Annotated in this window: 52 protein-coding genes (1 of these 52 running past the window's edge); 31 read left to right on the forward strand and 21 right to left on the reverse strand. The window is 61.8% G+C overall.

Annotation, left to right across the window (positions count from 1 at the left end; all coding sequences use genetic code 11):
• The first annotated feature begins 68 nt into the window (after positions 1–68).
• Positions 69–1,094, forward strand: a complete 1,026-nt coding sequence (gene rlmF / locus RGM2987_RS18515; protein ID WP_245144012.1) for a 23S rRNA (adenine(1618)-N(6))-methyltransferase RlmF — start codon at positions 69–71, stop codon at positions 1,092–1,094.
• 274 nt (positions 1,095–1,368) lie between these two features.
• Here the strand turns inward: rlmF and RGM2987_RS18520 are convergent, their stop codons facing one another.
• Complete coding sequence (locus tag RGM2987_RS18520; protein ID WP_053149369.1) at positions 1,369–1,650, reverse strand: HU family DNA-binding protein; 282 nt, start codon at positions 1,648–1,650, stop codon at positions 1,369–1,371.
• Between the two features lie 393 nt (positions 1,651–2,043).
• Between RGM2987_RS18520 and yejK the strand changes: the two genes are divergently transcribed.
• Positions 2,044–3,048, forward strand: coding sequence for a nucleoid-associated protein YejK (gene yejK, locus RGM2987_RS18525; protein WP_245144014.1), 1,005 nt, complete (start codon positions 2,044–2,046; stop codon positions 3,046–3,048).
• On the forward strand, positions 3,048–3,398 hold the full coding sequence (locus tag RGM2987_RS18530; RefSeq protein WP_245144015.1) for a glutaredoxin family protein: 351 nt from the start codon (positions 3,048–3,050) through the stop codon (positions 3,396–3,398). The genes yejK and RGM2987_RS18530 overlap by 1 nt, the downstream gene beginning before the upstream one ends.
• A 147-nt stretch (positions 3,399–3,545) precedes the next feature.
• Here RGM2987_RS18530 and RGM2987_RS18535 read toward each other — a convergent pair whose 3' ends face one another.
• The 4 genes from RGM2987_RS18535 to RGM2987_RS18550 form a co-directional block, all read right to left on the reverse strand.
• Positions 3,546–4,481, reverse strand: coding sequence for a glutathione S-transferase family protein (locus tag RGM2987_RS18535; protein ID WP_245144016.1), 936 nt, complete (start codon positions 4,479–4,481; stop codon positions 3,546–3,548).
• A gap of 80 nt (positions 4,482–4,561) precedes the next feature.
• Positions 4,562–4,885, reverse strand: a complete 324-nt coding sequence (locus RGM2987_RS18540) for a GIY-YIG nuclease family protein (RefSeq protein ID WP_245144017.1) — start codon at positions 4,883–4,885, stop codon at positions 4,562–4,564.
• Positions 4,886–4,925: 40 nt separating this feature from the next.
• Positions 4,926–5,396 (reverse strand): nuclear transport factor 2 family protein, encoded by a 471-nt coding sequence (locus RGM2987_RS18545; protein ID WP_245144018.1) that lies wholly within the window; start codon positions 5,394–5,396, stop codon positions 4,926–4,928.
• 86 nt (positions 5,397–5,482) lie between these two features.
• Positions 5,483–6,787 carry a CynX/NimT family MFS transporter gene (locus tag RGM2987_RS18550; protein ID WP_245144019.1) on the reverse strand — a complete coding sequence of 435 codons (1,305 nt, stop codon included), beginning with the start codon at positions 6,785–6,787 and terminating at the stop codon, positions 5,483–5,485.
• A 327-nt stretch (positions 6,788–7,114) separates the two neighbouring features.
• On the opposite strand from RGM2987_RS18550, the gene RGM2987_RS18555 reads away from it, so the two are divergent.
• Positions 7,115–7,426 (forward strand): type II toxin-antitoxin system MqsR family toxin, encoded by a 312-nt coding sequence (locus RGM2987_RS18555; protein ID WP_245144020.1) that lies wholly within the window; start codon positions 7,115–7,117, stop codon positions 7,424–7,426.
• Positions 7,423–7,905: a type II TA system antitoxin MqsA family protein gene (locus RGM2987_RS18560; protein ID WP_245144023.1), complete on the forward strand. Its 483-nt coding sequence runs from the start codon at positions 7,423–7,425 to the stop codon at positions 7,903–7,905. Before RGM2987_RS18555 ends, RGM2987_RS18560 begins: the two co-directional genes overlap by 4 nt.
• A gap of 243 nt (positions 7,906–8,148) precedes the next feature.
• On the opposite strand, the gene RGM2987_RS18565 is transcribed toward RGM2987_RS18560, so the two are convergent.
• From RGM2987_RS18565 to RGM2987_RS18580, 4 genes are all read right to left on the reverse strand, one after another.
• Complete coding sequence (locus RGM2987_RS18565; RefSeq protein ID WP_042730176.1) at positions 8,149–8,913, reverse strand: amino acid ABC transporter ATP-binding protein; 765 nt, start codon at positions 8,911–8,913, stop codon at positions 8,149–8,151.
• Positions 8,914–8,923: 10 nt separating this feature from the next.
• The gene (locus RGM2987_RS18570) at positions 8,924–10,021 is read right to left on the reverse strand and encodes an amino acid ABC transporter permease (RefSeq protein WP_245144025.1); all 1,098 of its coding nucleotides are present in this window, start codon (positions 10,019–10,021) and stop codon (positions 8,924–8,926) included.
• 10 nt (positions 10,022–10,031) lie between these two features.
• The gene (locus RGM2987_RS18575; RefSeq protein WP_245144027.1) at positions 10,032–11,213 is read right to left on the reverse strand and encodes an amino acid ABC transporter permease; all 1,182 of its coding nucleotides are present in this window, start codon (positions 11,211–11,213) and stop codon (positions 10,032–10,034) included.
• Positions 11,214–11,278: 65 nt separating this feature from the next.
• Positions 11,279–12,310 carry an amino acid ABC transporter substrate-binding protein gene (locus RGM2987_RS18580; RefSeq protein WP_245144029.1) on the reverse strand — a complete coding sequence of 344 codons (1,032 nt, stop codon included), beginning with the start codon at positions 12,308–12,310 and terminating at the stop codon, positions 11,279–11,281.
• A gap of 472 nt (positions 12,311–12,782) precedes the next feature.
• On the opposite strand from RGM2987_RS18580, the gene RGM2987_RS18585 reads away from it, so the two are divergent.
• From RGM2987_RS18585 to RGM2987_RS18605, 5 genes are all read left to right on the forward strand, one after another.
• Positions 12,783–13,439, forward strand: coding sequence for an alpha/beta fold hydrolase (locus RGM2987_RS18585; protein WP_245144032.1), 657 nt, complete (start codon positions 12,783–12,785; stop codon positions 13,437–13,439).
• Between the two features lie 100 nt (positions 13,440–13,539).
• Complete coding sequence (gene rhlB, locus RGM2987_RS18590) at positions 13,540–15,000, forward strand: ATP-dependent RNA helicase RhlB (protein WP_245144035.1); 1,461 nt, start codon at positions 13,540–13,542, stop codon at positions 14,998–15,000.
• A gap of 125 nt (positions 15,001–15,125) precedes the next feature.
• On the forward strand, positions 15,126–16,079 hold the full coding sequence (locus RGM2987_RS18595; RefSeq protein ID WP_245144037.1) for an ornithine cyclodeaminase family protein: 954 nt from the start codon (positions 15,126–15,128) through the stop codon (positions 16,077–16,079).
• 55 nt (positions 16,080–16,134) lie between these two features.
• Entirely contained in the window at positions 16,135–17,262 is a 1,128-nt protein-coding gene (locus tag RGM2987_RS18600) for an FAD-binding oxidoreductase (protein ID WP_245144039.1), read from the forward strand.
• A 101-nt stretch (positions 17,263–17,363) separates the two neighbouring features.
• Positions 17,364–17,990 carry a PAS domain-containing protein gene (locus RGM2987_RS18605; protein WP_245144040.1) on the forward strand — a complete coding sequence of 209 codons (627 nt, stop codon included), beginning with the start codon at positions 17,364–17,366 and terminating at the stop codon, positions 17,988–17,990.
• A 127-nt stretch (positions 17,991–18,117) separates the two neighbouring features.
• Here RGM2987_RS18605 and RGM2987_RS18610 read toward each other — a convergent pair whose 3' ends face one another.
• From RGM2987_RS18610 to RGM2987_RS18635, 6 genes are all read right to left on the reverse strand, one after another.
• Positions 18,118–18,894 carry an ABC transporter substrate-binding protein gene (locus RGM2987_RS18610; protein WP_245144041.1) on the reverse strand — a complete coding sequence of 259 codons (777 nt, stop codon included), beginning with the start codon at positions 18,892–18,894 and terminating at the stop codon, positions 18,118–18,120.
• Between the two features lie 268 nt (positions 18,895–19,162).
• Positions 19,163–19,615: a molybdopterin synthase catalytic subunit MoaE gene (moaE, locus tag RGM2987_RS18615; protein ID WP_245144042.1), complete on the reverse strand. Its 453-nt coding sequence runs from the start codon at positions 19,613–19,615 to the stop codon at positions 19,163–19,165.
• 3 nt (positions 19,616–19,618) lie between these two features.
• Positions 19,619–19,861 carry a molybdopterin converting factor subunit 1 gene (moaD, locus tag RGM2987_RS18620; protein ID WP_245144043.1) on the reverse strand — a complete coding sequence of 81 codons (243 nt, stop codon included), beginning with the start codon at positions 19,859–19,861 and terminating at the stop codon, positions 19,619–19,621.
• Positions 19,858–20,331: a cyclic pyranopterin monophosphate synthase MoaC gene (gene moaC / locus RGM2987_RS18625; RefSeq protein ID WP_245144044.1), complete on the reverse strand. Its 474-nt coding sequence runs from the start codon at positions 20,329–20,331 to the stop codon at positions 19,858–19,860. The genes moaD and moaC overlap by 4 nt, the downstream gene beginning before the upstream one ends.
• Before the next feature lie 256 nt (positions 20,332–20,587).
• Complete coding sequence (locus tag RGM2987_RS18630; RefSeq protein ID WP_245144046.1) at positions 20,588–21,982, reverse strand: PhoH family protein; 1,395 nt, start codon at positions 21,980–21,982, stop codon at positions 20,588–20,590.
• A 337-nt stretch (positions 21,983–22,319) separates the two neighbouring features.
• Positions 22,320–23,444, reverse strand: a complete 1,125-nt coding sequence (locus tag RGM2987_RS18635; RefSeq protein ID WP_245144048.1) for a polysaccharide deacetylase family protein — start codon at positions 23,442–23,444, stop codon at positions 22,320–22,322.
• Positions 23,445–23,740: 296 nt separating this feature from the next.
• Here RGM2987_RS18635 and yaaA point away from each other — a divergent pair, with 296 nt between their 5' ends.
• Entirely contained in the window at positions 23,741–24,520 is a 780-nt protein-coding gene (gene yaaA / locus RGM2987_RS18640) for a peroxide stress protein YaaA (RefSeq protein WP_245144050.1), read from the forward strand.
• A 78-nt stretch (positions 24,521–24,598) separates the two neighbouring features.
• Here yaaA and RGM2987_RS18645 read toward each other — a convergent pair whose 3' ends face one another.
• On the reverse strand, positions 24,599–24,820 hold the full coding sequence (locus tag RGM2987_RS18645; RefSeq protein ID WP_245144053.1) for a hypothetical protein: 222 nt from the start codon (positions 24,818–24,820) through the stop codon (positions 24,599–24,601).
• 510 nt (positions 24,821–25,330) lie between these two features.
• Here RGM2987_RS18645 and RGM2987_RS18650 point away from each other — a divergent pair.
• From RGM2987_RS18650 to RGM2987_RS18715, 14 genes are all read left to right on the forward strand, one after another.
• Positions 25,331–26,647: a UDP-glucose/GDP-mannose dehydrogenase family protein gene (locus RGM2987_RS18650; RefSeq protein WP_245144055.1), complete on the forward strand. Its 1,317-nt coding sequence runs from the start codon at positions 25,331–25,333 to the stop codon at positions 26,645–26,647.
• Positions 26,648–26,744: 97 nt separating this feature from the next.
• Entirely contained in the window at positions 26,745–28,229 is a 1,485-nt protein-coding gene (alg8, locus tag RGM2987_RS18655; protein ID WP_245144168.1) for a mannuronan synthase, read from the forward strand.
• 35 nt (positions 28,230–28,264) lie between these two features.
• Positions 28,265–29,434 carry an alginate biosynthesis protein Alg44 gene (locus RGM2987_RS18660; RefSeq protein ID WP_245144058.1) on the forward strand — a complete coding sequence of 390 codons (1,170 nt, stop codon included), beginning with the start codon at positions 28,265–28,267 and terminating at the stop codon, positions 29,432–29,434.
• A 14-nt stretch (positions 29,435–29,448) separates the two neighbouring features.
• Complete coding sequence (algK, locus tag RGM2987_RS18665) at positions 29,449–30,951, forward strand: alginate biosynthesis TPR repeat lipoprotein AlgK (RefSeq protein ID WP_348529644.1); 1,503 nt, start codon at positions 29,449–29,451, stop codon at positions 30,949–30,951.
• Positions 30,952–30,956: 5 nt separating this feature from the next.
• Positions 30,957–32,441 (forward strand): alginate export family protein, encoded by a 1,485-nt coding sequence (locus RGM2987_RS18670; protein ID WP_245144173.1) that lies wholly within the window; start codon positions 30,957–30,959, stop codon positions 32,439–32,441.
• 26 nt (positions 32,442–32,467) lie between these two features.
• Complete coding sequence (gene algG, locus RGM2987_RS18675; RefSeq protein ID WP_245144061.1) at positions 32,468–34,057, forward strand: mannuronan 5-epimerase AlgG; 1,590 nt, start codon at positions 32,468–32,470, stop codon at positions 34,055–34,057.
• An 11-nt stretch (positions 34,058–34,068) separates the two neighbouring features.
• On the forward strand, positions 34,069–35,517 hold the full coding sequence (locus tag RGM2987_RS18680; protein WP_245144063.1) for an alginate O-acetyltransferase: 1,449 nt from the start codon (positions 34,069–34,071) through the stop codon (positions 35,515–35,517).
• Between the two features lie 11 nt (positions 35,518–35,528).
• Positions 35,529–36,662, forward strand: coding sequence for a mannuronate-specific alginate lyase (locus RGM2987_RS18685; protein ID WP_280639990.1), 1,134 nt, complete (start codon positions 35,529–35,531; stop codon positions 36,660–36,662).
• 217 nt (positions 36,663–36,879) lie between these two features.
• Positions 36,880–38,445, forward strand: a complete 1,566-nt coding sequence (locus tag RGM2987_RS18690) for an MBOAT family protein (protein ID WP_245144065.1) — start codon at positions 36,880–36,882, stop codon at positions 38,443–38,445.
• 11 nt (positions 38,446–38,456) lie between these two features.
• On the forward strand, positions 38,457–39,632 hold the full coding sequence (locus tag RGM2987_RS18695) for an alginate O-acetyltransferase (RefSeq protein ID WP_245144068.1): 1,176 nt from the start codon (positions 38,457–38,459) through the stop codon (positions 39,630–39,632).
• Positions 39,633–39,646: 14 nt separating this feature from the next.
• The gene (locus RGM2987_RS18700; RefSeq protein ID WP_245144070.1) at positions 39,647–40,312 is read left to right on the forward strand and encodes an alginate O-acetyltransferase AlgF; all 666 of its coding nucleotides are present in this window, start codon (positions 39,647–39,649) and stop codon (positions 40,310–40,312) included.
• 233 nt (positions 40,313–40,545) lie between these two features.
• A complete protein-coding gene (locus RGM2987_RS18705; RefSeq protein ID WP_245144072.1) occupies positions 40,546–41,997 on the forward strand; it encodes a mannose-1-phosphate guanylyltransferase/mannose-6-phosphate isomerase in 1,452 nt (483 codons plus the stop codon).
• Between the two features lie 172 nt (positions 41,998–42,169).
• Entirely contained in the window at positions 42,170–42,634 is a 465-nt protein-coding gene (locus tag RGM2987_RS18710) for a multidrug transporter (protein WP_245144074.1), read from the forward strand.
• A 36-nt stretch (positions 42,635–42,670) separates the two neighbouring features.
• Positions 42,671–43,495: an SDR family oxidoreductase gene (locus tag RGM2987_RS18715; protein WP_245144076.1), complete on the forward strand. Its 825-nt coding sequence runs from the start codon at positions 42,671–42,673 to the stop codon at positions 43,493–43,495.
• A 333-nt stretch (positions 43,496–43,828) separates the two neighbouring features.
• Here the strand turns inward: RGM2987_RS18715 and RGM2987_RS18720 are convergent, their stop codons facing one another.
• Genes RGM2987_RS18720 through RGM2987_RS18735 form a run of 4 tightly spaced genes read right to left on the reverse strand, consistent with a single transcriptional unit; the run spans position 43,829 to position 48,653 of the window.
• On the reverse strand, positions 43,829–44,692 hold the full coding sequence (locus tag RGM2987_RS18720) for an HlyD family secretion protein (RefSeq protein WP_245144078.1): 864 nt from the start codon (positions 44,690–44,692) through the stop codon (positions 43,829–43,831).
• Positions 44,693–44,702: 10 nt separating this feature from the next.
• Positions 44,703–44,903 (reverse strand): DUF1656 domain-containing protein, encoded by a 201-nt coding sequence (locus tag RGM2987_RS18725; protein ID WP_245144080.1) that lies wholly within the window; start codon positions 44,901–44,903, stop codon positions 44,703–44,705.
• Positions 44,893–47,064 carry an FUSC family protein gene (locus RGM2987_RS18730; RefSeq protein ID WP_245144086.1) on the reverse strand — a complete coding sequence of 724 codons (2,172 nt, stop codon included), beginning with the start codon at positions 47,062–47,064 and terminating at the stop codon, positions 44,893–44,895. The genes RGM2987_RS18725 and RGM2987_RS18730 overlap by 11 nt, the downstream gene beginning before the upstream one ends.
• A gap of 5 nt (positions 47,065–47,069) precedes the next feature.
• Complete coding sequence (locus RGM2987_RS18735; RefSeq protein ID WP_245144091.1) at positions 47,070–48,653, reverse strand: efflux transporter outer membrane subunit; 1,584 nt, start codon at positions 48,651–48,653, stop codon at positions 47,070–47,072.
• A 308-nt stretch (positions 48,654–48,961) separates the two neighbouring features.
• Here RGM2987_RS18735 and RGM2987_RS18740 point away from each other — a divergent pair, with 308 nt between their 5' ends.
• A complete protein-coding gene (locus RGM2987_RS18740; RefSeq protein ID WP_245144099.1) occupies positions 48,962–49,930 on the forward strand; it encodes a LysR family transcriptional regulator in 969 nt (322 codons plus the stop codon).
• Between the two features lie 28 nt (positions 49,931–49,958).
• Here RGM2987_RS18740 and RGM2987_RS18745 read toward each other — a convergent pair whose 3' ends face one another.
• Complete coding sequence (locus tag RGM2987_RS18745; RefSeq protein ID WP_245144107.1) at positions 49,959–50,201, reverse strand: hypothetical protein; 243 nt, start codon at positions 50,199–50,201, stop codon at positions 49,959–49,961.
• Positions 50,202–50,503: 302 nt separating this feature from the next.
• Between RGM2987_RS18745 and RGM2987_RS18750 the strand changes: the two genes are divergently transcribed.
• From RGM2987_RS18750 to RGM2987_RS18770, 5 genes are all read left to right on the forward strand, one after another.
• On the forward strand, positions 50,504–51,664 hold the full coding sequence (locus RGM2987_RS18750; RefSeq protein WP_245144116.1) for an efflux RND transporter periplasmic adaptor subunit: 1,161 nt from the start codon (positions 50,504–50,506) through the stop codon (positions 51,662–51,664).
• Complete coding sequence (locus RGM2987_RS18755; protein WP_245144124.1) at positions 51,661–54,774, forward strand: multidrug efflux RND transporter permease subunit; 3,114 nt, start codon at positions 51,661–51,663, stop codon at positions 54,772–54,774. Before RGM2987_RS18750 ends, RGM2987_RS18755 begins: the two co-directional genes overlap by 4 nt.
• A gap of 9 nt (positions 54,775–54,783) precedes the next feature.
• Positions 54,784–55,458 carry a heavy metal response regulator transcription factor gene (locus RGM2987_RS18760; RefSeq protein ID WP_245144131.1) on the forward strand — a complete coding sequence of 225 codons (675 nt, stop codon included), beginning with the start codon at positions 54,784–54,786 and terminating at the stop codon, positions 55,456–55,458.
• On the forward strand, positions 55,451–56,812 hold the full coding sequence (locus tag RGM2987_RS18765) for a heavy metal sensor histidine kinase (protein WP_245144137.1): 1,362 nt from the start codon (positions 55,451–55,453) through the stop codon (positions 56,810–56,812). Before RGM2987_RS18760 ends, RGM2987_RS18765 begins: the two co-directional genes overlap by 8 nt.
• Positions 56,813–57,051: 239 nt before the next feature.
• Positions 57,052–57,671: the start of a sensor domain-containing diguanylate cyclase gene (locus tag RGM2987_RS18770; RefSeq protein ID WP_245144140.1), read on the forward strand. Its footprint extends 877 nt past the window's final position; the window shows 620 of its 1,497 coding nt (coding positions 1–620); the start codon lies at positions 57,052–57,054; its stop codon lies off the right edge, out of view.

Here is a 57,671-nt window from a genome sequence, read left to right on the forward strand (position 1 = left end):
CCTCAAGACCGTGCTGGATATGGGACAATAGCCGCCACTTTCTGAGCCACCCCCGAATCGACCTGCCCATGACCGCCCCCCGCACTCCCAAACCTGCCCGCCAGAAGCCCAAGCCAGCCGCCGACACCAAGGCCGCCGCACCGCGTGAAAAGGCCAGCCTGCACCCACGCAACCGCCACCAGGGCCGTTATGACTTCCCGGCGCTGATCAAGTCCACGCCCGAGCTGGCGAAGTTCGTGATCATCAACCCCTATGGCAAGGAAAGCATCGACTTTGCCAGCCCCGAGGCGGTGCGCGTGTTCAACCGGGCGCTGCTCAAATCCTTCTATGGCATCGCCCATTGGGACATCCCGGCGGACTACCTGTGCCCGCCGGTGCCTGGCCGGGCGGACTATGTGCACTTTCTCGCCGACCTGCTCGCCAGTCAAAATGGTGGGGAAATCCCACGGGGGGCGGCGGTGAAGGTGCTGGACATCGGCACCGGGGCCAACTGCGTCTATCCGTTGATCGGCCATAGCGACTATCGCTGGCACTTCCTCGGTTCGGAGATCGATTCGGTGGCGATTGCCTCGGCCAAGGCCATTGTGCAATCCAACGGTTTGAACAAGGTCATCGAGTTGCGCCAGCAAGCCAACCGCAAGCAGATCCTGCTGGGCCTGCTTGAGGCCAGCGAGCGGTTCGACCTGACGATGTGTAACCCACCGTTCCACGCCTCCCTGGAGGAAGCCACCCGCGGCAGCCAGCGCAAATGGCGTGCACTGGGCAAGGCCGATCCGAAACGCAAGCTGCCGGTGCTGAACTTTGGCGGTCAGGCCGCTGAGTTGTGGTGCGAAGGTGGGGAAGCCCGGTTCGTGACGCAACTGATCGGCGAAAGCGCGCAACTGGCCACGCAGGTGTTGTGGTTCAGCACCCTGGTGTCGAAGGCCTCAAACCTGCCAGCGATCCAAACCGCACTGAAGAAGGCAGGCGCACTGCACAGCCAGGTAGTGGAAATGTCCCAGGGGCAGAAACAGAGCCGCTTCGTGGCCTGGACCTTCCAGACGGAGGCGCAGCAACAGGCCTGGCGCCAGATGCGCTGGGTCCGCAAGGATTGAATCGGCAGAGCGCTCACTCCTGTGGCGAGGGAGCTTGCTCCCGCTGGGCTGCACAGCAGCCCCAAGACCTGGCACCTCGGTGAATCAGGCAGACCAGATTCAGCCTGCCTTGGGGTCGCTGCGCAACCCAGCGGGAGCAAGCTCCCTCGCCACAAAAGCCTCGCTATGATGCTTTGGCAAAGGGATTTATCCCCTCGCCACAGGCCACTTTATCCAAGGCAATAAAAAACCGCGCCCGGATTGCTCCATGGCGCGGTTTTTTACTAAAGCAGTCTTACTTGTTGACCGCGTCGGTCAGGCCTTTGGCCACAACCAGCTTGATCACTTTCTTGGCAGCGATTTCGATGGCAGCGCCAGTCGAAGGGTTGCGGCCGGTACGGGCAGGACGCTCGGTGACTTTCAGCTTGCCGACGCCTGGCAGGGTGATTTCGCCACCATTTTCCAGCTGATCGGCAACGATTTGGCCCAGTTGGTCCAGCAGTGCACGCACGGTGGTTTTCGGCGCGTCTACAGCTTCAGCCAAATCAGCGATCAGTTGGTCTTTAGTAAGAGCCATGTAGTGTTCCTTCCCTATCAAATTCATGTGGATTGCAGAGTGCAGTGTCAGCCATCGAGCCAGATCGCGTGATCGGGCACCCTCGGCAATCACCGCGACGGATCGGGGTAATAGATGCCGAAAACCGGGTTTGGTTCGACCTGACAAATGCTGAATGCACGCTTAACGCAGTGACTTCGCGTAAGACCGGGCAAAACTAGCACAATGCCTTTGAAATATCCGCTTCCAGCTACCCATTTGGTCAGCTTTCTTGCGCTAAAACGGTAAAAAAATGCATATAGGGGGGCGGACGGGTCCGAAAGGGCCTTTGCCGGGTTCCAAAACCAGTGATTGCGGTACACTGGGCCTTTTTCGGGGAGCGCGCCCTCCTCTCTTTCATCAGCCGAGAAATCCATGCCGATCCGTCATTGCATCGTCCACCTGATCGACAAAAAACCCGACGGCACCCCTGCTGTGCTCCATGCTCGCGACTCCGAACTGGCAGAGTCCACGGCCATCGAGAACATGCTCGCCGACCTCAACGAGAGCTACAACGCCAAACAAGGCAAGGCCTGGGGCTTTTTCCATGCCGAGTCCGGGGCGCATCCGTTCAGCGGCTGGCTGAAGGAATATCTGGAAGGCGGCAAGGACTTCACCGCCTTCAGTCGCGTGGCGGTGGAGCACCTGCAAAAACTGATGGAAGAGTCCAACCTGTCGGTGGGCGGCCACGTGCTGTTCGCGCATTATCAACAGGGCATGACCGACTACCTGGCGATCGCCTTGCTGCACCACAGCGAAGGCGTGGCGGTGACCGATGAGCTGGACGTGACCCCGTCCCGCCATCTGGACCTGGGCCAGCTGCACCTGGCGGCGCGGATCAACGTCTCGGAATGGCAGAACAATAAACAGTCCAAGCAGTACATTTCGTTCATCAAGGGCAAGAATGGCAAGAAGGTCTCGGAGTATTTCCGCGACTTCATCGGCTGCCAGGAAGGCGTCGACGGCCCCGGCGAGACCCGTACCCTGCTCAAGGCCTTCAGTGATTTCGTCGAAAGCGAAGACCTGCCCGAAGACGATGCCCGGGAAAAGACCAAGACCCTGGTGGATTACGCCAGCAGCCAGGCCAAGCTGGGCGAACCGATGGGGCTGGAAGAATTGTCCGAACTGATCGACGAAGATCGCCCGAAAGCCTTCTACGATCACATCCGCAACAAGGATTACGGGCTGTCGCCAGAGATCCCGGCGGATAAACGCACCCTTAACCAGTTCCGTCGCTTCACCGGCCGCGCCGAAGGGTTGTCCATCAGCTTCGAAGCACACTTGCTCGGCTCCAAGATCGAGTACGACGAAGAAGCTGGCACGTTGATCATCAAGGGCTTGCCGACTTCGCTGACTGATCAGCTCAAGCGGCGCAATTGATGTTCGGCGGGGTCCTGAAGAAGTTTCTGCTGATCCTGCTGGTCGTGGTGGCGTACCAGAACTGGGGCAAGGTCGAGCGGCTGTTCAACCCCTCGCAGATGGTTTCGCAGCAGATTCGCAGCAACGCCCGCGTCGTGCTGTACGCCACCGACTGGTGCGGCTACTGCAAGGCGACCCGACGGTTCCTCGATGAGAAAGGCGTGCCGTTTCGCGAGTTCGATATCGAGAAGGACCCTGAGGCGCGCAAGGCTTATGAAGCCTTGGGCGGGCGCGGGATTCCGATCCTGGACGTGAATGGCACGTTGATTCGTGGGTATGAGCCTGAAGGCATTCTCAAGGCGTTGAAGTAGTCGGACTCGTTGGGATGATGGCGTGTCGACTGGGCCGCCTTCGCGAGCAAGCCCGCTCCCACAGGGTTGCACCCAATTCAGTGTGGGAGCGGGCTTGCTCGCGAAGACGGCTTCACATTCAAAAAAGATACTTGAGGCTGCCCTCGATCAGCACGCCTCGATACGAAACCCAAGCCGCGGAAAGTGCACATGCAGCACCCCGCCGCGTGCGTCCTCGCGGCGCAGGATCAGTTCTTCACGCCCGGCAAACAACAATTCCCCGGCCACCGGATCGACACCGTAGTCGGTCGCGCTAATACTCACCTGCTGCCCCTGGGCAAAGCCGTTTGGCTCGTCGAACGCCTCGTCCGGCAAGGCTGCGGGCGTGGCACTGTGCGCCACTTCCAGGGCTTCTTCGGCGTTCATCGCGCTCGACGCGCCATGGCCGAACCCCAGCACCCGACCCAACCAGGCCGAAACAGCCGGATACGCGTCCACCAGGGGGGAGGTGACAGGCGTGCCCTTGAGAAACCACAGCGGGTGCGCCATGGCAAAGTCGGCAATCGACGGATCGCCCAATAGAAAGTCGCCCTCCTCGCGCTGCAGTTGCTGCTCAAGACGAGCCATCATCGTTGGCCATTGATGCCTGGCCTGCTCAGCCGACAACCGCGTTGCGCTGCCGCCACTGAACAATCCGGCGCGGTCAGCGATAAACGCCTTGACCGCCTCGGGCGGCAGCTTGGCGAAGCGCACGGCCATGGACTCGGGCTGGAACACCAGGCTCACCGCATGCTGGAACACCACGGAATCGGCCCAGGCCGCAAAGGAGGCCGCGAGCATCTCCCGACCTTCGGGGAATAGTGCCGGGGAGGCTTTTTCCTGCTCCAATCGGCGGGCAATCAGCGACGTATCGCAATAGATGTCCGCACCGACCTGCAACACCGGCGTCTTGCGGTAGCCGCCGGTCAACGCCGTCAGGTCGGGCTTGGGCATCATTGGCGGGATGTTTACCGAACGCCAGGACAGGCCTTTGAAACCCAGCAACAGGCGGGCTTTCTCGGCGAAGGGGGACGTTGGGTAATGATGCAGAATCAGTTCTGACATGGGATCGGCCGCTGCAGGAATGAAGTCTTGCAGCTTAGCGCGCCCCCCATGGACTAGCCTACCCGCATGATGAGGGTGTATCAGCGCGACTGATGAGGCGCCGGCGCGCTCGCCACCAGGCATTCCTTGGCGCTTTTCCTGAGCTTCTTGATCAGCCGTTCCTGGCGAAGGGCTTCGCCCTTGTCGCGACAGGCCTCGGTATACACCAGCGCCACGGCTGGGCTGGATAGAAAGAAGCGAGCGCCTTTGCCACTCTGATGCTTGGCGAAGCGCCGCACTGGGTCATCGCTGATGCCGCAGTACAGCGAGCCGTTGGCGGCCCGCACCAGGTAGACGAACCAAGGCTTGCCCGGTTCGGCTGGGTTTTGGGCAGGCAGTTCGGAAGGTTCGTGAGTGGTCGTCACAAGCGGGTCAACAGATGCGCAGAAACAAGCCGCGATCTTATCAGCGACTGGCCTGGAATGCCCGCAGCCCTTTGAGCGCCTGGGCCCGCACGGCGTTGCGCACCAGCGGCGTCCAGCCCAGCAGCAGGCCCTTGGTGCCCAATGCCTGACGCGACCAGCGCCACAGGTCGAAGCTGTCGTGGTGCTCGCAGATCTTGCCGTCGCGAAAAACGAAGCGCGCCTGGATGTCATTGATCACGACGTTGCCGGTCTGGCTGAACAGGTAGGTGGCGACCCAGTGTGCGCCGCCGGTACGCTCGTCACTGCGCACGTTATCGAAGGTCAGGGAGAAATCCTTGGCCCGCGTGGTGAGCATGCGCCACATGTCGCCGGCATCGCGGCCACGTAGTTCACCGAACGCCGGGTCGCTGAACACCACGTCAGCGGTGTAGCAGTCACTCATGGCTTCGGCGTCCAGTCGCTGGAAGGCCTGGTAGAAACGGGTGATCAGGGCGTTGTGGGCATCGCTCATGGGCAGGCTCCGGAATCATTTCAGTAAGGCTGCACGATAATCTGCCGCCGCGCGGAAGACTATCGTCATTCGCCATGAAAATGATATCAGCGAAGCGGCTCGACTCTTTCGCTGCTGACGCCCACGTACAACGCCCGGCCTGCGCCGAGGCCAGCGATGATCGCACCCAGGCCGATCAGGCCGAAGATCCAGCCCAGGGCATTCCAGCCACCAGTCAGATCGTGGACCACCCCCACCGCGAACGGCCCGAGCGACGCCAGTGTGTAACCGAAGCCTTGGGCCATGCTGGACAGGTTCGCCGCCACATGGGCATCGCGCGAGCGCAACACGATCAGTGTCAACGCCAGGCTGAAGGTCGCGCCCTGCCCCAGGCCCAACAGGATGGCCCAGCCCCAAAGGCCATCGATGGGCGCATAGAGGCAACCGAACAAACCACCCAGGGTCATGAGCATGACGATCACGATGGCCGGCCGCTGGTCCTTGCCGCGGGTCGCCAGCCAAGGGGCAGTAAGAGAGCTGACCAGTTGCACGATGACCGAGCCGGACAGCACCAGTCCGGCCTCGGTCGGGCTCAGACCACGACCGATCAGGATCGAGGGCAGCCAGCCGAAGACGATATAGGCCAGGGACGATTGCAGCCCCATGTACAAAGTCACTTGCCAGGCCAAGGGATCGCGCAGCAAGCCACGGACCCTGTATGCCACCTGATGGGCCCCATGCTTTTGGCCCACCTGCGGCAACCAGAACACCGCCGCCAGCAGCGCCGGGACCATCCAGAAACCCAGCCCCAGGGTCCAGTCGTCGCCCAACTGTTCGCTCAATGGCACCGTTGCCCCCGCAGCCATCGCCGCCCCCAGGCACAGGGCCATGGTGTAGACACCGGTCATGGCTCCGGCCTGCTTGGCGAAGTCACGCTTGACGATCCCCGGTAACAGTACGCCGATCACGCCGATGCTCGCACCGGCCAGGATACTGCCGGCGAACAGCCCGACCTGACCGAACGAGCTACGCAAGACGATCCCACCGGCCAGGGTCAGCAGGATCCCCAACACCACCCGCTCAGCCCCGAAGCGCCGCGCCAGCACTGGCGCCAGCGGCGCGAACAGCCCCAGGCACAGCACCGGCAGCGTGGTCAGCAGACCGGCCTGGGCGGCTGACAGCCCAAGACTCCTGGACACTTCGCTGAGCAGCGGCGCCATGCTCGACAATGCCGGACGCAGGTTCAGCGCCACGAGGATCAGCCCAAGCAGCAGCAACCATGGCCGGCGCACCAGCGGGTGGCTCTGTTGGGCCTGCTCGTCGTCGACTTCGGCATCGATCAGCAGTTCTTCAAGGTCGCCGGCGCGTTGCGGCGCGGCCTGGGCAATAGGGTCAAGCGAATCGCGGGACATGGAAAGCTCTGGATCAGGGTTCATTGATCAACCATCAGCAGCGGGCTTGACCCGTTGCGGATCAAGTCGGACACGGATTGATGACGAGGGATGATGCTGAGGCGTCGGTCGCGATTGCGCACCGATCGCGCTGGAAAAATAGCGGTACAGCACGCTGAGTGCCGGTCGGGCGGCGGTGAAATCACAATCCGAATTTTCTGACATGTTAGTCAGCTTCATGTAGGACGGCAACCGCCTACGGTCAATGGGAGGCAAACGAAGCAACATTTTCGATTGGTCAAAATTACCCTATAAGGGTAGTTTTAGCGACAGGGTTAAAAGCTTCTTATGGACAAGAACACACCTCACTACGATCTGGCGGTGATCCAGGCAGATGTCCGGCGGCTCAAAGGAAACGCGTTCACCAGCACCGCCAAAAATACCGCATGGGCGCTTGGCTTGACGCTCGTCGACATGCAGGCGGTGGTGGCCGGGCTCCAGCGCAGCCAGTTCTACAAGTCGATGACGACCTATGACGATCATCGGATCTGGCACGACGTCTATCACCTGCACTCACATGATTTGCAGCTTTACATCAAGGTGACGTATCGCCCGAGCGGCGGCCCACCGGTGATTTCCTTCAAGGAGAAGAACGCATGAAAACCCAGCAGTGTTTCAGCTGTGGTGCCCCTCAGGGCATGTCGCATTTCGAAGGCCGTGGCGAAACCCTGGCCATCAAGGGACTGGAACGTCGAGTCGACGATTTGTCTGGCTGGGAGTGCCAGATGTGCGGGGAAGTCGAGTACGACGCCGACTGTTCGCAACGTCATGACCGCGTGGGCGATGAACTGGTCAATGCCGCCAGGAAGATGATCGGCGAAGAGTTGAAACGCGTTCGCCGCAAACTGCATCTGTCGCAAAAGGAGGCGGTGGCGCTGTTGTCCGGCGGCGGTCACAACGCGTTTTCCCGTTATGAGCGCGGTGAGGTACTGCCACCCAAGGCATTGATGCTGCTGATGCGCCTGCTCGACCGCTACCCGCATCTGCTCGCCGATGCGAAGACATTGGCGGAAGACGCCGACTTGAGGCAATTCAAGACGACGGTACACAAGGAGCACGAAACCCTCACGGCTTCCTGAGCATCGCCACACAAAAAATAAACCCGGAACAACGTCCCAATACCGTTCACTTAAGGACGTCACCGCCCCGTGGCGAGGGAGCTTGCTCCCGCTGGAGCGCGCAGCGGTCCCAAGCTTTTGAGGCTGCTACGCCCGAACGCGGAGCGGCCCAGCGGGAGCAAGCTCCCTCGCCACGACAAGTGATAAACCTTAAGTGAACAGCATTAGAAACAGCGTCCGGGTTTACTCACTGTTCAAAGTCGATCAATGCAGGATCTGGCTCAGGAACAGCTTGGTGCGGTCGTTCTGCGGATTGTCGAAGAAGTCGTTCGGCGCGGCCTGTTCGACGATTTCACCCTTGTCCATGAAGATCACGCGGTTGGCCACAGTCCGAGCGAAGCCCATTTCGTGGGTCACGCACAACATGGTCATGCCGTCTTCGGCCAGACCGATCATGGTGTCGAGTACTTCCTTCACCATTTCCGGGTCGAGTGCCGAGGTCGGTTCATCGAACAGCATGATCTTCGGCTTCATGCACAGGGCACGGGCGATGGCCACACGCTGTTGCTGACCGCCGGAGAGCTGGCCCGGGTATTTGTGCGCCTGCTCCGGAATGCGTACGCGCTCCAGGTAGTGCATGGCAATTTCCTCGGCCTTGCGCTTGGGCATCTTGCGTACCCACATCGGCGCCAGGGTGCAGTTCTGCAGGATGGTCAGGTGCGGGAAAAGGTTGAAGTGCTGGAACACCATGCCGACTTCACGGCGGATCGCTTCGATCTGCTTGAGGTCGTTGGTCAGTTCCACGCCATCTACCACGATGCGGCCCTGCTGGTGCTCTTCCAGACGGTTGAGGCAGCGGATGGTGGTGGACTTGCCGGAACCCGACGGGCCGCACAACACGATGCGCTCGCCCTGCTTGACGTTCAGGTTGATGTCTTTCAACACGTGGAACTGGCCGTACCACTTGTTGACGCCCTGCATCTGAATAATGCCTTCAGGGCTCACAGGCTTTTTGATTGCTTCACTCATGAGTCAACTCCTAACGCTTGTGGCCTGTGTCGAGCTTGCGTTCCAGATGCATGGAATAGCGCGACATACCAAAACAGAAAATCCAGAACACCAGGGCGGCGAACACATAGCCTTCAGTGGCCATGCCCAGCCATTTCGGGTCGGCGGCAGCTTGTTTCACGCTGTTGAGCAGGTCGAACAGGCCGATGATGATCACCAGGCTGGTGTCCTTGAACAACGCAATGAACGTGTTGACGATCCCCGGGATCACCAGCTTCAGGGCTTGCGGCAGAATCACCAGGCCCATGCTGCGCCAGTAGCCCAGGCCCATCGCCGCAGCCGCTTCGTACTGGCCCTTGGGAATGGCTTGCAGGCCGCCGCGCACCACTTCGGCCACGTAGGCCGACTGGAACAGGATCACCCCGATCAGCGCCCGCAGCAGCTTGTCGAAGTTCATGCCTTCGGGCAGGAACAGCGGCAGCATCACCGATGACATGAACAGCACGGTGATCAACGGCACGCCGCGCCAGAACTCGATGAACGTCACGCAGACCACACGGATCGCCGGCATGTTCGAACGCCGCCCCAGTGCCAGGACAATGCCCAGCGGCAGTGCACCGGCAATCCCGACGGTGGCGATCACCAGGGTCAGCATCAGGCCGCCCCATTGGCTGGTCGCCACGGCGTCCAGGCCGAACACGCCACCGTGCAGCAGGCACCAGGCAACGATTGGATACACCACCAGGAAGCTCAGGCCGTAGATCGCCTTGCGCGGAAAGCGCGAGATGAACAGCGGCGCCGCGCCGATCACGGCCAGCCACACGGTCAGGTCCACGCGCCAGCGCAGGTCCGCCGGGTAATAGCCGTACATGAACTGCCCGAAACGCTGTTGGATGAACACCCAGCAGGCGCCTTCCTTGGTGCAGTCGGCGCGGGTAGTGCCGACCCAGTTCGCATCCAGGATCGCCCAATGCAGCAGCGGCGGGATAATCAGGTAGATCAGGTAGAACGCGAACAGGGTCAGCAGCGTGTTGATCCAGCTGGAGAACATGTTGGCGCGCATCCATGCAACCACGCCGATGCTACTGCTCGGTGGGGGCATGTCAGGTTTGAAAGTATGAGTCGTCATGCGCGTTTCCTCACCGCTCGATCAGCGCAATGCGCTTGTTGTACCAGTTCATCAGCAAGGAAATGCTGATACTGATCGCCAGGTACACGCTCATGGTAATCGCAATCACCTCGATGGCCTGGCCGGTCTGGTTCAACACCGTACCGGCAAACAACGACACCATTTCCGGGTAACCGATACCGGCCGCCAGGGAGGAGTTTTTCGCCAGGTTCAGGTATTGGCTGGTCAGCGGTGGAATGATCACACGCAGGGCTTGCGGGATGATCACCTTGCGCAGGGTCGGACCGTTGCGCAGGCCCAGGGAGCGAGCCGCTTCGGTCTGGCCATGGCTGACCGACTTGATGCCCGAGCGCACGATCTCGGCGATGAACGCTGCGGTATACACGGTCAGGGCCAGAGTCAGGGCAAGCAGTTCAGGGATCAGCACCCAGCCGCCAACGAAGTTGAAGCCCTTGAGCTGCGGCATTTCCCAGTGCACCGGGGCACCGAACAGCAGCGCGCTCAATGCCGGGATCACCAGGAACAGCGCCAGGCCAACCCAGAATTTGTGAAACGGCTCGCCGGTCGCTTCGAAACGCTTGTTGGCCCAGCGAGCCATCAGCACGATGGCGACGATCGCCAGCACCACGCTGACGACAAACGGCCAGAACCCGTCCGCCACCAGGGCGGCCGGCATGTTCAAGCCCCGGCTGCTGACAAAGAAGGTATCGCCGAAGTTATGGGCGGCACGCGGTCCCGGCATGCTCAAAAACACCGCGAAATACCAGAACAGGATTTGCAGCAGCGGCGGGATGTTACGAAATACCTCCACATAGACGGTCGCCAGCTTGGAGATGATCCAGTTCTGCGACAAGCGCGCGACGCCGATGATGAACCCGAGGATGGTTGCCAGGATCACGCCGATGAAGGTCACCAGCAGCGTGTTGAGCAACCCGATGACAAAGACGCGGGCATAGCTGTCCGCCTCGGTGTAATCGATCAGGTGTTGGGCAATGCCGAACCCGGCACTGCGTTCCAGAAAGCCGAAACCGGAAGTGATGCCCCGGTGCTGAAGGTTGGTCTGCGTGTTGTCGAACAGATACCAGCCCAACGCGATAACCGCCACGACCGTGACGATCTGAAATACCCACGCACGCACTCGTGGATCGCTGAGGCTGAGCCTCTGCTTAGGTGCGCCGATTGAATTTTGCATGAAGTGCCCCGCAAGGAATGGAACAGAACATCACCCGGTGGTTGGCCCACCGGGTGATAGAACCATCAGCGCACTGGTGGTGCGTATTGGATGCCGCCAGCGTTCCACAGCGCGTTCAGGCCGCGGTCGATTTCCAGCGGAGTGCTCTTGCCGAGGTTGCGTTCGAACATCTCACCGTAGTTGCCGACTTGCTTGACGATCTGGACGACCCAGTCCTTCGGCAGTTTCAGGTCCTTGCCATATTCACCGTCGGCGCCCAGCATACGAGCGACGTCCGGGTTCTTGGTGGACTTGGCTTCAGCCTCGACGTTCTTCGAGGTCACGCCGGCTTCTTCAGTGTTGAGCAGGGCGTAGCCGGTCCAACGGACGATGGCCAGCCACTCGTCGTCGCCATTACGCACGACCGGGCCCAGTGGCTCCTTGGAAATGGTTTCCGGCAGAACCACGTAGTCCTTCGGCGAAGCCAGCTTGCTGCGCTGGGCGAACAGCTGGGACTTGTCGGAGGTCAGCACGTCGCAACGACCGGACTCCAGCGACTTGGCGCTTTCATCGGAAGTATCGAACGTGATCGGGGTGTACTTCAGGCCGTTGGCGCGGAAGTAGTCGGACACGTTCAGCTCGGTGGTGGTACCGGCCTGGATGCAGATGGTTGCACCGTCCAGTTCCTTGGCGCTCTTCACACCCAGCTTGTTGTTCGCCAGGAAGCCGATGCCGTCGTAATAGGTGATGAAGCCCGGGAATTTCAGGCCCATGCCCGCGTCACGGGAGCTGGTCATGGTGGAGTTGCGCGAGAGTACGTCGATTTCGCCCGATTGCAGCGCGGTGAAGCGCTCCTTGGCGTTCAACTGGCTGAATTTGACCTTGGTCGCGTCGCCGAAAACCGCAGCCGCCACGGCGCGGCAGAAGTCAGCGTCGATGCCGACGATCTTGCCGGTCGAATCAGGCACCGAGAAACCCGGCAGGCCATCACTTACACCACACTGTACGAAACCTTTCTTCTGCACGGCGTCCAGGGTTGCACCCGCCTGCGCGAACCCGCTCACACCAAGTACAGCTGCTGCGGTCACGACAGCCAGGGTGGATTTCAGTAACTTCATTCAAACCTCCAGTTTTGCTCTTGTTGTGTCGGAGCTTGAGTCCTGTCGCACCCTTTTGGGGCATTGCCGACCCTCGTTGGCTTTTTTTAGGGTCAACCGACGTCTGGACCTTCGCTATGAGTCTATTAATGAGGACATACACCCTTGGCGGCTGCCCCCACTTCTCACCAATCGGCCGAACGGGCTGTAGCCCTTCACGTTCGCGAAGCCCGTAGCGGCTATTGGCGAACATCCATCACCGGATTTCTGATATCCCATGCGTCGCGTCGAACTGATAGTGTTACCGCGCAGCGTGAGAATCATCTCTCGGTTACCCCATAGCAAAGCCCGTACCAGACCGCTGCGCTTGGCCCATGTAAAACACGTCAAGACAAAAACTTTCAACTTTGCGACATCTAATTAACTGAGGCACCGGGCACGCACCGCAATCACGCACTGATTGGGCGCACCCGCACAGATTTGGAGCACAACCATGACCGACCCCTTGATTCTCGAGCCCAGCGGCACCGTTGATGCGTGCGTTATCTGGCTCCACGGCCTGGGTGCTGATCGTTATGATTTCCTGCCCGTAGCCGAAATCCTGCAGCAGACCCTGCTCACTACACGTTTCGTTCTACCCCAGGCATCGACCCAGCCAGTAACGATAAACGGCGGCTACGCCATGCCCAGCTGGTACGACATCCGCGCCTTGAGCCCCGCGCGCGCCATCGATGAAGCGCAACTGGAGGCCTCGGCGCAACGGGTCATTGACCTGGTCGAAACCCAGCGAGCCAGCGGAATAGACGCCTCGCGGATTTTCCTGGCAGGCTTCTCCCAAGGCGGTGCGGTGGTTTATCACACGGCCTTCGTGAAATGGCAGGGTCCGCTGGGAGGCGTGATCGCGCTGTCCACTTATGCGCCGACTTTCAGTGACGAGCTGCAACTGTCGGCCAGCCAGCAACGTGTTCCAGTCCTGGCGTTGCACGGGCAGTACGACGAAGTGGTACTCAACCCAATGGGCCGGACCGCAAAAGAGTATCTCAAGCAGCATGGTGTCACCGTGACATGGCAGGAATACCCAATGGGCCACGAAGTGTTACCCGAGGAGATTGGAGACATCGGCACCTGGTTGACCGAACGATTGCGCTGAAGGGCGTTTCGCCCACGTCCCAGCTGTTGATGAACACACTACGCCGCGCCCGTTTCTTGCATTACACTGGCCGGCGTACATTCCTTAACCAATCGATGAGATGACCGTGCTCAAAGCACTCAAGAAGATGTTCGGTAAAAGCGAGGCCGAGCAACTCGCTCCCGGCGCCCACGCTCCCGCCCCAGGCCCGAACCACACCGAAGCGCCCCATCAATCGCGCCGACCGGCCCCCGTTGCAGAGGCCAGGAAAGAGGCCGCCGCCGAGCCCGACGCGGCGCCGCAAAAGCCACGCAACGAAGCCTCACGGCCACGCCGCGAACGCGCTCCGAAACCGCCGGTCGTCGCCTGGAAACTGGAGGACTTCGTCGTCGAGCCTCAGGAAGGCAAGACCCGCTTCCACGATTTCAAGCTCGCCCCAGAATTGATGCATGCCATCCAGGACCTGGGCTTCCCATACTGCACGCCGATCCAGGCGCAGGTGCTGGGCTACACCCTGGCCGGCAAAGACGCGATCGGTCGCGCCCAGACCGGCACCGGCAAGACCGCCGCGTTCCTGATTTCCATCATTACCCAACTGCTGCAGACCCCGCCGCCCAAGGAACGCTACATGGGTGAGCCACGGGCACTGATCATCGCGCCGACCCGCGAGCTGGTGGTACAGATCGCCAAGGATGCCGCCGACCTGACCAAGTACACCGGCCTGAACGTCATGACGTTCGTCGGCGGGATGGACTTCGACAAGCAGCTCAAGCACCTCGAAGCTCGCCACTGCGACATTCTGGTCGCCACGCCGGGCCGCCTGCTGGACTTCAACCAGCGCGGCGACGTGCACCTGGATATGGTCGAAGTGATGGTCCTGGACGAGGCCGACCGCATGCTCGACATGGGTTTCATCCCCCAGGTTCGCCAGATCATTCGCCAGACCCCACCGAAAAGCGAACGCCAGACCCTGCTGTTTTCCGCCACCTTCACCGAAGACGTTATGAACCTGGCCAAGCAGTGGACCACCGACCCGGCCATCGTCGAGATCGAAGCCGAGAACGTCGCCAGCGAAAACGTCGAACAGCACATCTACGCGGTGGCCGGCGCGGACAAGTACAAGCTGCTCTACAACCTGGTCAACGACAACGGCTGGGAGCGGGTGATGGTGTTCGCCAACCGCAAGGACGAAGTGCGGCGTATCGAAGAACGCCTGGTGCGCGACGGCGTCAACGCCGCGCAACTGTCCGGCGACGTGCCACAGCACAAGCGCATCAAGACGTTGGAAGGCTTTCGCGAGGGCAAGATCCGCGTACTGGTGGCCACCGATGTTGCCGGTCGCGGCATTCATATCGATGGCATCAGCCACGTGATCAACTTCACCCTGCCGGAAGTCCCGGACGACTATGTGCACCGCATCGGCCGTACCGGTCGCGCCGGTGCCGAGGGCGTGTCCATCAGCTTCGCCGGCGAGGATGACTCCTATCAGTTGCCGTCCATCGAGGCGCTGCTGGGGCGCAAGATCAGTTGCGAAACGCCACCGACCCATCTTTTACGGCCGGTCGAGCGCAAACGCTCCTGACGTTCGTCGCAAAACAGCAAGCGCAGTCCGAGTGGCTGCGCTTTTTTTTGCCCGGGATATTGCTCGAATAAACTAAAAGTCCATAATAGACAAATTAGTTTAATAGCACCACCCCGGAGTCCACGATGCCCAGCACGCCCATAGTCATGACCCAAGCCCAGGCCCGGGAACTGCTCGCACACGTCGATGTGCCGCAAATCCTGCGCAAGCTGTTTCGCGACCTCGCCGCCGGTCAAGCGGTGCAACCACCGCAGCAACTGGTGGCGTTCCCCCAGGGCGCCGGGGACTTCATCAACTACCTGGGGGTGTTGGCTGAAGACCAGGTGTACGGGATCAAGACCTCGCCCTACATCGTGCGTGAACAGGGCCCGCTGGTGACCGCCTGGACCTTGCTGATGTCGATGCAGACCGGGCAGCCACTGTTGCTGTGCGATGCCGCCGAGCTGACGACCGCCCGCACCGCTGCCACCACCGCTGTTGCTGTCGATGCCCTCGCCCCGCCGCAGGCCCGGCGTCTGGCCGTCATTGGCAGCGGCGCAGTGGCGCGCGCTCACGTGCAATACGTCAAAGGCTTGCGGGACTGGCAGTGCATCAACCTCTATTCTCCCGGCCTGAAGGACAAATCGGTGGAGGCGCTCGCCTTACTCACCGACCTCGACCCGCGCCTGCAAATGGCCGAAAGCCTGGAAGCCGCAGTGCGCGACGCCGATGTGGTCATGCTCTGCACCTCGTCCGCCAGAGCGGTACTCGACCCGCAGGTCCTCGGCAAACCGGCACTGATCACCTCCATCAGCACCAACGCCCCGCGCGCCCACGAGGTGCCGCCGCAGAGCCTGAACGACATGGAGGTGTTCTGCGACTATCGTCAGACCACGCCGGGTTCGGCCGGGGAAATGCTGATCGCCGGCGAACAGCACGGCTGGGACGCATCGCGCATCGTCGGTGACTTGCCGGAGCTGCTCAGCGAACGGGTCGCGCGGCCCCGCTATGAACGCCATGTGTTTTTCCGCTCCATTGGACTGGGGCTGGAGGACGTTGCGCTGGCGAATGCGCTTTATCGGTTAAACGTTCAAGACTGATACCACTCGATCCCACAGGTTCAACGAACTCCCGCACGCGCTTCAGGAGAGCTTCATGACCCCAGCAGACTTCATCATCATCGGCGGCGGTATCGCCGGTGCTTCCGCCGGTTACTGGCTGGCGCCCTATGGCCGGGTCATTGTGCTGGAGCGCGAATCCCATCCGGGCTATCACTCCACCGGGCGTTCGGCGGCGCTGTACACCGCTGCCTACGGCACCGCGCAGGTACGGGCGCTGACCCAGGCCAGCCGGGACTTTTTCGACGCCCCGCCAGCGGGTTTCTGTGAGCATCCGCTGCTGACCCCTCGGGGCGAAATGACCGTCGACTTCACCGGCGACCCGGTGGAGCTGAACAATCAGTACCTGAGCGCCAGGGCCACGGTGCCGCAGATGCAGCTGCTCAGTGCCGAAGAAGCCTGCGTGCGGCTGCCGATCCTGCGCCGGGACAAGGTCCACGGGGCGATCTACGACCCAACGGCCTGCGACATCGACACTGACGCGCTGCACCAGGGCTATCTGCGCGGAATTCGCCGCAGTGGCGGCGAAGTCCACACTGACCACGAGGTGGTAGGCTTGAGCCGCGACGACCAGGGGCTGTGGCAGGTCAAGACCGCCGGCCAAACCTTCAGCGCGCCGGTGCTGATCAACGCCGCTGGCGCCTGGGCCGACCAGGTCGCGAAGATGGCCGGTGCACGCCCGCTGGGCCTGCAACCCAAGCGACGTGCCGCCTTCATCTTCGCCGGCCCCGACGGGGTGGACATCCATGACTGGCCGATGCTGGTGAGCCTGGACGAATCCTTCTACATGAAGCCCGACGCCGGCATGTTCCTCGGCTCGCCGGCCAACGCCGACCCGGTGGAGCCTCACGACGTGCAGCCGGAAGAACTGGACATCGCCATGGGCATCTACCAGATCGAAGAAGCCACCACCCTGACCATCCGCCGCCCGACCCGCACGTGGGCCGGGTTGCGCAGCTTCGTGCACGACGGTGATTTGCTGTGCGGTTTCGATCCGCAGGTCACCGGCTTGTTCTGGGTCGCGGCCCAGGGCGGCTATGGCATCCAGACCTCGCCGGCCATGGGCCAGGCCAGCGCGGCGCTGGTGCGCGGCGAACCGTTGCCCGAGGCGCTGGCCCGCTTTGGCCTGAGCAGCGCAATGCTCTCGCCCGAACGCCTGGGTTGACGCACCGGGTAAACGCTACGCAGGTGACGCATCGCCACGATTGCGGCACACTCCCCCGCGCCCCTGTTCCACGGGGCGCTGACGCTGCCTGGAGCCCTGTCATGAACGCCCCGCAACCCGACCCGGCGCTGGAAAACTTCCGCACCATCGCCGACGCCATCGCCACGTTGTTTTACCCTCATGCCGAAGTGGTACTGCACGACCTGCGCACGCAGAAAGTCGACTACATCGCCAATAACCTGTCCAAGCGCGAGATCGGCGACGACTCGTCCCTGGAAGACATGCTCAGCGAAGACGTCAGCGAACGTAACATCGGGCCCTATGAAAAACTCAATTGGGACGGGCAGAAGATCCGCAGCCTCAGCAGCGTCCTGCGCGATGCCGAGGCTCGCCCGCTGGCGGTGTTGTGCATCAACCTGAACATTTCTCTATTCGAGAACGCCAAGGCCGCCCTCGACCTGTTCCTGTCACCCGGCAAGTTGATTCCCCAACCGGATTCACTGTTCCGCGATGACTGGCAGGAACGGATCAACACCTTCCTGCACGCCTGGATGCGCGAACGTCAGCTGAGCCTGAATCTGTTGACCCGCGATCACAAACGCGAGCTGGTGCTGGCGCTACACGCCGAAGGCGCGTTCAAGGGCAAGAGCGCCTCCAACTATGTGGCGAATGTGCTGAACATGGGGCGGGCGACGGTTTACAAGCATTTGAAGGAGTTGAAGGGCTAAGATTTGCATTGCCTGGCCTGACGCTTTCGCGAGCAAGCCCGCTCCCACACTGGATCTTAATTGGACACAAAAAATGTGTTCGACGCAGATCCCCTGTGGGAGCGGGCTTGCTCGCGAAGACTATGTTTCAGTCGCCATAGATATCCGACTTGAAATACTTGGCCTGGATCCGCTGATACTCCCCACTGGCCCGAATCCCGTCGATGGCCTTGTTCAGATCCGTCACCAACTGGGTATTGCCCTTGCGCACCGCAATCCCCGCGCCTTCACCGACGTACTTCGGGTCCTTGAGTTCCGGGCCGACAAAAGCGTAGCCCTTGCCCCGGGGCATCGACAGGAAGTCTTCCAACGGAATGGTGTCCGCGAATATCGCGTCCAGGCGACCGGACGCCAGGTCCATGTAGATTTCTTCGTTGTTGCTGTAGCGCTTGACGATCACGCCCTTGGGCTCGAGGACTTCAGTGGCGTAGCGATCAGTCGTGGTGGCCCGTTGCACACCCACGGTCTTGCCCTTGAGGCTGGCGTACTGGTCATCGACCATCGCGCCTTCCTTCATTACCAGGCGCGACGACGTGAAGTAATACTTGTGGGTGAAGTCCACCGATTTCTTGCGCTCTTCGGTGATGGTCATGGAGGACAACGCCAGGTCGATCTTCTTCACCTTCAACGCTGGAATCAGCCCATCGAACTCACCTTCGACCCATTTACACTCGGCCTTCATCTGCGCGCACAAGGCGTTGCCGATGTCGTAGTCGAAACCGACGATATTTCCTTCCGAATTCTTGGACGCGAACGGCGGATACGCCGCCTCGATGCCGATGCGCAGAGTCTTGTCGGCGGCGAACAGATAGCTGGAGGCCAACAGGCTCAAGGCCAGGCCGGTGATGAGGGGAAGTTTGTTCATGACGTTCTCTCGCGGGGTTGTTGTTGGTTTGGCAGAGAAAAAAGCGTGCAAGGATATTTTGTACTTATAAATCCATACTGGACTTTAATGTACATGTCGTCAATGAGTCAGGCAGGGGAATTGGATGGGAGGAGGATGGCCTATTCGCGAGCAAGCCCGCTCCCACAGGGGAACTGTGTACTGGGTAAAACCCAAATCACTTGTAGGAGCGGGCTTGCTCGCGAATGCTGCCTGGCAGACGCCAGATAGTTACCAGCCAGACTACCGATTACTGCTTCCAGCGATCCGCCGCCGCATGATCACTATCCCGCCCTTCCACCCAGCGCGGCCCATCGGCGGTGTTTTCCTTTTTCCAGAACGGTGCGCGGGTCTTGAGGTAGTCCATGACAAAGGCGCAGGCGTCGAACGCCGCCTGGCGATGGGCGCTGGCTGCAGCGACGAAGACGATCGGCTCGCCCGGTTCCAGGGCGCCGATGCGGTGCAGCACTTCCAGCTTGAGCAGCGGCCAGCGCTGCCCGGCCTCGGTGGCGATCTTGGCCAAGGCCTTTTCGGTCATGCCCGGGTAGTGCTCCAGGAACATCCCGGACACATCGAGGCCGTCGTTGAAGTCCCGCACGTAGCCGACAAAGCTCACCACCGCCCCCACCCCGACGTTGGCCGCATGCATCGCGTTGACTTCAGCGCCCGGGTCGAACGGCTCGGCCTGTACACGAATCGCCATGGCTCAGCCTCCGGTCACGGTGGGGAAAAACGCGACTTCGTCACCGTCGGCCAGGGGCTCATCGAGCTGGCACAGGTCTTCGTTGCGGGCGCACATCAGGTTTTGCTCCCTGAGTACCTCGGCCCCCTCACGCTGGGCAAGCAGCGCACGCACGTCATCAACCGTGGCGAAGTCGCCTTCCACCGCAACCGAGTCCACGCCCAGCGCCTCACGGTAACGGGCAAAGAATTTCACGGTGATTTTCATTGTGCATCCGCCTGGAAGTGGCCGCTCTTGCCGCCAAGTTTCTCCAGCACCCGCACGCCCTCGATGGTCATGCCCCGGTCGACGGCCTTGCACATGTCGTAGATCGTCAACGCGGCGACGCTGGCGGCGGTCAGGGCTTCCATCTCCACCCCGGTCTGTCCCGACAGTTTGCAACGGGCAACGATGCGCACCAGGTCGTCCCCTGCGGCGTCGAGCTCGACCTTGACGTTGGTGAGCATCAGCGGGTGACAGAGCGGAATCAGGTCGCTGGTCTTCTTCGCAGCCTGGATACCGGCGATGCGCGCCACGGCGAACACATCGCCTTTGGGATGACCGCCGCTGACGATCATCTGCAGGGTGGCGGGCAACATGCGCACAAAGGCTTCGGCCGTGGCTTCACGGAACGTCACGGCCTTGTCGGTCACGTCGACCATATTGGCGCGACCTTGGGAATCGAGATGAGTCAGCACAGGGTTACTCCTGATGAGGAGTGTCGATTGTAAACCTGTGGGTCAGAAACCGGCACGCCTGATTGTCGCACCTGAGGTGCGCTGTAATTTCCCAGACACCGCATATCCCCTTGTGGGAGCGGGCTTGCTCGCGAATGCAGTGGGTCAGTTGATCAACAGGCGTCTGACACACCGCTTTCGCGAGAAAGCCCGCTCCCACAGGGTTATGTGCAAGGCGAAAAAACCGGGCGGCCATAGGCCGTCCGGTCTGGTTGGGTTACAGGTGCGATTCGGCGTATTCGGCCAGGATCGAGCGCGGTACGCCTTGCAGGGTGATGTGGACCCCGTTGGGGAAGTCCTTGAAGCGTTCGGTCAGGTAGGTCAGCCCGGAACTGGTCGCGGACAGGTAAGGGGTGTCGATCTGCGCCAGGTTACCCAGGCACACCACTTTGGAACCGGCACCGGCACGGGTGATGATGGTTTTCATCTGGTGCGGGGTGAGGTTCTGGCATTCGTCGATCAGGATCAGGCTCTGCTGGAAGCTGCGGCCGCGGATGTAGTTGAGGGATTTGAACTGCAACGGCACTTTGCTGAGGATGTAGTCGACGCTGCCATGGGTGCTTTCGTCATCCATGTGCAAGGCTTCGAGGTTGTCGGTGATGGCCCCCAGCCAAGGCTCCATTTTTTCCGCCTCGGTGCCGGGCAGAAAGCCGATCTCCTGGTCCAGGCCCTGCACGCTGCGGGTGGCGATGATGCGCCGGTAGCGCTTGCTGACCATGGTCTGCTCGATGGCGGCGGCCAGAGCCAGGATGGTCTTGCCGGAACCTGCGGCACCGGACAGGTTGACCAGGTGGATGTCCGGATCGAGCAAGGCAAACAGCGCCAGGCTCTGGTAGATGTCACGAGGCTTGAGGCCCCAGGCTTCCTGATGCAGCAGGGGTTCCTGGTGCAGGTCAAGAATCAGCAGTTTGTCGACCTGGATTTCCTTGATCCAGCCGACGAATCCTTGTTCGTCGATGATGAATTCGTTGATGTGCACCGCCGGCAGGTTGTCGATCAGTTGCACCTGGTGCCAGGTGCGGCCGTGGTCCTGGCGGGTTTCGACCTTGCTCACGCGGTCCCAGAAGGAGCCGGTCATGGTGTGGTAGCCGTTGGGCAACAGCGAGACATCGTCAACCAACTGGTCGGTGCTGTAGTCCTCTGCCGCGATCCCGCAGGCGCGGGCCTTGAGGCGCATGTTGATGTCTTTGGTCACCAGCACCACGGCTTGATCCTTGTTGCGCGCGTGCAGGTCGATCAACTGGTTGATGATGATGTTGTCGTTCAGGTGTTCAGGCAGCACCAGGTTGGGCTCGGTGCGTTTGCTCATCAGGATCGACAGCAAGCCCTTGGGGCCACCTTTGCCACGCTGGATCGGCACGCCCAGCTCGACGTCTTCCGGGGAGGCATCGCCCAGGGTCTTGTCGATCAGGCGGATTGCCTGACGGCATTCGGCCGCAACGCTGTGGTGCCCGCTCTTGAGTTTGTCCAGTTCCTCAAGCACGGTCATCGGGATGGCGACGTGGTGTTCTTCGAAGTTCAGGAGCGCGTTTGGATCGTGGATCAATACGTTGGTATCGAGTACATAGAGGATTGGCTGGTTGGAGGAAGGGCTACGTCCGTGGTCATCCATACTCGGTCACCTATGTGGGGGCCATTCGACGCAATACCGTGACAGTGCTGCGCCTCGAAGTAGCCACCGAATTCACCCGCAAGGCTTGAGGTGAAGTGCACACAATCTGGGTCTTGGAAGACGCCACCTGTGTTGCAGGTTTCGGCGGTCTGACTTCTTGATACTCCAAAAACCATGACAGGAAAAAGCACTTTGACGCTTTTTTGAAGTTTATTTTGCAGAGTGACGAATAACCCTTGGCGTACCGCCGTCGCGCCGTTAAAGTCGGAAGTCCGGTCGTCATGAATGTGCGCCGGTTTTTCCCCCTTCCCCAATGTTTCCGGGCCTTTCAGGCTTTTCAGCGAAACGCCTCCTGGCAGTCTTCCCAACCGATCCCGCTTTGCGCCGTCTGCGTCATGAGCCAGGGCAATGCCGTTTTGACGCCATCCTGCCTTGCGTTGAAGTTGATCACGCCATGGCGCCACAACAGCATCAGGGTCAGGGCACGCTGGGCACTCTGCTCGGGCTTGAGCCGACCGGTACTGTCCAGAGGGTCGATGTCCCACAACGCCACTTGCAGGCCCTGGCTGCGGAAAAACCCTTCGGCGTCGCCCCGGCGCTGGCCTTGGGGTGGCCGGAACAGCGGCACGTAGTTTTCCGGCAGCTTGCCCTTGACCAACTCGACGCTGCGCCGCACCGAATCCTGCCAGTCCTGCCAATAACTGTGGGAGCGGAATTCCCAGCCCTGGACACCCACGCACTGCCCTGAATACAACCCCTGGAGGCTGTTGACCGAGCGTTCCGCCAGCCGCGCCTGGATGTCCTTGCCCAACACGAAAAACGTGCCGTTCAGGTTCGACTTGCGCAGGTAATCGGCCAGCCACTGGGTATTGTCCGGTACGACATTGGCGCCACTGTCGAAGGTCAGCAGGAACAACCGGTCATTCATCTGCTCGCCGTTGCGCTCGTAATCACCGAACCGGGCGATTTCGCTGCTCGACTGCGGAAACAGAGCGGCTTTGCGCAGCAGTTCATCCCGGTATTGAGTGTGGAAGATCTGGCTCGGCGCGGCCCACTTGATGTAGTAAGAGGTGTCATCGAGATGGAATCGGCGGGCCTCCTCGCGCAAGGTAGCCATGTCTTCTACCAGGTAACAGAACGACGCATCCTGGTCACAACTGCGCTGGGCGAAGTTGTAGCCGTCCAAGAGCCGCCGCCAGAGTCGTTCGCGAAGCGCGTCGATCGCGTCCATATTGACGGTGCGCAGCCCCAGATATTGTTTCAACGCGGTTTCGTCCATGGCATCGGCGTCCAGCAACACCCGGGCGAACATCAGGATCTCGGCCCGCGAGGCCACATCGAACAGGGTCGGGCTGGTGAGTTGTTCCGGCCAGGTACTGCGATCCAGGGTGGCGACGTCGTTGGGCGCGGCCATGACGCCCAGGCTCAAGAGCCAGGCCGATAACAGAAGAACGATGCGCAAGAGGGATGTCTCCATAACGAAAGCCGCGGCGGCATCATAGCCGATCCTGGGGTGACGACTTCGCTACTCGAGTCTGCTTTTGTGGCGAGGGAGCTTGCTCCCGCTCGAGCGCGAAGCGGTCGCCGGCATTTCTGGGGCTGCTTCGCAACCCAGCGGGAGCAAGCTCCCTCGCCACAAGAGCTGGTGGCACCCAGGCCATGGACTGAATCGCCGCCACCCATCACCTATCACCCCAATAGCTGGAGTCCACCCGGACAACCCCCTAGAATCGCCGCACCTTTAAAGGAGACGATTGCATGCTGATGGTGATTTCCCCCGCCAAGACCCTCGACTACGAAACACCGCCGGTCACCGAGCGTTTTACTCAGCCGCAGTACCTGGACCACTCCCAGGAGCTGATCGAACAGCTGCGCGAGCTGTCGCCGGCACAGATCAGCGAACTGATGCACGTTTCCGACAAGATCGGCGGCCTCAACGCCGCGCGGTTCGGCAGTTGGACCCCAGCGTTCACCCCGGCCAATGCCAAGCAAGCGCTGCTGGCCTTCAAGGGCGATGTCTATACCGGGCTGGACGCACAAAGCCTGGGCGAAGCCGACTTCGACTACGCCCAGCAACACCTGCGCATGCTTTCCGGACTCTACGGCCTGCTGCGCCCACTGGACCTGATGCAACCCTATCGCCTGGAAATGGGCACCAAGCTGGCCAACGCCCGCGGCAAGGATCTCTATGCATTCTGGGGTACACGGATCAGCGAATGGCTGAACGAAGCCTTGGTCGATCAGGGTGACGACATCCTGTTGAACCTGGCCTCCAATGAATACTTCTCGGCGGTCAAGCGCAGTGCACTTAACGCTCGGGTCATCGACACCGAGTTCAGGGACCTGAAAAATGGCCAGTACAAGATCATCAGTTTCTATGCCAAGAAGGCCCGGGGCCTGATGAGTCGCTTCGTGATCCAGGAACGGATCAACGATCCCCAGGCACTCAAGCAATTCGATGTGCAGGGTTATCGATTCAACCCGGAGCAGTCGAGCCCGGACAAACTGGTATTCCTGCGCGACCATGCCCCGGAATAAGGCATAACCTTATATCGCCCCCTGATCGGGGGCTTCGATCAAAGTCTCATTTGTCATCTTACTTACCCGCCCACTTCGTCAGCTCCCTGACGCCAATAAATCGTCCCACTCCATCGCTAACTTTTCTTTCACTCGACACTCGTCAGTTTTTTGCGTAGTGGCACCAAAAATTTTTACCAGTAGTGGCACAAAAATATCGACCCCGCTTAACTCCCCATCAATAAAGGCCAAAACAGCCCGTGCCATCATATTGCAAGTAGTGCCATCTTCTAAAATATTTCGAAAAATTTCGAAAATCACGATGAGCGGATAGGAACTATGTCAATTTGCACGGCTCATACCACCCGTAACGATTCTCGCCGCGTCTGTAAGAGAAAACTTACATGGGATGTCGACCACAGTAACCAAGTTGTCACGACAACTAAGCGAAACGGTCGCCTTAATGAACCCAAGATGGAAGGACAGGAGATAACGCACCATAACTATCCCCTACAAGGCCAAGGCTGCGCCCCTATAACGTGCTCACCCGAGCACACAAGCTTCTGATTTTGTGGGCTTTTTGCCAGAAGTCAGAAGTGTAGGACCTTTGCACGGACGTTCCCGACAACGAGGACAGGCTGCATAACAGGGCAGGTCATAACAACTAGGCCGCTTTGCGCACAACTTGAGTGCAATTATTTAGACACTCGGAACTTTGTATGCCTGCACACGGCACTGTGGCGCCTGCATTCCACACTTCCGAGTGCACGATGACCGCTGAACACTATTAACTCCGGCCATTTAATGGCGTGAAAAACAGAGGTAAATGCGATGCGCATTAGCATATTTGGTTTGGGTTACGTCGGTGCAGTATGTGCCGGTTGCCTGTCTGCACGGGGCCATGATGTAGTTGGCGTAGATGTCGCCAAAGACAAAATCGACATGATCAACGCCGGTAAATCGCCGATCGTTGAACCGGGTCTTGGCGAACTGCTGGCACAAGGCATTCAAACAGGTCGACTGCGCGGCACTACCAACTTCGCCGAAGCTATTCGCGATACTGACCTGTCGATGATCTGTGTCGGTACACCTAGCAAAAAGAACGGCGACCTCGAACTTAACTACATCGAAGCCGTATGCCGCGAGATCGGTTTTGTCCTGCGTGACAAAACCACCCGCCACACCATCGTGGTTCGCAGCACCGTCTTGCCGGGCACTGTCGCAAACGTTGTCATCCCGATTCTCGAAGACTGCTCCGGCAAGAAAGCCGGTGTCGATTTCGGCGTCGCGGTCAACCCAGAGTTCCTGCGCGAAAGCACCGCGATCAAAGACTACGACCAGCCTCCGATGACCGTCATCGGCGAGTTCGACACCGCCTCCGGCGACGTCCTGCAATCGCTGTACGAAGAACTCGACGCACCGATCATCCGCAAGGACATCGCCGTCGCCGAGATGATCAAGTACACCTGCAACGTCTGGCACGCCACCAAGGTGACCTTCGCCAACGAGATCGGCAACATCGCCAAGGCCGTCGGCGTCGATGGCCGTGAAGTGATGGACGTGGTCTGCCAGGACAAGGCCCTGAACCTGTCCCAGTACTACATGCGCCCTGGCTTCGCCTTCGGCGGCTCCTGCCTGCCCAAAGACGTTCGCGCCCTGACCTACCGCGCCAGCTCCCTGGACGTGGAAGCGCCGCTGCTCAACTCGCTGATGCGCAGTAACGAGTCCCAGGTGCAGAACGCCTTCGACATCGTTTCCAGCCACGACAAACGCAAAGTCGCCCTGCTGGGCCTGAGCTTCAAGGCCGGCACCGACGACCTGCGCGAGAGCCCGCTGGTTGAACTGGCGGAAATGCTGATCGGCAAGGGCTACGACCTGCGCATCTACGACAGCAACGTCGAATACGCCCGCGTCCACGGTGCGAACAAGGACTACATCGAGTCGAAGATCCCTCACGTCTCGTCCTTGCTCAACTCCGACTTCGACTCGGTGATCGACAGCTCCGACATCATCATCCTGGGCAACCGCGATGAGAAGTTCCGTGCACTGACCGAGAACGTACCGGAAGGCAAGCAGGTCATCGACCTGGTCGGCTTCATGGCCAAGACCACTCATGAAAGTGGCCGGGCCGAAGGCATCTGCTGGTAAGTCTGTTTGCCGGCCGGGGCTCGCCCCGGCCGGCCTTTCGCCTGCCTTAACCCATCGGGCCGCCCACAAGGCCCGCCCGAGATAGAGACGGATGCAGATTATGCACAGGCTAAAGCACGGCCTGCTTCAGGCCGCCGGTTGGCTGTTTTACTTGAGTTTATTGATGGGCATCGCCACGGCGCTGCCCACGTCCACGTTCGACTCCGAATCCAAGGACTTCATCTTCCTGATCGGCGCCGTGGGCATCTGGCGTTACTCCATGGGCGCGACGCATTTCGTTCGCGGCATGATCTTTTTGTACATCGTCTACCCGCACCTGCGCCGCAAGGTACGCAAGCTGGGCAAGGCGGCGGATCCGTCCCACGTGTTCCTGATGGTCACCAGCTTCCGGATCGATGCGCTGACCACCGCCCAGGTCTACAGTTCGGTGATTCGCGAAGCCATCGACTGCGAGTTGCCGACCACCGTGGTCTGCTCCATCGTCGAGATGTCCGACGAACTGCTGGTCAAGAGCCTCTGGGCCCGCATGAACCCGCCAGAGCGGGTCAAGCTGGACTTCGTGCGCATCCCCGGCACCGGCAAGCGTGACGGCCTGGCCTTCGGTTTCCGCGCCATCTCCCGCCACTTGCCGGACGACCGCGCAGTGGTCGCCGTGATCGATGGCGACACCGTGCTCGCCGAAGGCGTCGTGCGCAAGACCGTGCCGTGGTTCCAGCTGTTCGGCAACGTCGGCGGCCTGACCACCAACGAGTTCTGCGAAGTGCGTGGCGGCTACATCATGGCTGAATGGCACAAACTGCGATTCGCCCAGCGTCACATCAACATGTGCTCCATGGCCCTGTCCAAGCGTGTGCTGACCATGACCGGGCGTATGTCGGTGTTCCGCGCCACCGTGGTGACCAATCCGGAATTCATCGCCGACGTGGAAAGCGACTCGCTGCAACACTGGCGCCTGGGCCGCTTCAAGTTCCTCACCGGCGATGACAAGTCGAGCTGGTTCAGCCTGATGCGCCTGGGCTACGACACCTTCTACGTGCCGGATGCGGCGATCAACACGGTCGAGCACCCGCCGGAAAAGAGCTTCATCAAGGCCAGCCGCAAGCTGATGTTCCGTTGGTATGGCAACAACCTGCGGCAGAACTCCCGGGCGCTGGGCCTGGGTCTGCGGCGCCTGGGCCTGTTTACCTCGGTGGTGCTGCTCGACCAGCGCGTATCGATGTGGACTTCGCTGCTGGGCCTGACCGTGGCCCTGATCGCCAGCTTCAAGTACGGCACCGCGTTCATCCTGGTGTATCTGCTGTGGATCGGCATCACCCGGTTGATCCTGACCCTGCTGCTGTCGTGCTCCGGACACCGGATCGGCCCGGCCTACCCGATGATTCTCTATTACAACCAGATCGTCGGCGCGCTGGTGAAGATCTACGTGTTCTTCCGCCTCGACCAACAGTCCTGGACTCGCCAGCCCACTGCCCTGACCCGTGATCTCGCCAGCTTTCAACGTTGGTTCAACACTTGGTCGTCTCGGACCATGACCTTCTCCGCCGGCAGCATTTTTGTCGCCGTGCTGCTGACGATGGTCTGACCGGACTTGAATGAATTAACCAGGAAATCGCCCCTATGAATACCGCCGTGAACGTCAATGTAGTGCATGAATCCGAAGCCCAGCGCCAACACGCCCGGGTGAAAATCCCGGCCAAGCTGCGCTTTTTCGGTCCCGACCGCACGCCAATGGAAGTCAAGGTCCTGGACCTGTCCGCGGGCGGCCTTTGCTTCAACGCCGGCCAGATGCCGCTCAAAGTGGGCGAGACCTACAAGGCTCGCCTGCAGTTCGTGATCGACAACCTGGGCCTGGCCATGGACGTGGAGTTGCAGATCCGCTCCCACGACCGCCAGACCGGCCGCACCGGTTGCCAGTTCCAGAACCTGGAACCGCGGGACATCGCTACGCTGCGCCACATCATCACCTCGCACCTGGCCGGCGACATCGTCGGTGTCGGCGACGTGCTGGCGACCTTGCAGCGCGACAACTTCACCAAGGCACGCAAGCAGAAAGACGACAGCGGCGGCATGACGGCTTTCGGGCGCCTGCGCGCAGTGACCTTCAGCCTCGGGATCTTCGTCGTCGGCCTGGCCGCGTTCGGCTTCATCTTCAAGTCGGTGTACGGCATGTACTTCGTCAGCCACGCCCAGGCAGGCCTGGTGAACGTACCGGGCATGGCGATCACCATGCCGCGCGACGGCACCGTGCAGAGCCTGGTCAAGGCTGACGGCGCAGCCGCCAAGGGCGCCCCGCTGGCAACCTTCAGCACCAGCATGCTCGACGTGCTCAAGGGCCATCTGGACGACAACCAGCTGCAACCGGCCAAGGTCGAGGAACTGTTCGGCAAGCAAATGACCGGCACCCTGACCTCCCCTTGCGACTGCATCGTTTCCCAGCAACTGGTCGCCAACGGTCAGTACGCCAGCAAGGGCGACGTGATCTTCCAACTGGTGCCGCGCGGCACCGAGGCCAACGTCGAGGCACGCTTCTCCTATCGCCAGTTCGGCGATGTGCGCCCAGGCACCCCGGTCAACTTCCAGGTCGCCGGCGAAGACACCACCCGCACCGGCAAAATCGTCAGCAGCACCAGCCTGAAAAGCGAAGACCTGTCCTCCGATATCCGTGTCCTGATCAAGCCTGACGAACCTCTGGACAGCGCACTGGCCGGTCGTCCGGTTGAAGTTCACAGCGACCGTGGCCCAAGCCTGAACTGGCTGATCGACAAAGCCATGGCTGTTGGTAAGTAAGCGAGGACATGCCCGTGACCATTCCACAAAACAACAGCGCACCGTTCTCCCTGTGGGAGCGGGCTTGCTCGCGAAAGGATCGACTCGGCCTGCCTGCTGCACCGCAGCGCCTGCTTCGCGAGCAAGCCCGCTCCCACATTGGGACGCTCTGTGCCGTTGCACTGGCGGTCAGCCTCAGCGGCTGTGCCGGCCTGCCCGACCAACGCCTGGCGAACGAAGCGCTCAAGCGCGGCGACACGGCGTTGGCGCAACAGAACTATCAGCAACTGGCAGACCTGGGCTACAGCGAAGCCCAGGTGGGCCTGGCCGATATCCAGGTGGACAGCCATGATCCGGAGCAGATGAGAAAAGCCGAGGCGACTTACCGTGCCGCGGCCGACATCTCGCCCCGGGCCCAGGCGCGCCTGGGTCGCCTCCTGGTGGCAAAGCCCGGTTCCACCGAGGCTGAAAAGCACGAAGCCGAAGGCCTGTTGAAGAAAGCCTTTGCCAACGGTGAAGGCAACACCCTGATCCCGCTGGCGATGCTGTACCTGCAATACCCGCACAGCTTCCCGAACGTCAACGCCCAGCAGCAGATCAGCCAATGGCGCAGCGCCGGCTATCCGGAAGCGGGCCTGGCGCAGATTCTGCTCTACCGCACCCAGGGCACCTACGACCAGCACCTGGACGAAGTAGAGAAAGTCTGCAAGGCCGCCCTCGCCACCACCGACATCTGCTACGTCGAACTGGCCACGGTCTACCAGAAACGTGGCCAGGCGGACCAGCAGGCCGCATTGATCCAGCAGATGCAGGACGGTCACGCCCGCGGCGTGGTCTCCGCACAACGGGTGGACAGCGTCGCCCGCGTCCTGGCCGACGCCAGCCTGGGCAAGACGGACGAGAAAACCGCCCAGTCGCTGCTCGAAGGCATCGCCCCCGGCTACCCCGCTGCGTGGGTCAGCCTGGCGCAGTTGCTCTACGATTTCCCCGAGCTGGGTGACGTCGACAAGATGATGCAGTACCTGGAAAACGGCCGTGCCGCCGACCAGCCTCGCGCCGAGCTGCTGCTGGGCAAGCTGTACTACGAAGGCAAGTGGGTGCCGGCCGACGCCAAGGCTGCCGAAGAACACTTCCAGAAAGCCGTGGGCCGCGAAGTGGCCGCCGATTACTACCTCGGCCAGCTCTATCGCCGCGGTTACCTGGGCCAGGTGTATTCGCAAAAAGCCCTGGACCACCTGCTCAAGGCGGCCCGCAACGGCCAGAACAGCGCCGACTTTGCCATTGCCCAGCTGTTTTCCCAGGGCAGGGGCACCAAGCCCAATCCGGTCAACGCCTATGTGTTCAGCCAGTTGGCCAAAGCGCAGAACACCCCGCAAGCGATCGAGCTTGCCCAGACCCTCGAAGCACAATTACCGCCGCAACAGCTTGCACAAGCCCAACGCCTGCTACAACAAGAGCAGGCCATTCGTGGAGCGATGAGCCCCGATACGCTGGAACTGCAAGCCCTAAAAGAAGATGACGGCGAGGAAAAACCATGAATCCATTGAAACTCAATCCTTTTGTGAAGGCCGGAATTGGCCTGACGTTCGCCCTGCTGTGGTCCTGCCCGACCCTGGCGGCGCTGACTGAAAGCAAGAATTTTGGCCTGGAAGTGAAAATCACCGGCCAGTCCGAGGACGACCGCGACCTGGGCACCCAGAGCGGTGGCGATGTCAACGGTATCGGCCTGGACCTGCGTCCCTGGGTCTACGGCGAAAGCGGCAACTGGAGCGCCTACGCCATGGCCCAGGCCGTGACCTCCACCGACATCATCGAGACCGACACGCTGCAACAGTCCGATGGCGCGACCGAGCAGACCGACAGCGGTGATCGCGAAGCCAAGAAAAGCTACCTGGCGATGCGCGAATTCTGGATTGGCTACAGCGGCCTGACCCCGTATCCGGGCGAGCAGTTGAAGTTCGGTCGCCAGCGCCTGCGCAACGACGACGGCCAATGGCGCGATACCAACATCGAAGCCCTGAACTGGACCTTCGACACCACGCTGCTGCGGGCCAACGTCGGCGTCGCCGAACGTTTCAGCGAATACCGCACCGACCTCAAGGAATTGTCCCCCAAGGACAAGGACCGCCTGCACGTCTACGGCGATGTGGCTTACCAGTGGATGCCAGGCCAGTGGGCCGGTATCCGTGCGCACCACACCCACGACAATGGCAGCCTCGACTACCCGGTCCCGGGCGAACCCACCGACACGCTGGACAAGACCCAGAACGGTGACATCTCCTGGCTGGGCCTGGAAGCCAACAGCGACGCCTACAACTGGCGCAACACCAACACCGTCAACTACTGGGCCAGCCTCACCGGCATGAGTGGCGATCGCGACACCGTCAATGCGCTCAACGCCGACGGCACGCGTCCGGCGCAAGCCAAGCGCAGCGAAGACCTGAACGGCTGGGCCACTGACCTGGGCATCCGCCTGCGTCTCGATCCGCAATGGCAAGTCGGTGCGGCCTATGCCCGCGCCAGCGACGAATACCAACAGAACGGCCTGCAAAGCAACCGCTCCAACTACACCGGCACCCGCTCACGCGTCCACCGTTTCGGCGAAGCGTTCCGCGGCGAAATGGCCAACACCCAGAGCGCCAGCCTCTTCGGGTCCTGGCAGCTGCGTGACGAATACGACGCCAGCCTGGTGTACCACAAGTTCTGGCGCGTGGACGGCAACAAGCCGGTGGGCAGCAACGGCATCAACGCCGTGGAAAACAACACCGACGACGTGACCGGCGCCATCCTGTCCACCTCCACCCTGCCGCTGCGCGATGGCGACAAGGACCTGGGCCAGGAAGTCGACCTGGTGGTCACCAAGTACTTCAAGCAAGGGTTGCTGCCGGCCGCGCTGAGCCAGTCCATCGATGAGCCGTCGGCGCTGGTGCGCTTTCGTGGCGGCGTGTTCAAGCCAGGCGATGCCTACGGCAAAGAGGTCGATTCGTACATGCATCGCGCCTTTGTCGACGTGATCTGGCGCTTCTGATGCGAATGACCATGGGAGTGCCCGAAATGAACCGCTACCTCAGGAACAGCCAGGCGATGAAAGGTTCGATCAGCCTGTTGGTCGCAGCCATGCTGCTGGCCGGCTCGCCGGCGTTCGCCAACGTTGAACCGGCGGTCAAGCCGGGCAACGTGGTCAAGGGACTGCAAAGAGCCAAGACCTACACCGTCAGCAGCGCGCCGACCGCCCCGCTGGAACTGGCCGCGCCGACCTTGCCCGACCTCAAGGGCTACACCGCCGAAGCGGTGGCAGCCAAGATCGTGCGGACCAAGGCCGGCAAAGTCAGCGTGCGCCGGATGATGCAGGAAAACGCCTTGAAGGACTTCATCGGCGGGGACAACAAGATGGCCGAATGGGTGGTGCGTCAGCACGGTATCCCACAGGCCATCTTCCTCGACGATGGCTACATGAACCTCAAGGACCTGGTCAAGAAAGTGCCCAAGTACGTGATCGAAACCTCGCCAGGTGTCTACCTGGCGAAGATCCCGATCGTGGTCGGCCAGAAGGGCATCCTGGAAATCGACAAACAGACCCAGGAACTGCGCCTGTCCCAGGAGGGCGGCGCGTTCCTGGTCAACGATGGCAAGATGTTCATCCGCGACACCAAGGTCACCGGCTGGCGTGAAAAGGACAACGGCCCAGCCACGTTCCGCTCGCCCAAGGAATTCCGTCCGTTCCTGCTCTCATGGGGCGGCACCGAGACCTACATCGTCAACACCAAGATGGCGAGTTTCGGCTACTCCAACAGTAAGTCGTACGGGGTGAGTATTTCCCAGTACACGCCGAACATGGCCAAGGTCCTCAAGCGTCCGGAACCGACCGGCTGGATCATCGGTTCCGAGTTCTCGGACATGTGGTACGGCTTCTACTGCTACGAGACCCGCGACTTCGTGGTCAAGAGCAACACCTACAAAGACAACATCGTCTACGGCATCGACCCCCACGACCGTTCCCATCGGCTGATCATTGCCGACAACACCGTCTACGGGACCAAGAAGAAGCACGGGATCATCATTTCCCGTGAGGTCAACGACAGCTTCATCATCAACAACCGCAGCTACGACAACAAGCTCTCGGGCGTGGTGATCGACCGTAACAGCGTGAACAACCTGATTGCCTACAACGAGATCTACAAGAACCACACCGACGGCATCACCCTCTATGAGAGTGCCGACAACCTGTTGTGGGGCAACAAGGTGATCAGCAACCAGCGCCACGGCATCCGGATTCGTAACAGCGTGAACATCCGCCTGTACGAAAACCTGTCCATGGCCAACGGCCTGACCGGCTTGTACGGCCACATCAAGGACCTGTCCAACACCGACCGGGACATCAAGCTCGACCCGTTCGACGCGGAGGTCTCGCTGATCGTGGTCGGCGGCGAACTGGCCGGCAATGGCAGTGGCCCGTTGTCCATCGACTCGCCCCTGAGTGTCGAGCTGTACCGCGTGTCCATGCTCGCGCCGACCAAATCCAGCGGCATCAGCTTCACGGGAATCCTGGGCGAACGCCAGGATGAAATTCTCGACCTGCTGGTGCGCCAGCAGAAAGCCGTGCTGATCGACCCTGTCGAACGCCAGACCGAATTGCGGGACTGAGGATGACTTTTATGAACCCACAGATGATCAAACTCCTGGGCCTGTCCGCCCTGACTGCCGGCATTCTCGCTGCTGCAAGCGGCGCACGCGCCGACGAAATCAAGGCGCCGACCTTCACTGCCGAGCCGTGCTGCAACCTGTGCCCGGAAGCCCGCGACCCGAAGAACTACACCACCCGTTACCAGCAGAACTTCACCACGCTGGTACAGGCCCAGGGCGACTGGCTGTTCCGGACCCAGGAAGACCTGCGGACTGAATTCAACACCACCCCGGCCGGCTACCAGCGCCTGCAACAGCTGCATGATGCGTTCAAGAAGAAAGGCGTCGAACTGGTGCTCGTCTACCAGCCGACCCGTGGCCTGGTGAACCGCAACAAACTCAATCCGCAGGAAAAGGCCAGCTTCGACTACGAGAAAGCCCTGGGCAACTACAAGACCATGCTCGGTCGCTTCGCCCAGATGGGCTACGTGGTACCGGACCTCTCGCCGCTGACCAACGAGAACCTGCCCGAGACCCTGCCGGCCCACGATTTCTACTTCCGTGGCGACCAGCACTGGACCCCGTACGGCGCCCAGCGCACGGCAAAAATCGTCGCCGAGAAGGTCAAGCAGCTCCCGGCTTTCGCCGATATTCCCAAGCGCGAGTTCGAGACCAAGCGATCCGGGCGCATGGGCAAGACCGGCACCCTGCACAACATGGCCGGGCAACTGTGTGGCACCAGCTACGCGATCCAGTACATGGACCAGTTCACCACCGAGCCCAAGGGCGAGGCCGGCGACGGCGATCTGTTCGGCGATTCCGGCAATCCGCAGATCACCCTGGTGGGCACCAGTCATAGCGGCAAGAACTACAACTTTGCCGGCTTCCTGGAAGAAGCCATCGGCGCCGACATTCTCAACGTGGCCTTCCCGGGCGGCGGTTTCGAGGGCGCGATGATCCAGTACCTGGGCAGCGAAGAATTCCAGAAGAACCCACCGAAGATTCTCATCTGGGAATTCTCGCCGCTGTATCGCCTGGACCAGGAAACCATCTACCGCCAGATGTTTGCCCTGCTGGACAACAACGGCTGCGAAGGCAAGCCGGCCCTGATGAGCAGCAAGACTGCCCTCAAGCCTGGCAAGAACGAATTGATGGTCAACAGCAAGAACATGGACCTGCGCAACAGCAGTCACCAAGTCGACATCCGCTTCGCCGACACGTCGGTGAAAACCTTGCACGCCACCCTCTGGTACATGAATGGGCGCCACGAGGATATCAAGATCGAAAAACCGGATACCTCCGAAACCGACGGGCGTTTCGCCTTCCAGTTGCGCACCGACGAAGACTGGGCCTCGCAAACCCTGCTGGCTGTCGAAGTCGAGGGCCCCGAAGCCGGTGCAGCGCCACAGCAAGTGGAAGCGAAAGTCTGCAAACGAAACGCATCTGTGCCAACCGAACAAACGGCTCAGATCGGACAATGAGGTCTCGTCTCATGACCAGAACCATGCGTACCCGAACGTTGAAACAGCTGCTGGCGCCGTCCCTGCTGACCCTGGCGATGTTCGCCGGGGCCACCCAGGCCGCCGCCCCGCTGCGCCCGCCACAGGGCTACTTTGCACCGATCGAGAAGGTCAAGGCCGGCGAACGCGGCCAGGGCTGCGACGCCGTACCGACGCCCTACACCGGCTCGCTGCAGTTTCGCAGCAAGTACGAGGGCTCCGACAAGGCCCGGGCGACCCTGAACGTGCAGTCGGAAAAAGCCTTTCGCGACAGCACTGCCGACATCACCAAAATCGAGCGTGGCGTCAGCAAGCAAGTGATGCAGTTCATGCGTGACGGCCGCCCTGAACAACTGGAATGCACGCTGAACTGGCTGACCACCTGGGCCCAGGCCGATGCGCTGATGTCCAAGGACTTCAACCACACCGGCAAGTCGATGCGCAAATGGGCCCTGGGCAGCATGGCTTCTGCGTACGTGCGCCTGAAATTCTCCGAGTCTCGCCCATTGGCGAACCACCAGGAGCAGGCGCAACTGATCGAAAACTGGTTCAGCCGCATGGCCGACCAGGTGGTCAGCGACTGGGACAACCTGCCGTTGGACAAGACCAACAACCATTCCTACTGGGCCGCCTGGTCGGTGATGGCCACCTCCGTGGCGACCAACCGGCGTGACCTGTTCGACTGGGCCGTCAAGGAATACAAGGTCGGCGTCAACCAGGTCGACGCCGACGGCTTCCTGCCCAACGAACTCAAGCGCAAGCAACGCGCGCTGTCCTACCACAACTACGCCCTGCCGCCGCTGGCGATGATCGCCAGTTTCGCCCAGGTCAACGGCGTGGACCTGCGCCAGGAAAACAACGCGGCCCTCAAGCGCCTTGGCGACCGCGTCCTGGCCGGGGTGAAAGACCCGGACATCTTCGAAGAGAAGAACGGCGATGAACAGGACATGAAGGATTTGAAGGTCGACTCCAAATTCGCCTGGCTCGAACCGTTCTGCAGCCTCTACACCTGCCCCGAGGATGTGCTGGAACGCAAGCATGAGATGCAGCCGTTCAAGACCTTCCGCCTCGGTGGTGACCTGACCAAGGTGTATGACCCGGCAAACGAAAAAGGCAAAGGTTCTTAGACACGCAATCCTGTGGGAGCGGGCTTGCTCGCGAAAGCGGTCTGACATTCAACAGTGATGTCGACTGATCTACCGCTTTCGTCGGATCGCCGCCCGGAGCAAGCCCGCTCCCACAGGGAATGTGGTGTGTTTTGAAGTAATGAAACCTCCCGGTTTGGATGGGGGGGTTTGGGGGGGCTCTGGCCCTTGACTGTTGATTCAACATGGAGAGATCGGGATGGTATTTTCATCCAATGTGTTCCTGTTTCTGTTCTTGCCGATCTTTCTCGGCTTGTACTACTTGAGCGGGCAACGCTATCGCAACCTGCTGCTGCTGGTCGCCAGCTATGTGTTCTATGCCTGGTGGCGGGTGGACTTCCTGGCGTTGTTCGCCGGCGTGACCCTGTGGAACTACTGGATCGGCCTGAAAGTCGGCGCCGCCGGCGTGCGCACCAAACCGGCCCAGCGCTGGCTGTTGCTCGGCGTGGGCGTGGACCTGGCCATCCTGGGCTACTTCAAGTACGCCAACTTCGGGGTCGACAGCCTCAACGCGATCATCACCGGCTTCGGTCTGAATCCGTTCATCCTGACCCATGTGCTGTTGCCGATCGGGATCTCGTTCTACATCTTCGAGTCCATCAGCTACATCATCGACGTCTATCGCGGTGACACCCCGGCCACCCGCAACCTGATCGACTTCGCGGCGTTCGTGGCGATTTTCCCGCACCTGATCGCCGGTCCCGTGCTGCGTTTCCGTGACCTGGCCGACCAGTTCAACAATCGCACCCACACCCTGGACAAGTTCTCCGAAGGCTGCACCCGCTTCATGCAGGGCTTCATCAAGAAAGTGTTCATTGCCGACACCCTGGCGGTGGTGGCGGACCATTGCTTTGCCTTGCAGAACCCGACCACCGGCGATGCCTGGCTCGGTGCCCTGGCCTACACCGCGCAGCTGTACTTCGACTTCTCCGGCTACAGCGACATGGCCATCGGCCTGGGCCTGATGATGGGTTTCCGTTTCATGGAAAACTTCAAGCAGCCCTACATCAGCCAGTCGATCACCGAGTTCTGGCGCCGCTGGCACATCAGCCTGTCCACCTGGCTGCGTGACTACCTGTACATCACCCTGGGCGGCAACCGCAAAGGCACGTTGATGACCTATCGCAACCTGTTCCTGACCATGCTGCTCGGTGGTCTGTGGCACGGCGCGAACATCACCTACGTGATCTGGGGCGCCTGGCACGGGATCTGGCTGGCGATTGAAAAAGCCGTCGGCATCAACACCACGCCACGCAGCATCAACCCGATCCGCTGGGCCCTGACTTTCCTGCTGGTGGTGATGGGCTGGGTGATCTTCCGGGCCGAGAACCTGCACGTGGCCGGTCGCATGTACGGCGCCATGTTCAGCTTCGGCGACTGGTCGCTCTCGGAATTGACTCGCGCCAACCTCACCGGTTTGCAGATCGCCACGCTGGTGGTGGCCTACATCACCCTCGCCTTCTTCGGCCTGCGGGACTTCTACACCAACCGTCCACCGCTCAAGACCAAGCCTGAGGTGAACACCCAGGCCGACGGCCCGGCGACCGCACAACCGGGGATGATCAAGGCCGTTCCAGGCGACAATCCGTCGACTATCCATGAACCGGGCTACACCGTGGGTGTCGAAGCCCAGGTGCAACCGGCCTACTGGACCGTGGACTGGTCGCGCTACGTGATGCGCGCCCTGGTACTGCTGCTGTTCATCGCCTCGATTCTCAAACTCTCGGCGCAAAGCTTCTCGCCGTTCCTTTACTTCCAGTTCTGAGGGATCTGACCATGACCCGCTCATTACGCATCTTTTACGTCGCACTGTTCATGCTGATCCTGACAGCGTTGGGCCTGTGGTCGATGCGCAGTTTCTTCGGCTTCAGCACCAACCCCGACGCGACCGTGCTCAACGGTCGCTGGGCCAAGGCCGTGGAGACCCACTACGACGACGAGTTTCCGATCAAGCGCCTGGGCACCAACATCTGGGCCGCGCTGGACTACAAGCTGTTCAATGAAGGCCGCAAGGGTGTGGTCCTGGGCCGCGACCAGTGGCTGTTCAGCGACGAGGAGTTCAACCCGATCGTCAATGAAGAGCTGAACCTGCAAGGCAACTACGCGCTGGTCGAAGGCGTGCGCCAGAAGCTCAAGGACCAAGGCATCACCCTGGTCATGGCCATCGTGCCGGCCAAAGTGCGGCTGTATCCGGAGCACGTCGGTGAAGTGAAGCCGTCGAGCATCCACGCCAACCTTTACCAGGACTTCCATGCCCGCGTGGCGGCAGACAAGATCCTCGCCCCGGACCTGCTCGGCCCGCTGCAACAGGCCAAGCAAAACGGCCAGCAAGTGTTCCTGCGCACCGACACCCACTGGACGCCGGAAGGTGCCCAGGTCGCGGCAGACAACATTGCCAAGGCAATCGCCGAACGCACGCCGCTTGAAGGCCAGCCACAACGCTTCGTCACCGAGGCTGGGGAAAAGATCATCCACAAGGGCGACCTGCGCCAGTTCCTGCCGCTGGACCCCTTGTTCGAAAACCTGATGCCAGCCCAGGAGCCGCTGGTCAAGCGCAACACCCGTGAAGCCGACGACCAGCCGGCCCAAGGCGACGCGCTGTTTGCCGATGCCCAGGTGCCCGTGGCCCTGATCGGCACCAGCTACAGCGCCAACCCCAACTGGAACTTCGTCGGAGCCCTCAAACAAGCCCTGCACAGCGATGTCGTGAACTACGCCGAAGACGGCCATGGCCCGATCCTGCCGATGCTCAGCTACCTCAAGAGCGACGCCTTCAAGAACAGCCCGCCCCAGGTGCTGATCTGGGAGTTCCCTGAACGCTATCTGCCCGTGAACAACGAAATCGGCGACGCCGACCCGCAGTGGGTCGCAGAACTCAAACAAGCCGGTGCGCGCCAACAGAACGTTGCCGCCAACACTCAATCCGAGACGCCCGACCGGGCGCAAAACTGAAAGAGAGGTCCATCATGACTTTCAACACTACTCCTCGTCGTCTCGCTGCTCGCTCCTTCAAGGCCGTTGCCCTCGTCGCCAGCATGAGCGCCCTTTCCCTGTCCGCCTTTGCCGGTGACTCGGCCCTGTACGGGCCGGTCGCACCAAAAGGCTCCAGCTTCGTACGTATCTACAACGCCAGCAACGCCGAAGTCAGCGCCACCGTCGGCAGCACCAACCTGAGCGACGTGGCCCCACTGGCCAGCAGCGACTTCAGCTTCATGCCTGGCGGTGACTACAGCGCCAAGGTCGGCAGCCAGACCGTCCCGGTCAAACTGGCGCCCGATCACTACTACACCCTGGTCAACAACGCCACCGGCCAGCCTCAGCTGATCGAAGAACCGCCGTTCAAGAACAAGCAGAAGTCCCTGGTCCGCGTGCAGAACCTCACCGACAAGGCCCTGACCCTCAAGACCGCCGACGGCAAGACCGAAGTGGTCCCCAACGTTGCGGCCAAGGGCCGTGGCGAGCGTGAAATCAACCCGGTGAAAGTCAGCCTGGCGCTGTTCGAAGGCGACAAGAAAGTCGGCGACCTCAAGCCGGTCGCACTTGAGCGTGGTGAAGCAGCGGTGCTGTACGTCACCGGCTCCGGAAGCAGCTTGTCGCCGGTCTGGGTAAAGCGTCCAGTGTCAACCCGCTGATGGATTCGCTCGACTGACGCCTTACCCCCTGTGGGAGCGGCGGTGCGGCGATCCGACTTGCTCGCGAAAGCGGTCTGACATTCAACATCAATGTCGACTGATCTGCCGCCTTCGCGAGCAAGCCCGCTCCCACCCTGATCGAGGCGTCGCTCGAGCACGGAACAAGAACAAGAGAGTGAAACGACAGAACGCAGTAGCTCTAACAACCATTTCGCTTCAAAGGAGTAACAAACATGATTCCGGTGATCTTGTCAGGTGGTAGTGGCTCACGTCTTTGGCCGCTTTCGCGCAAGCAATTCCCTAAACAGTTCCTGGCCCTGACCGGCGAACACACCCTGTTCCAGCAGACCCTCGAACGCCTGGTCTTCGAAGGCATGGACACGCCGATCGTGGTCTGCAACAAAGACCACCGGTTCATCGTCAACGAGCAGTTGACCAACCGCAAGCTCGAAGCCCAGCGCATCCTGATGGAACCGTTCGGGCGCAACACCGCACCGGCCGTGGCCCTGACCGCGATGCTGCTGGTCAACGAGGGTCGCGACGAGCTGATGCTGGTGCTGCCGGCCGACCACGTGATCGAAGACCAGAAAGCCCTGCAACGCGCCCTGGCCCTGGCCACCGTGGCCGCCGAACGTGGCGAGATGGTGTTGTTCGGCGTTCCGCCGACCAAACCGGAAACCGGCTACGGCTATATCAAGTCGACCAACGACGCGCTGCTGCCTGAAGGCGTGAGCCGGGTGTCGCACTTCGTCGAAAAACCCGACGCCAAGCGCGCCACCGAATTCCTCGAAGCCGGCGGTTACTTCTGGAACAGCGGCATGTTCCTGTTCCGCGCCAGCCGCTTCCTGGAAGAGCTGAAAAAACACGATCCGGACATCTACGACACCTGCCTGCTGACCCTGGAGCGCAGCGAGCAGACGCCGGACACCGTGACCCTCGACGAAGCGACTTTCGCCTGCTGCCCGGACAACTCCATCGACTACGCCGTGATGGAAAAAACCCAGCGCGCCTGCGTGGTTCCCCTGGCCGCCGGCTGGAGTGATGTCGGTTGCTGGGCGTCGCTGTGGGAAGTCAACGAAAAAGACACCAACGGCAACGTCACCAAGGGCGACGTGGTGGTCCAGGACAGCCGCAACTGCATGATCCACGGCAACGGCAAACTGGTGTCGGTGATCGGCCTGGAAAACATCGTGGTGGTCGAAACCAAGGACGCCATGATGATCGCCCACAAGGACAAGGTCCAAGGCGTGAAACAGATGGTCAACACCCTCAATGCCCAAGGCCGCACCGAGACCCAGAACCACTGCGAGGTCTACCGTCCGTGGGGTTCCTATGATTCGGTGGACATGGGCGGGCGCTTCCAGGTCAAGCACATCTCGGTCAAGCCGGGCGCGTGCCTGTCGTTGCAGATGCACCACCACCGCGCCGAACACTGGATCGTGGTCAGCGGCACCGCCGAAGTGACCTGCGACGAAAACGTGTTCCTGCTCACCGAGAACCAGTCGACCTACATCCCGATCGCGTCGGTTCACCGCCTGCGCAACCCGGGCAAGATCCCGCTGGAAATCATCGAAGTGCAGTCCGGCAGCTACCTGGGCGAAGACGACATCGAACGCTTCGAAGACATCTACGGGCGCTCCACCCCGGTCGAGCGCGGCGTGTCGGTGAAAACCATCGCCCAATAACGATCAGCAACGATCAGCAGAACAAGAAGCCCCCATCCAGCCCACTGCGTCCCCTATCCGCAGCGGGTTGGGTGGGGGCTTTTTTCTTGAGCCCGGCGCCGGGCGCACAACGGCGCTTCAACACTGCCCGCCTCCTCGGTAGGATGTGCCTACGGTCTCGGAGGCTTCCAACATGCTTATCGGCGTCTTGCTGGTTATCACCTGGCTTATCCTCTTGTTGCGCTACCCGGCCAAGGCGTTGCCAGTCTCCATGGCGGCGTTCGTCGGGCTGGGCCTGGTCGCCGGTTGGGTGCTCTGGCAGGAAAACCGCGAGAACCGGCAACTGGATCGCCTGGAACTGCGGGTGACCTATGCCCCCGGACACTGCCCCGCCGACCGTCCCCTGGCGTTGACCCTGAACAACGGCAACGACGTGCCGCTGGTTGAGTTGCGCTGGCGGATCGCGGCCTACGCCCCCGGGGACACCATCAACCTGGCCGACAACCCTTACGATGCACCGCGCTACCGTGGCCCCGGCGAACTGCAACCGGGCGCCAGCTGGCAGGACTGCCTGCCCCTGCCGCCACTGCGCCCCGGTTATCGTGCACAGAGCCTGGAGTTTCGCGCCGAGCGATTGCACGGTAGCTTCTCCAACTGATTCCACTCCTCCACTTTCTTGCACAAGGAATGCGCCATGCCTGTCGCGTTGATCACCGGATGTTCCAGCGGCATCGGCCGCGCCCTGGCCGATGCCTTCAAGGCTGCCGGGTATCAGGTTTGGGCCACTGCGCGGAAAGCCGAGGATGTGGCGGCGCTGGGCGCTGCCGGGTTTACCGCCGTTCAGTTGGACGTGAATGATGGCCCGGCGCTGGAGCAGTTGAGCGAGCGGATCAACCAGCAGCACGGCGGCCTGGACGTACTGATCAACAATGCCGGCTACGGTGCCATGGGCCCCCTGCTGGATGGCGGTGTACCGGCGATGCAGCGTCAGTTCGAAACCAATGTGTTTGCCATCGTCGGGGTGACCCGCGCACTGTTCCCGGTGCTGCGCCGGGCCAAGGGCCTGGTGGTGAATATCGGCAGCGTGTCCGGGGTGCTGGTCACGCCGTTTGCCGGGGCGTATTGCGCCTCGAAAGCTGCCGTGCACGCCCTGAGCGATGCGCTGCGCATGGAGCTGGCGCCGTTTGGGATTCGGGTGATGGAGGTCCAGCCCGGCGCCATTGCGTCCAGCTTTGCCAGGAATGCGGGCCATGAAGCTGAACAACTGATCAGCGAACAGTCGCCCTGGTGGCCGCTGCGCGACGGCATCCGCGCCCGGGCCAAGGCGTCCCAGGACAACCCTACCCCGGCCAGCGAATTCGCCGCTGGACTGCTCAAGGCCGTGCAACAACCCAAGCCCCCGCGCCTGCTGCGCCTGGGCAACGGCAGCCGGTCACTGCCGCTGATGGCCGGCTGGCTGCCCAAGGGGTTGCTGGAGAAGGGCTTGAGGAAACGGTTTGGCCTGGGGGGCTCGCTTTGACCTGAAGGTCCTTTTGGGGCGGCTTCGCCACCCAGCGGGAGCAAGCTCCCTCGCCACAGACGATCGGTGACTCCAAGCCCACCGCAGACTCTGTGGGAGCGAGCCTGCTCGCGATGACGGCGGCACATCCAACATCAATGCAAGCTGAACCAACGCTATCGCGAGCAAGCTTTGCTCCCACAGAGCCCGTGGCATGCCACCAGATCCCAAATACACCACACATCCACTGTGGGAGCGGGCTTGCTCCGGGCGGCGATCCGACGAAAGCGTCAGTCCAGCCAATATCCTCGTCGACTGACCCACCGCCTTCGCGAGCAAGCCCGCTCCCACCGATCACCGCCCGGCCTGGTTTTCCACCACCACCGTACAGGTCATCCCCGCCGCCAGCAGCACACCCTCCGGCACTTCATCCAGATGAATTCGCACCGGCACACGCTGCGCCAGGCGGACCCAGTTGAAGGTCGGGTTGACGTCGGCGATCAGCTCGCGGCTCTGAGGATTGTCGCGGTCGTAGATGCCGCGGGAGATGCTTTCCACATGCCCCTTGAGTAGCTCGCCGCTCATCAACTGCAACTGCGCCGAATCGCCGATTCGGACCTTGGGCAGCTTGGTTTCTTCAAAGAAGCCGTAGACCCAGAATGAATTCATGTCGACCACGGCCATTTTCGCCTCGCCGATGCGCGCATAGTCGCCGCGATGCACGTTGAGGTTGGTGACGTAGCCATCCACCGCCGCGCGGACTTCGGTGCGCGACAGGTTCAGCTCGGCAGCTTCCAGCTGTGCCTGGGCGTGCTGGTAGTCGGCCAGGGCCGAGTCGGCGATGTTACTGGCGTCATCGCGGCTTTCCCGGGAGATCACCAGGCTGTCCAGGTCGGCGCGGCGATGGGCATTGACCTTGCGCATTTCCCAGGTGGCCTTGCGCGACGCCACGAGTGAGCGAGCCTGTTGCACCGCGATGCGGTAGTGCTCGGGGTCGATACGCATCAGCAGGTCGCCCTTTTTCACCAACTGGTTGTCGCGCACCGGCACTTCGACCACCTCGCCGCTGACGTCCGCCGCGACATTGATGATGTCGGCTCGCACCCGGCCATCGCGGGTCCAGGGGGTGTTCATGTAGTGCTCCCACAGCGTGCGGCCAATCCACAGCGCCAGGGCCAGCACCAGCAGCGTCGCAAACAGGCTGAAAAACTTTTTCATCGCATCGATCTCAACGGTAGACCGTCAGCGCCAGCGCGCCGAACAGACAGGTAAACAGACTCAGGCGCAGCAGCGCCGGGTGCCAGAAATAGCGGTACAAATCCAGCCCGGACAGCAAGCGATCCAACGCCCAGGCAAGGCCGGCGGCGATGAAAAACATCAGGGTCATGGTCGGCATGTACACGCCATGGAAGGCGATCTCACGGGGCATGTTCAGGTTCCTGGCGTAGCGGTGCGGCGTAGGCCGCCAACGGTGATTGCGGGTCGAGCAACGAAGTGCGGATGAAATGCAGGTAGCTTTTCACCCGACGCAGGGCCGAGGTGTCGAAATGCGGCGCGAAGGGTTCGTCGGTGGACTGCACGCGGTTGATGGCCTGGTTCACCGCCACCAGGGCGCGTTGCAGATTGCTCGGGCTCGGCTGACGGAACAGGCGTACCAGCGCCCGTCCCATCACGCGGATCGCCTGGCGCCACGGCTGGCTTTCGGCATAGGCCGGATGTTCCGGCAGAATCGCCTGCTCCTTGCGCAACTCGATGATCGCGTGACCGATCTCCAGCACCACGAACATCCAGCGCAACAAGTCTCGCTGCACCTGGGGTTGCCCGGCCGCCAGCCCATAGGCCTGGTGCAGCAGATCCCGGGGGCGACTTTCAAAACCCGACGCCAGGCCCTTGAGCTTGCCGCTGATGGCAGACACCACTTGTTCACGCAGATCCTGTTCGAGCCGGCGCCATAACCAGCTGCTGTTGGGCGGCAGGATGATCGCCCCTGCGGCGGCACAGACCAGCATGCCGAGGATCATCGCGAGGTAGTCGTTGATGAAGGCGTAAGGGTTGTAGACCGTCAGGTTGTCCGGCACCGAGCCGGTGCAGAAGAAAATCAGCAACCCCAGCCCGACCCCCGCGTACTGCGGCCGCGAACTGAGGAACGAGCCGAGCATGATCACCGGCGCCAGCATCACGCAGAGCAACGGAAAACCGTCGATCAGCGGAAAGATGAAAAACATCTCGACGAAACCGACCAGCGCGCCGAGCAGGGTGCCGCACGCCATCTGGAACGCCATGCGCTTGGGGTTCGGCGTGGCGGCCGACACCCCTACCGTGGCCGCGGCAATCATGGTCATGGTCGCGCCACTCGGCCAGGCGGTGGCGACCCAATAGCTGCCCAGTAAAGCAAGAATGAACGCAGCGCGAAGCCCCGAGGCCGCAGCCGCCAGCCAGTTGGTCTGCGGCACGAAGGGCTCGTCCCAGCGCTCCCGTTCATGGTGGTGATCGGCCAGGGAAGCGTGGGTCAGGGCGTAGCTGTGCAGGTCGTCGACAAAGCGATAAAGCAACTCGTAGGCGGTGTGGAAATCCAGCTGCTGCGCATCGCTTGGCTGTGTTTCCTGAAATAACGCCCGCAGCCGCCGCACCTGGGCCGGCAGCTCGGCTTTGTACTCGGCCAGCGCCATCGCCAGGCGTGCCGCATCGGCGTCGGTGAGGGCTCGACCACCGAAGCCGTCGAGCAATTCAGCCAGCGTGTACAAGCCGGGCTTGATGGCGTCGGCGACATGCTCCGCCGCGCTGCTGCGCAGACGTTCGAGCAACTGGTGCAAGGCATTGAAGCGCGTGGTGATGCCCATGAACTCGCTGTTCAAGCGACTGAGCCGACCGTTGCGCCGACGCATATGCGGGTCTTCGAACACGGTAACGCTGCGCAGGCTTTCCAAGCCGACGGCCTCGGCAATGAAGCGCACATTGCCGGCCTCGAACGCCTCGCGTTGGCTACGTCCGCGCAACCCGTCCGTAACGAACAGAGCAAACACCCCGAAGCGCTGGTACAGGGCGTTGCGCATCGCGGCGCTGGCGGTCTGCGGCAGGATCGCGGCGCTGACCAGGGTCGAGCAGACAATCCCCAGGGAAATTTCCAACACCCGCCAGACCGCCGCCATGAACGCACCTTCCGGATGCGCCAGGGCTGGCAGGCCGATCACCGCCGCGGTGTAGCCGGCCAGCACGAAACCGTAGGCCCGGAAGGTGCGGTAACGCGCTGCCCCCGCTGTACAGATGCCGACCCAGATCGTCAGGCAACCGAGGAACAGCTCGGTGCTCTGGGCAAACAAAGCGATCAGCGCCACCATCACCGCCGAGCCAGCCAGGGTGCCGAGGAAGCGATAGAAACTCTTGGCGAACACTTGGCCGCTCTGGGGTTGCATCACGATAAACACGGTGATCATCGCCGTGCGCGGTTGCGGCAGCTCCAGGCGCATCGCCAGCCACAGCGTCAGGAACGCGGCGAACAGGACCTTGAAAATGTAGATCCAGGTCACCCCGTCGCTGCGGGCCCAGTCGTAGAAACCCCGGCGCCATTCGAGGCGGTACAGTCGGCGCATGGTACTCAGCATTGTGGCGAGGGAGCTTGCTCCCGCTTGGGTGCACAGCACCCACTTGCAGGTACAACGACTGCTGCGCAGTCCAGCGGGAGCAAGCTCCCTCGCCACGGTGCCTGACTCAGGGAAGTGGGTTCGGGTGCGGTGTCGCTACCGGCGTCCAGCCCGCCACCCAGTGCAGTCACCAACTCGGCATGCACACTCAGCCGTGCGGCCTCCACCTGTTGCTGCACTTGTTGCTGCTTGAACAGCAGGCTCTGGGCATTGAGCACGTTGAGGTAGTCGGTCAAGCCGCGCTGGAAGGCGACCATGGCAATGTCGTAGGTGCGCTGGGCCGCAGCCACCGATTCAGCGGCGAAGGCCTGTTGCTTGTCCATGGATTGGCGGCGGATCAGCTGGTCGGAAATGCTCTTGAGCGCATTCACCAGAGTCTGGTTGTAATGTGCGACCGCGACGTCATAGCCCGCCGCCGCCTCACCCAACTGCGAACGCAGGCGCCCACCGTCGAAAATCGGCAATGAGATGGCCGGCCCGACGCTGTAGGTGAGCTTCTTGCCCGTCAGAAACTCCAGCGCCCCCCCACCGGTCGCCATGTAGCCGATGCTGCCCACCAGATCGACGTTCGGATAGAAACCGGCGCGAGCCACATCAATGCCTCGGGCCTGGGCCATCACTTGCCAGCGCCCGGCAACCACATCCGGACGCTGGCCGAGCAGTTCAGCGGGTAAGGTCGAAGGCAGTTTCAACGGCGCGCCAAGGGCCAGCGTCGGGCGTTGCAGACGCGCGCCCTCGCCCGGTCCCTTGCCCGCCAGCGCGGCCAACTGATTGCGACTCAAGGCAATGGCTTCATCGAGCGCGTCGAGTTGTCGATGGGTTTCGGGCAGCGGCGCCTGGGCCTGGCTGACTTCGAAGTGAGTGCCGATACCGCCGTCCAGGCGCTTTTGCGCCAGTTGCAGAATCTGCTCCTGTTGACGCAGCGTCGCGGCGACGATATCGCGCTGGGCGTAGTGCAGCGAAAACTGGATGTAGGCCTGCACGATGTTGTTCTGCAGCTCCAGTTGCGCCTGACGTCCCTCGGCCACGCTCATGTGCGCCAGATCGACCGCCCGCTCGCTGGCATTGCGTTCGCGCCCCCAGAGATCCAAGGCGTAGCTCAGGCCCAGGCCCGCGTTATTGTCCCAAGTGGTGGTGTTGGCCAATTCGCCAGGGCCATAGAGCTGATCGGTGGGCCAGTTGTGCCGCTTGAGGGTCACGTCCGCGTTGACCTGCAGCGACTCGGCCGCCTCGGCCACCCCTGCCAGGGCCTTGGCCTGACGCACCCGGGCCGCCGCCATGGCGAGGCTCGGGCTGTCTTGCACGGCCAGCTCGATCCAGCGATCCAGTTGCGGATCGCCATAGGCTGTCCACCATTGACGGGGCGGCCAGTGGGCGTCGTAGGCGGCCTCGCGGATCGCGGCGTCGGTGGCCAGCTGATTGGCCGGCAACGCCTCGCCTTGCGGCGCAATCCCTCCTGTCCCGATGCAACCGCTGATGGCTGACGTCAGAACCCAAACACTGAGAGTCTTCAGCTCTCTGCTGATGCAACGCGGCACTTGCGACAATTTCCTAGGAGAGAGAATCGAGAACCTGTGGGAGCGGGCTTGCTCGCGAAGAGGGACTGACATTCAACATCACCGGTCACAGGCACACCGCTTTCGCGAGCAAGCCCGCTCCCACAGGATGCGCGCCAGACTCCAGACGGACCCAAGCCACAATGCTGGCAATTCTAGGTACGCCACCCACCGGCGATAAGCCGGCCTTTCTGCGAATCTTTGTTACCGTTAACGCGATAATCCGTAAGTCGGGGTCGGTATCGCCGTAACTTCATGTCACAATTTGCTACCTCCCAAGAGAGCCCCCCATGGACACTTTGCAAAACATGCGCGCGTTCAGCTGTGTTGCCGAAGCCGGCAGTTTCACCGCCGCCGCCGTGCAACTGGACACCACCACGGCCAACGTCTCGCGTGCGGTTTCCAACCTGGAAGCCCATCTGCAAACCCGACTGCTCAACCGCACCACCCGCCGCATTGCGTTGACCGAGGCCGGTAAACGCTACCTGCTGCGTTGCGAGCAGATCCTGGCGTACGTCGAGGAAGCCGAAGCCGAGGCCAGCGATGCCCATGCGCGCCCCGCCGGCCAGTTGAAAGTCCACACCATGACCGGTATCGGCCAGCATTTCGTGATCGACGCCATTGCCCGGTATCGCAAGACCCACCCGGACGTGACCTTCGACCTGACCCTGGCCAACCGCGTCCCGGACATCCTCGACGAGGGCTACGACGTGTCCATCGTGCTGGCCAGCGAGCTGCCGGATTCAGGCTTCGTCTCCCAGCGCTTGGGTATCACTTACAGCATCGTCTGCGCGTCGCCGGCCTACGTGAAAGCCAGCGGCTGCCCGCAAAAGCCCAGCGACCTGCTCAACCACGCATGCCTGCGCCTGGTCAGCCCGGTCATTCCGCTGGAAAAATGGGTGTTTGATGGCCCCGAGGGCCAGGAGATGGTGACCATCAACAGCTCACCGTTCCTGGTGAATTCCGCCGACGCCATGAAAACCGCGATCACCAGCGGCATGGGTGTAGGCGTGCTGCCGGTCTACGCGGCCATCGAAGGCCTGCGCAACGGCACGCTGGTGCGGGTCATGCCGAACTACCGCTCCCAGGAGCTGAACCTTTACGCGATCTACCCTTCGCGCCAATACCTGGACGCGAAGATCAAGACCTGGGTCGAATACCTGCGCGGTTCATTGCCGGAAATTCTCGCGGCGCACCAGGCCGAGCTGACGGCCTATGAGTTGAGCGGAAGCCTGGCGGGCGCCCGGGTCGCGAGCTGAAGTCGCGGGCGGGCGCCAGATGAGAAATTCAGCGCTTGCCCATCGAGCGGCGTGTGCCGGGAGGCGCAGCGCCTGGGGTCTTGGTGTGGCCATTCTTCGCACCGTTCTTGTACCACGGCTGCTGCGCAGCACCTTTGGCTGCGGCCAGTTCGCCGGGCTTGAACGGGAATTTGAAGGCCGGGATCGACGCTTGGATGTTTTCTGCGTTGGCCGCATCGCCGTCGCGCAGCTCGACCTGTTCGTCGACGGGCGACGGTGTCTGGGAAGTCATGTCAATACTGTTCAGTGAGGGTGGGACATCAATCCGTGGCGAGGGAGCTTGCTCCCGCTGGGCTGCGCAGCAGCCCCACAATCCATGCAGGTCGGCCCAGGTGAGCGGGCCGCGAAAGACGGCAGTATACCTGCCCGCAATCGCAATGCATCCGGCAGATTCGCCCAGCCTCACCGCCGGTCTGACAGTAATGCAGGACAAAACTGACAAGCCTGTCAGTTGAGCGTCACCTTCCTGACCGCCTCGCAACGCTATATAAGAACAATCACAATCCTATCGTCCCGAACCGGCGCTCCACATCCATGCACACCCAGAAGAAAACCGTCCTGCTCGTTGCGCTCCTGGTCGCCCTGGCGGCGCTGGCCCTCTGGTTTGTCACAAGACCTGTCGCTCACAAAACCGCAGCCCCCGCCGCCGTTCCGGTACGGGTCGTCAGCGTGGAGCAAAAGGATGTGCCGCGCTTTGCCAGTGGCATCGGCACGGTGCTGTCGCTGCACAGCGTGGTCATCCGCCCGCAGATCGATGGCATCCTCACCCAGCTGCTGGTCAAGGAAGGTCAACTGGTCAAGAAAGGTGACCTGCTGGCGACCATCGACGACCGCTCGATCCGCGCCAGCCTCGACCAAGCCCGCGCCCAGCTCGGCGAGAGCCAGGCACAGCTGGTGGTGGCCCAGGTCAATCTCAAGCGCTATAAATTGTTGAGCGTCGATGACGGCGTATCGAAGCAGACCTACGACCAGCAACAGGCACTGGTCAATCAACTCAAGGCGACCGCCCAGGGCAACCAGGCGGCCATCGATGCGGCCCAGGTGCAACTGTCCTACACCCAGATCCGCTCCCCCGTGTCCGGCCGCGTTGGCATTCGCAACGTCGACCCAGGCAACTTCCTGCGCACCAGTGACGCCGACGGCCTGTTTACCGTGACCCAGATCGACCCGATCGCCGTGGAGTTTTCCCTGCCCCAGCAAATGCTGCCCACCCTGCAGCGATTGATCGCGGCCCCCGACCAGGCCTTGGTCAAGGCCTACATCGGGGCCGAGGGCACCTCCTCAGGGGAACTGCTCGGCGAGGGGCGCCTGAGCCTCATCGACAACCAGATCAACGCCAACACCGGTACCCTGCGGGCCAAGGCCGAGTTCGACAACGCCGCGCAACGCTTGTGGCCCGGGCAGTTGGTGACCCTGAAGATCCAGACTGCTATCGACAAGGGTGCCCTGGTGGTGCCGCCGACCGTCGTCCAACGCGGGTTGGAGCAGCACTTCGTGTATCGGGTCAAGGGCGACAAGGTCGAGAGCGTGCCGGTCAAGACGGTTTACCAGGACAGTGACATGCAGATCATCCAAGGCGTGAACGCTGGCGACCAGTTGGTGAGCGACGGCCAGTCGCGGCTCAAGCCGGGCTCCAGCATCCAGGTCCTGAGCGCCCCACCGGCCCTGGCCAAGACCTCGGAGCCGCAACCATGAAAGGCCGTGGTTCGGTTTCGGCCTGGTGCATCGACCACCCCATCGCCACGGTCCTGCTGACCTTTGCCCTGGTGCTGTTGGGCTTTATCGCGTTTCCCAAGCTGCCGGTCGCGCCGTTGCCGGAGGCGGAGTTCCCGACCATCCAGGTCAACGCCCAGCTGCCCGGCGCCAGCCCCGAAACCATGGCCTCCTCGGTGGCAACCCCGCTGGAAGTGCAATTCAGCGCGATCCCCGGCATTACCCAGATGACCTCCAGCAGCGCCCTGGGCTCGACCAACCTGATCCTGCAATTCAGCCTCGACAAAAGCATCGACACCGCCGCCCAGGAAGTCCAGGCAGCCATCAACACCGCCGCCGGCAAGCTGCCCAACGACATGCCGAACCTGCCGACCTGGCGCAAGGTCAACCCCGCCGACAGCCCTGTGCTGATCCTCAGCATCAGCTCCACCCTGATGCCCGGCACGGAACTGAGCGACTACGTCGAGACCCTGCTCTCGCGTCAGATCAGCCAGATCGATGGTGTAGGGCAAGTCAATATCACCGGCCAACAGCGCCCGGCAATCCGCGTCCAGGCTTCGGCCGACCGACTCGCGGCCATCGGCCTGACCCTGGCGGACATCCGCCTGGCCCTGCAACAGGCCAGCCTCAACCTGGCCAAGGGTGCGCTGTACGGTGAATCGAGCATTTCCACCCTCTCCACCAATGACCAGCTGTTCGAGCCCGAGGAATACGGAGAGCTGATCGTCTCCTACAAGAATGGCGCGCCGGTTCATCTCCGGGACATCGCCAAGGTGGTCAACGGCTCGGAAAACGCCTACGTCCAGGCCTGGGCCGACGACGAACCGGGGGTCAACCTGGTGATTTTCCGACAACCGGGGGCGAACATCGTCGAGACGGTCGACCGCATCCAGGCCGCGTTGCCCGCCCTGCAAGCCATGTTGCCCGCCGCGGTGCAGGTCAAGGTGTTGATCGACCGCACCCAGACCATTCGCGCCTCGCTGCATGAAGTGGAACTGACCCTGCTGATCGCCGTGCTGCTGGTGGTGGCGGTGATGGCGCTGTTTTTGCGCCAGCTCTCGGCCACCTTGATCGTCTCGGCGGTGCTGGGGGTTTCGCTGACGGCCAGTTTCGCCCTGATGTACGTCATGGGGTTCAGCCTCAACAACCTGACCCTGGTGGCAATCGTCATCTCGGTGGGGTTCGTGGTGGACGATGCGATCGTGGTGGTGGAAAACATCCACCGGCACCTGGAGGCCGGCGACGGCATGCGCGAAGCGGCGATCAAGGGCGCCGGGGAAATCGGCTTCACGGTGGTTTCCATCAGTTTTTCGCTGATTGCCGCGTTCATTCCCTTGTTGTTCATGGGCGGCGTGGTCGGGCGGCTGTTCAAGGAGTTTGCCTTGACCGCCACCTCGACCATCCTGATTTCGGTGGTGGTCTCGCTCACCCTGGCGCCGACACTGGCCGCGCTGTTCATGCGCGCCCCGGTGCATCATGCCCACGCCCGACCGGGGTTCGGCGAGCGCCTGGTGGGCTGGTATGAACATGGCCTGCGTCGGGCCCTGGCCCATCAGAAGCTGATGCTCGGTGTGTTCGGCCTGACCCTGGCGCTGGCGGTGGTCGGCTACGTGTTCATCCCCAAGGGTTTCTTCCCGGTGCAGGACACCGGCCTGGTGCTCGGCACCAGCGAAGCCGCCGCCGACGTGTCCTTCCCGGACATGGTAGCCAAGCACAAGGCCCTGGCCGAAATCGTTGCCGCCGACCCGGCGGTGCAGACGTTCTCGCACTCCGTCGGCGTCTCGGGCAGCAACCAGACCATTGCCAACGGCCGCTTCTGGATCGCCCTCAAGCCCCGGGACCAGCGTGATGTGTCGGCCAGCGGCTTCATCGATCGAATTCGCCCCCAGTTGCTGAAGATTCCCGGCGTAGTGCTGTACCTGCGGGCCGGGCAGGACATCAACCTCAGCTCCGGTCCCAGTCGCGCCCAGTATCAGTACGTGCTCAAGAGCAACGACGGGCCGAGCCTCAACGCCTGGGCGCAGAAACTCACCGACAAGCTGCGCGGCAATCCGGCGTTCCGCGACATATCCAATGATTTGCAACTGGGCGGCAGCGTCACCCACATCAATATCGACCGCAGCGCGGCGGCGCGCTTCGGCCTGACCGCCACGGATGTCGACCAAGCCCTGTACGATGCCTTCGGCCAGCGCCAGATCAATGAATTCCAGACCGAGACCAACCAGTACAACGTGATTCTGGAGCTCGACACCCGCCAGCGCGGCAAGGCCGAAAGCCTGGCGTACTTCTACCTGCGCTCGCCCCTGAGCGGGGAAATGGTGCCGCTCTCGGCCCTGGCCCGCTTCGATGCGCCAAGCAACGGCCCGCTGTCCATCGCCCACGACGGCATGTTCCCGGCCGCCAACCTGTCGTTCAACCTGGCGCCGGGCGTGGCGCTGGGAGACGCGGTGCGCATGCTCGACCAGGCCAAGAACGAGATCGGCATGCCGGCCGCCATCACCGGTAACTTCCAGGGCGCGGCCCAGGCGTTCCAGAGTTCCCTCGCCAGCCAGCCGTGGCTGATCCTCGCCGCGCTGGTGGCGGTGTACATCATCCTCGGCGTGCTCTACGAGAGCTTCGTGCATCCGTTGACAATCATCTCCACCCTGCCCTCGGCCGGCCTCGGCGCGCTGATCATGCTCTGGCTGCTGGGCCAGGATTTTTCGATCATGGCGCTGATCGGCCTGGTGCTGTTGATCGGCATCGTCAAGAAGAACGGCATCCTGATGATCGACTTCGCCCTCGACGCCCAGCGCAACCGCGGGCTGGCGCCCCAGGAGGCGATTTTCCAGGCCTGCCTGACACGGTTTCGGCCAATCATGATGACCACCCTGGCGGCCCTGCTCGGCGCCCTGCCGCTGATGCTCGGCTATGGCCCCGGCGCAGAGCTGCGCCAGCCCCTGGGCATCGCGGTGGTGGGCGGCCTGCTGGTGAGCCAGGCGCTGACGTTGTTCACCACACCGGTCATATACTTAGGGCTCGAGCGGCTGTTCCATCGGCGCCCCCTTCCACCTGAGCCCGCGCCAGCCACGGCGCTGACGACCACAGACTGAGGCGGGGCCATGCGCGTTCTGATCATCGAAGACGAAGAAAAAACCGCGGACTACCTGCACCGTGGCCTGACCGAACAGGGCTACACCGTGGATGTAGCGCCGGACGGCATCGAGGGGCTGCACCTGGCCCTGGAAACCGACTACGCGGTGATCGTGCTCGACGTGATGCTGCCGGGCCTGGACGGCTTCGGTGTGCTGCGGGCCCTGCGTGCGCGCAAGCAGACGCCGGTGATCATGCTCACGGCCCGCGAACGGGTCGAAGACCGCATCAAGGGCCTGCGCGACGGCGCCGACGATTACCTGGGCAAGCCGTTTTCCTTCCTGGAGCTGGTGGCCCGCCTGCAAGCCCTGACCCGGCGCAGCGGCGGCCATGAACCGGTGCAAGTGAGCATCGCCGACCTGTGGATCGACCTGATCAGCCGCAAGGCCACCCGCGCCGGCCAGCGCCTGGACCTGACCGCCAAGGAGTTCTCTCTGCTCAGCGTCCTGGCCCGGCGCCAGGGTGAAATCCTCTCGAAAACCGCCATTGCCGAAATGGTCTGGGACATCAACTTCGACAGCGACGCCAACGTGGTGGAAGTGGCCATCAAGCGCCTGCGGGCCAAGCTCGATGGTCCCTTCGAACAAAAGCTGCTGCACACCATTCGCGGGATGGGCTATGTGCTCGAGAGCCGCGATGAGTAACAGCATTGCCCTGCGCCTGAGCGGCCTGTTCACGCTCGTGGCGGCACTGGTGTTCCTGTTGATTGGCGGTGCGTTGTACCAGCAGGTGGAAAAAGGCCTGGGCCTGTTGCCCGAAGCCGAACTCGATGCCCGCTACAGCGTGCTCGAATCCACGGTAGGCCGCTACGGCACGCCCGAGCACTGGGTCAAGATCCACAACAAACTGCGCTTGCTCGGCGAAGAGGACAAGCGCATCCATTTCTGGATCATCAGCGGTGACGCGAAGTATGAGTATGGCGATCCCGATGAGCAGATCCGTGCCTTCGCCGCAGGACCACTGGGCAAACGCGACCTCAAGCTGCCCCACCGGCACTACCCGATGAAAGTACTGGTGAGCCAGTTCCCCGCCAAGGACCAGCGTCCGCCGCTGCGTTTCATGATCGGCATCGACACCGAGACGTTCTACCAGACCCAGCATCAGCTGTTGGTGGCGCTGGTGAGCCTGGCGATTATCGGCGTGGTCCTGGCCTCGTTGCTGGGTTACTGGGTGGCGCGCGTTGGCCTCAAGCCGCTGATCAAGCTGTCCGAGGAGGCCCGGCGCCTGGCGCCTCCACGTTTGTCCGGGCGCTTGCGCCTGTCACCGCTGCCACCGGAGCTGAACCAGTTCGTCAGTTCCTTCAACGCCACCCTCGACCGGGTCGAACAGGCTTACTCGCGGCTGGAATCCTTTAACGCCGACGTTGCCCATGAACTGCGCTCGCCCCTGACCAACCTGATCGGCCAGACCCAGGTGGCCCTGACCCGCGGGCGTTCGGCCGAACATTATTTCGAAGTCCTGCAATCCAATCTCGAAGAGCTGGAGCGACTGCGCTCGATCATCAATGACATGCTGTTCCTCGCCAGCGCCGACCAGGGCAGCAAGGCCACCAAGTTGACCAACGCCTCCCTGGCCGGCGAGGTGGCGACCACCCTCGATTACCTTGACTTCATTCTCGAAGACGCCCAGGTCCGGGTCCGGGTCAGCGGCGACGCCCAGGCCAACATCGAGATCGCCCACCTGCGCCGGGCGCTGATCAACCTGCTGAGCAACGCCGTGCAGCACACCGCGCCCGGGCAGGTCATCGACGTGCGCATCGAGGCCGACGACGACCAGATCACCCTCGCCGTCACCAACCCCGGCGAACCGATTGCCGGCGAACACCTGCCGCGCCTGTTCGAACGCTTCTATCGGGTCGACGCCTCGCGCAGCAACAGCGGCGCCAACCACGGGTTGGGCCTGGCCATCGTCAAGGCAATCGCTTTGATGCATGGCGGGGACGTATTCGTGCACAGTGAGCAAGGCGCCAACACGTTCGGGATCCGCTTGCCGGCCTGACACCTCTCAAGGCTGGATCGCCTTCGCACGGTTTCCCAGGCCATTGAATGCTGGGCGAAAGCCAGCTGGATCAAAATGTCCCGCAATTGCCCTGACTCCCATCGGTTTTGCGCGAACACCGATTGCCCGCTCTCGCCGATCCAAGCACAATTCAGCAAAAGGCCAGCATCTGGTTCATTGCCGGTGATGCGACCCTTTGGGACGGATCCCAGCCACACGATAATGCAGACACCCGAACCATGAGCGCGAGCAGTGCGACACCCGGCAACACCCCGCTTCCGATCCGTTCGGAACGCGTACTCGTACTGGCCAGCTCCCTGGTGGTCGTTGCCATCGTGAGCATCGTGACCTTCCTGTTGATTCGCGAACACGCCAGCGCCCAGCAGGATGCAACGCGTGCGGCGACCAACATCGTGCAACTGATCGATGCCGATGTGCTGCGCAATGTCGAACTCTACGACCTGTCACTGCAAGGCCTGATTGCCGCCGCCAAACGCGACGACCTGCAAGGCGTGTCGCCGACGATCCGCCATCTTGCGCTGTTCGACCGCGCCACCGCCGCCCCCTATAAAGGCGACATCCTGCTGCTCGACAAGCGCGGCGATGTGATCGCCGACTCGGCCTCGGTCGAGCCGCGCAAGGGTAACTACGCCGACCGGGAATATTTCCAGTCCCATGTCCAGGACCCGAGTCCGCGCATGATGATCAGTCGGCCGTTCCGGGCCAGAAGCGGCGAGCACGACTGGCGCATCAGCTTCAGCTATCGACTGAACGATGACCAAGGTGGTTTCCTCGGGGTCGCCGAGGCCGCGATGCGCCTGAGCTACTTCAGCCAGTTGTTCAAAAGCCTGAACATCGG

Source organism: Pseudomonas sp. RGM2987, from assembly GCF_022952855.1.
Lineage (GTDB): Bacteria > Pseudomonadota > Gammaproteobacteria > Pseudomonadales > Pseudomonadaceae > Aquipseudomonas.

Excerpts from the sequence above, each read along its gene's own strand:
- rlmF (WP_245144012.1), top strand. The coding sequence starts at position 69 with ATGACCGCCCCCCGCACTCCCAAACCTGCCCGCCAGAAGCCCAAGCCA.
- RGM2987_RS18520 (WP_053149369.1), bottom strand. The coding sequence starts at position 1,650 with ATGGCTCTTACTAAAGACCAACTGATCGCTGATTTGGCTGAAGCTGTA.
- yejK (WP_245144014.1), top strand. The coding sequence starts at position 2,044 with ATGCCGATCCGTCATTGCATCGTCCACCTGATCGACAAAAAACCCGAC.
- RGM2987_RS18530 (WP_245144015.1), top strand. The coding sequence starts at position 3,048 with ATGTTCGGCGGGGTCCTGAAGAAGTTTCTGCTGATCCTGCTGGTCGTG.
- RGM2987_RS18535 (WP_245144016.1), bottom strand. The coding sequence starts at position 4,481 with ATGTCAGAACTGATTCTGCATCATTACCCAACGTCCCCCTTCGCCGAG.
- RGM2987_RS18545 (WP_245144018.1), bottom strand. The coding sequence starts at position 5,396 with ATGAGCGATGCCCACAACGCCCTGATCACCCGTTTCTACCAGGCCTTC.
- RGM2987_RS18550 (WP_245144019.1), bottom strand. The coding sequence starts at position 6,787 with ATGTCCCGCGATTCGCTTGACCCTATTGCCCAGGCCGCGCCGCAACGC.
- RGM2987_RS18555 (WP_245144020.1), top strand. The coding sequence starts at position 7,115 with ATGGACAAGAACACACCTCACTACGATCTGGCGGTGATCCAGGCAGAT.
- RGM2987_RS18560 (WP_245144023.1), top strand. The coding sequence starts at position 7,423 with ATGAAAACCCAGCAGTGTTTCAGCTGTGGTGCCCCTCAGGGCATGTCG.
- RGM2987_RS18565 (WP_042730176.1), bottom strand. The coding sequence starts at position 8,913 with ATGAGTGAAGCAATCAAAAAGCCTGTGAGCCCTGAAGGCATTATTCAG.
- RGM2987_RS18570 (WP_245144025.1), bottom strand. The coding sequence starts at position 10,021 with ATGACGACTCATACTTTCAAACCTGACATGCCCCCACCGAGCAGTAGC.
- RGM2987_RS18575 (WP_245144027.1), bottom strand. The coding sequence starts at position 11,213 with ATGCAAAATTCAATCGGCGCACCTAAGCAGAGGCTCAGCCTCAGCGAT.
- RGM2987_RS18580 (WP_245144029.1), bottom strand. The coding sequence starts at position 12,310 with ATGAAGTTACTGAAATCCACCCTGGCTGTCGTGACCGCAGCAGCTGTA.
- RGM2987_RS18585 (WP_245144032.1), top strand. The coding sequence starts at position 12,783 with ATGACCGACCCCTTGATTCTCGAGCCCAGCGGCACCGTTGATGCGTGC.
- rhlB (WP_245144035.1), top strand. The coding sequence starts at position 13,540 with ATGACCGTGCTCAAAGCACTCAAGAAGATGTTCGGTAAAAGCGAGGCC.
- RGM2987_RS18595 (WP_245144037.1), top strand. The coding sequence starts at position 15,126 with ATGCCCAGCACGCCCATAGTCATGACCCAAGCCCAGGCCCGGGAACTG.
- RGM2987_RS18600 (WP_245144039.1), top strand. The coding sequence starts at position 16,135 with ATGACCCCAGCAGACTTCATCATCATCGGCGGCGGTATCGCCGGTGCT.
- RGM2987_RS18605 (WP_245144040.1), top strand. The coding sequence starts at position 17,364 with ATGAACGCCCCGCAACCCGACCCGGCGCTGGAAAACTTCCGCACCATC.
- RGM2987_RS18610 (WP_245144041.1), bottom strand. The coding sequence starts at position 18,894 with ATGAACAAACTTCCCCTCATCACCGGCCTGGCCTTGAGCCTGTTGGCC.
- moaE (WP_245144042.1), bottom strand. The coding sequence starts at position 19,615 with ATGGCGATTCGTGTACAGGCCGAGCCGTTCGACCCGGGCGCTGAAGTC.
- moaD (WP_245144043.1), bottom strand. The coding sequence starts at position 19,861 with ATGAAAATCACCGTGAAATTCTTTGCCCGTTACCGTGAGGCGCTGGGC.
- RGM2987_RS18630 (WP_245144046.1), bottom strand. The coding sequence starts at position 21,982 with ATGGATGACCACGGACGTAGCCCTTCCTCCAACCAGCCAATCCTCTAT.
- yaaA (WP_245144050.1), top strand. The coding sequence starts at position 23,741 with ATGCTGATGGTGATTTCCCCCGCCAAGACCCTCGACTACGAAACACCG.
- RGM2987_RS18650 (WP_245144055.1), top strand. The coding sequence starts at position 25,331 with ATGCGCATTAGCATATTTGGTTTGGGTTACGTCGGTGCAGTATGTGCC.
- RGM2987_RS18660 (WP_245144058.1), top strand. The coding sequence starts at position 28,265 with ATGAATACCGCCGTGAACGTCAATGTAGTGCATGAATCCGAAGCCCAG.
- algG (WP_245144061.1), top strand. The coding sequence starts at position 32,468 with ATGAACCGCTACCTCAGGAACAGCCAGGCGATGAAAGGTTCGATCAGC.
- RGM2987_RS18680 (WP_245144063.1), top strand. The coding sequence starts at position 34,069 with ATGAACCCACAGATGATCAAACTCCTGGGCCTGTCCGCCCTGACTGCC.
- RGM2987_RS18685 (WP_280639990.1), top strand. The coding sequence starts at position 35,529 with ATGACCAGAACCATGCGTACCCGAACGTTGAAACAGCTGCTGGCGCCG.
- RGM2987_RS18690 (WP_245144065.1), top strand. The coding sequence starts at position 36,880 with ATGGTATTTTCATCCAATGTGTTCCTGTTTCTGTTCTTGCCGATCTTT.
- RGM2987_RS18695 (WP_245144068.1), top strand. The coding sequence starts at position 38,457 with ATGACCCGCTCATTACGCATCTTTTACGTCGCACTGTTCATGCTGATC.
- RGM2987_RS18700 (WP_245144070.1), top strand. The coding sequence starts at position 39,647 with ATGACTTTCAACACTACTCCTCGTCGTCTCGCTGCTCGCTCCTTCAAG.
- RGM2987_RS18705 (WP_245144072.1), top strand. The coding sequence starts at position 40,546 with ATGATTCCGGTGATCTTGTCAGGTGGTAGTGGCTCACGTCTTTGGCCG.
- RGM2987_RS18710 (WP_245144074.1), top strand. The coding sequence starts at position 42,170 with ATGCTTATCGGCGTCTTGCTGGTTATCACCTGGCTTATCCTCTTGTTG.
- RGM2987_RS18715 (WP_245144076.1), top strand. The coding sequence starts at position 42,671 with ATGCCTGTCGCGTTGATCACCGGATGTTCCAGCGGCATCGGCCGCGCC.
- RGM2987_RS18720 (WP_245144078.1), bottom strand. The coding sequence starts at position 44,692 with ATGAAAAAGTTTTTCAGCCTGTTTGCGACGCTGCTGGTGCTGGCCCTG.
- RGM2987_RS18725 (WP_245144080.1), bottom strand. The coding sequence starts at position 44,903 with ATGCCCCGTGAGATCGCCTTCCATGGCGTGTACATGCCGACCATGACC.
- RGM2987_RS18730 (WP_245144086.1), bottom strand. The coding sequence starts at position 47,064 with ATGCGCCGACTGTACCGCCTCGAATGGCGCCGGGGTTTCTACGACTGG.
- RGM2987_RS18740 (WP_245144099.1), top strand. The coding sequence starts at position 48,962 with ATGGACACTTTGCAAAACATGCGCGCGTTCAGCTGTGTTGCCGAAGCC.
- RGM2987_RS18745 (WP_245144107.1), bottom strand. The coding sequence starts at position 50,201 with ATGACTTCCCAGACACCGTCGCCCGTCGACGAACAGGTCGAGCTGCGC.
- RGM2987_RS18750 (WP_245144116.1), top strand. The coding sequence starts at position 50,504 with ATGCACACCCAGAAGAAAACCGTCCTGCTCGTTGCGCTCCTGGTCGCC.
- RGM2987_RS18755 (WP_245144124.1), top strand. The coding sequence starts at position 51,661 with ATGAAAGGCCGTGGTTCGGTTTCGGCCTGGTGCATCGACCACCCCATC.
- RGM2987_RS18760 (WP_245144131.1), top strand. The coding sequence starts at position 54,784 with ATGCGCGTTCTGATCATCGAAGACGAAGAAAAAACCGCGGACTACCTG.
- RGM2987_RS18765 (WP_245144137.1), top strand. The coding sequence starts at position 55,451 with ATGAGTAACAGCATTGCCCTGCGCCTGAGCGGCCTGTTCACGCTCGTG.